This is a genomic window from Candidatus Eisenbacteria bacterium, assembly GCA_016235265.1.
Classification (GTDB): Bacteria; Eisenbacteria; RBG-16-71-46; order RBG-16-71-46; family JACRLI01; genus JACRLI01.
In genome coordinates this window covers 175,285-232,955 of the sequence record JACRLI010000002.1, presented here as the reverse complement: position 1 = coordinate 232,955, position 57,671 = coordinate 175,285, and the positions used below count along the sequence as shown (strand labels likewise).

The window sequence follows — 57,671 nt, the reverse complement described above, 5'->3', positions numbered from 1 at the left end:
CAGCCCGGAGTAGTTCTGCTGGTCGCTGATGGGCACGTCCACGGCCTGCACGTCGAAGTGGTAGGCGCGGACTCCCCTCTGGTCCCATTCCAGGGAACCGCTGCCCTCCACCGAGCCGCCGCGGCCGGCCAGGCCGCGCAGCGATCGCACCCGCACGGTGCGGTCCTCGAGGGCGATGTCACCCTGCACGCCGCGGAAGACCTCCTCGCGCCCGGCGAAGCGCAGGGTGGCGTCGGTCACCGTGGCCGAGCCCTGGAAGCGGGGGTCGCGGGGCCGGCCGTGCACCCGCGCATCCACGGCCGCGCGGCCGCTGGAGTAGGCGATGGCGTCCGGGAACAGCGTGGCCAGCACCGCCAGGTCCACCTGGGGCGCCCGCAGCCGCAGCTCCATCTCGCGATCCTCGAGGCGGAACACCACCGGGTCCAGGGACAGCCGGCACGGCAATGTGCCCTCCACCACGGAGGTTTCCCCGCCCATCTCCGAGGCGGCCCGGCGGAGCTTAAGACTGCCGGCCTCGTAGTCGGCCTGCACGGTGACGCGCCCCAGGCGCAGGTCGCCGTGGGTGACGTCTTCGCCGATCAGGTCGGCGGTCACCATCGGGGTCGAGAGCGGTCCGCGCACCTCCACCCGCCCGGTGGCGCGGCCGCTGAGCGGGCGCAGGTCTTCGTTGAAGTCGCCCAGGGAGGCCAGCTCCAGCGGCTGCAGGCCGGCGTTGCCGGTGGCAGTGGCGGAACGGAAGAGCGAATCCATGGGCAGGACCAGCGCCTTGAGCCCGTGCCGGCGTACCTCCGGGAAATCCAGGCTCAGCCGGCCCAGGAGCGAGCTGCCCCCGTGTTCCACACCCCAGTGGTCCAGGTCCAGGCGGCCGTCGCGCAACGTGCCCCCGGCCGAAATCCGGTCCAGGGGGTGGCCTCCGAACACGCCGCGCTCCACCTGCGCATCCAGCGTGCAGCGCGGATCGGCCAGCGAGCCGTCCACGTGAATGTCCCCGGACAGCAGCCCGTCGGGGGCGCGCTGGCGGAGGAAGTGCGCGGTCAGCGCGCGCAGGTCCCAGCGGCGGGCGTGGAAATCGAGGCGCAGCGACCCGTCGGAGGGCCGGTAGCAGCCGTCGGTGCCGATGGAGTCGCCGTCTGGCGAGCCCCAGTGCACCCGGCTCCAGGCCAGGCTGTCGCCGGCCCAGCTGAACTCCGACTCGCCGCGCTGGCTCCAGCGCTTCGCCCCCAGCACCAGCGCGCCGCTCTCCACCGTCAGGCGGCGGGCGCGCCAGTCCACCTGTCCCTCTCCCTCCACGGTGCTGTCGCGGTGCGCCGCGGTGAGCCGGAAGCGGGTCACCGGGCCGCCCTGACCGTCCAGGTCCGCGCCCTCCACCACCACGTCGCCCACGCGCAACTCGCTCACGTGAAGCCGCGCCGCCAGCCCCGAGACGCTGGGCCCCTGCCAGCGCACGTCGGCGGTGGCCGCCGCCGTGGAAATCCCGCGCCAGCGGAAGTCGGCCAGCTCGGCCCGGGTGCCGAGCTCGGGACGGCCCGCCGCGCCGGCCAGCTGCCAGCTGCCCTCGAGCCGGCCGGAGAACCGCTCCCCCGTGGACCGGCTCAGCACCTCCAGCGAGTCCAGCGAAACCGACACCGTCCCGCTGCCGCGCAGCGCGGACTCCGGCCCGAACGCCAGCCGGCCGGAGGCGCGCCCGCCCGGCCCCGAGACCTCGAGTGAATCCACGCTGAACTGACCGGGCTGGTATTCAAAGACCCCCGCCGCGGCCTGTACCCGGTGGCCCCGCACCCGCGAGGGTGCCACCGCGGCGCGTCCCGCCACGCGCTTCAGCGCGCCTCCGCCCCACTCCAGCTCCACGGCTCCGCCGGCGTTGAGCTCGGTCTGCGCGATCCGCCAGGCGGGCGGCAGGAACACCAGCTGTGCCGGGTCCACGCCGGACACGGCCAGCTCCAGCCGCGCCCGGCCGGCGGGCTGCACCGTGCCCGAGCCCAGCGCCTGGGCACCTCCCATGGTGACGCGCCAGGCGGACAGCCGGATCGTCGGCCCCAGCCACTCGCCGCGCATGGCCACGTCCGCGGTGCCGAACCCCGGTGCCGCCAGCCGGCCGTCCTCCTCGAAGCTCAGGCGCGCGCCGACCTGGCGCAGGTGCGCCGTCCCGGAGAAGCGTGCCGGCGGGAGCTTCGAGGCCAGCCACGGGGACACCACGCCATCGGCCAGGGAGTCCAGGCGGGCATCGAGCAGATAGTCCCGGTCGGACGCGTACCGGCCCTCGAAGCGGCCGGCAAAGCCCGGCCCGCGGGCGTCCAAGCGGCGGAAGGTCCAGCCGCGGTCCCCCAGCTCCAGCGCTCCGGCGAGACTGTCCAGCGTGAGCCCGCGCGCCGGGAGGCGCGCACGCAGCCGCTCGATGTCCACCTTCGCTTCCCGGCGCACATTCACTCGCGCCGTGGCCTCCACGCCGGCGGCCCAGAGCTCGGGCGCGGCGGGGACGCGCTCGATCCACAGGCTGCCGTCGCGCACCGCGAGCGGAGCGATTTCCAGGCCCGCGCCTCCCCCGCCGCCCTCCGACTTCAGCACCGGCAGCAGCACCGCGCCCGAGGTGTCCACGGTGAGCCACACTCGCGGCGAGTCCATTTCGATCCGGAGCCGCGCGGCCTTCAGCAGTTGCGGGATGCCGGCGTCCACCGTGACCCGCTCGGCCTCCAGGAAGCGGTGCCAGCGGCGGGACTTGTCGCGCAGCTCCACGCGCAGGCCGCGCACATCCACCCGGCGCAGCGGGTTGCCCTGCACCGAGCGCCACGTGAGGCGCAGGTTGCCGGAGCGCTCCAGCTTCGAGTTCACGAACTCCCGCGCGATTCGCTCCAGGGACCCGGTGCGCAGCAGCCCCGCGGAGGCCGCCGCCACGGCGACCACCAGCGCGGCCACGACGTACGGCCACCGGCGCCGGCGCCGGCGCGGCGGGATCGGGGCGGCGGGTTCGCGGTCCTCGTCCATCTCAGTACGCCTGGCCCAGGCTGAAGTGCCACGAGGTGCGCGCGGGCGCGGTCACCCCGGAGGGCAGCTCCCCCAGCTCGGGCGGGTTGATCTTCACGCCGTAGTCCACGCGGAACGGCCCCACCGGGGTGGCGAAGCGCAGCCCGCCGCCGGCGGAGTAGCGGAACCGGTCGAAGCTCGCCGGGCCGCGCAGCGCGTAGGGCGCGAACGCGCGCAGCGTGACGTCGCCGAAGGAACGCCACACGGCGCCGCCGTCGAGGAACAGCGCCCCGGAGAACAGCCCCCAGATGGGGAAGCGCACCTCGGCGCCGGCCAGCAGCAGCACCCGGCCGCCGCGGAACGCGTCGCCGCTGTGCCCGGTGACGGTGGCCTCCCCGGACCCGCCGATCTCCTCCTCGGAGTAGCCGCGCACCGTGTTGGCCCCGCCGGTGCGAAAGCGGTCCTCGGCCCGCAGCATCTGGAGATCCAGCGAGTCTCCGGTGGCGTGATGGAAGGGCATCGCCACGCCGGCGCGCAGGCGCGCCGCCAGCACCGTGCGGCCGCGCAGCGGGCGGTACCAGCTGGCGCTGCCGACGTTCTTGAAGAACGCGGTGTTGCCGCCCAGCACCCCTCCGGAGAGCTGCACGGTGAGGTCCTGGTAGCTGCCCCGCGAGGGATCGAATGCGTTGTCGCGCATGTCGCGGTCGAAGCCCAGCTGGAAGCGATTGCTGGTGTAGAACGCCGGCTCCTGCCGCGGATGGGAGGTCACGCCGTAGTGGGAGAATTGCGCCAGCAGCTTGGAGGTGGGCGTGAGCTCGCGCCGCAGGTCCACGCTCACCCCGCGCGTGAAGTGGGGCAGGGTGGTGTCCGGCTGGGCCACGAAGTACAGCGAGACCTGCCCCCGCGTGCGGGTGCCCAGCAGGTGCGGCTCGGTGAGCGCCAGTTCCAGGCGGGCCTCCTGGAACTTGAACGCGTTGGCGTCCAGGTAGGGCCGGCGACCGTAGCCGATCATGGAGGTGAACGCCAGCCGGCGGCCGGTCCAGAACAGCGAGCGCGTACCCACCTCGGAGAGCAGCCGGAACTGGTCCTGCGAGCCGTAGCCCACGCCCCCGCTCAGCCACCACGGCTTGCGCTCGCGCACCCGCACCTCGACATCCACCGTGTGCTGCACGCTGTCGGCGTTCACCGGCACGATCTGCACGTCCTCGAACAGGTCCGCGGCGTACAGGCGCGACTTGTCGGCCTCGATGGTGGAGCGGCTGAGCAGGCTGCCGGGCTCCAGGTCCATCTGGCCCCGGATCACGAAGGGGCGGTTGTGCAGCGGGCCGGTGCCCACGTGGGTGATGCGCCGCACGTGCACCGGCGGGCCCTCGGCCACCGCGAAGCGCACGTCCACCGTGCTGTCGCGCACCGCGGCGGTGTCGTGCACCTGGGGGTAACAGCCCACGTCGGCGTACAGCAGTCCCAGACGCTCGCGCTCCGACTCGCGCGCGAAAGGGTTGTACGGATCCCCGGTGCGCAGGAACGAGCCCTGCGCGGGCAGCGGCGGCTCGAGCTGGGTGACACCGGCATAGCCCACCGTGCCCACCAGGTAGCGCCGGCCCTCGCGGATCACGAAGGCCACCTCCACTTCGCGCGCCTCCGGGTCGGTGGTGGTGCGGTCCTCCACCGCCACGTCCAGGTAGCCGCGGCGGCGGTAGAACGCGGCCAGCGCGTCCGCGTCGCCGCGGATGAAGTCGCGCCGGTAGATGCTCCGACGGAAGGGGTGGAACGGGAAGGAGGGAGTCTGGGTGCGCACGAACTTGCGCAGCTCGCCGGAGCCGAATGTCTCGTTGCCCTCGAAGCTGACGCGCGCGACCTGCAGGAATTCGCCGGCCACTTCCGAGGCGGCGCGCGCCGGCCCGGGGCAGGCGAGCCCGGCGGCGAGCAGGACCGCGGAGAGGACGGCCGGGGCCGCGAGGCCCGCCCCCCGCAGGGCTGGGCGCATCCGGCCTACGGGTTCTCGCGGGGCGCCGCGCGCACGCGGGTTTCCCCGGAGACGAGATTCAGCCTGCGCTCCACCAGGCGCCGGATGTCGTTGCCGAAGGCGAACACCACGATCGAGAGCACCACCACGAGCCCGATGCGCTGCGCCCACTGGATCTGGAACACCGTCAACGCCCGGCGCTGGATCACCTCCAGCAGCGCCAGCAGCACGTGGCCGCCGTCCAGGATGGGAATGGGCAGCAGGTTGAACACCATGATGGCGATGCTGATGAACGCGCAGAAGCCCAGCAGGTCGCTCCACCCCCGCCGGGCCTCGTACCCGGCGATCTGGCCGATCATGATCGGGCCGCCCACCTGCTGCGAGAACTGCTTCGGCCGGTTCACCAGCCGGGCCAGGCCCGCGTAGGTCTGCACCACCTGCGACCAGGACGCCAGCCAGGCGCCGCGCACCGCGCGGCCCCAGGGCGCACCCGGCTCGTAGTAGAACTGCGTGGACTGCGCCGCGATGCCCACGCGACCGCCCTTGGGGCCCTCCTCCTGCGCCTGCGGGGTCACGATGAAGTCCGCCTCCCGCCCGGCGCGGCGGACGTGGAACTTCAGCGGCTTGTCGGCGCTCCCGAAGATGATGTCGGTGAGGTCGATCCACTCGCCCACCGCCGTGCCGTTCACCGAGAGGATCTCGTCGCCGTCCTTGAGCCCCGCGAGGTAGGCCGCGCCGCCGACCAGCACCGTGCCGATCACCGCGGGCCGGTGCGGGACCAGGTCGCGCAGGAAGGGCGCCAGGTCCCGGTCGGGAACGCGCACCGCCAGGCTGCCCGCCCCGCGGGCGACACCCAGCTCGTGCACCGGGTTCTTCGTGGAATCGGACTCGTCCAGCAGGCGCCGGAAGTTCATCCACGACGCGATGGGCTTGCCGTCCAGGGAGGTCAGCCGGTCCCCGGGGGCCAGCCCCAGGTGCCCCGCGTAGGTGGAGGGCGCCAGGCGGCCCAGCACCGCCGGGTAGTCCTCGAACTTGCCACCCAGGCGGAACATGATCACCAGCACCACGAACGCCAGCAGCAGGTTGGACAGCGGGCCCGCCACCGCGATCAGCACGCGCTTCCACCACGCCGCGCCCAGGAACTCGTCCGGCGCGCCGGTGCGCTCCGGATCCTCGAGGCTGTCGCCGGCCATCTTCACGTATCCTCCCAGCGGGATGGGGCACAGACAGTACTCCACGCCGCCGTGCGTGTACTTGAAGATGACGGGCCCGAAGCCCATGGCGAACCGCACCACGCGCACGCCGCACCAGCGGGCCACCAGGAAGTGGCCCAGCTCGTGGAAGAAGATGATCGGGGGCAGGACCAGGAGGAACGCCCGGATGGTTTCCAGCAGATTTCCCATGGGGTTGCTTTTCCCTCGGATGGCAGTCTATCAGCCGCTTTCGCGGGGGGTCAAGGAAGCCGGAGGCGCGTGCCGCATCCTCATGGTGAACGCCGCCAGGGCCAGGAACGCGAATCCCGGCTCGCCGGCCCACGCGACGTCGAATAGGCCCACCACCGCGGTGCCCAGCAGCGCGGCAGTGATGCCCAGCTCCTCGGGCCGCGGATCCGGCGCCCGCAGCCCGGCGCGCCAGGCGTCGCGGAACCCCCACATCAGGAGCCCGAAGCCCAGCAGCCCCAGGAAGCCGGTCTCCGCCAGCGTGCCCAGGTAGAAGTTGTGCGCGTGCGGCCAGTCGCGCGGGAATTCCGGGGAGCGCACCAGCTCGTAGGCGGGCTTCCAGGCCCCCAGGCCCTCCCCGGTGAAGGAGCGCCGCGCGATCATGCGCAGCGCCGCGACCCAACCCTGCAGCCGGCCCAGGATGGACACGTCCTCGAGCCGGGTGAGCTGCAGCGCGCGGTCCCACAGCGACTGCGGCAGCATCCAGTTGCCGGCCACGAACACCGCGGCCGCCACCCACGTCATGGCCGCCACCCACGTCATTTTCGGCCGGCGGGCCCTCCAGCTTGAAAACACCGTGGCCAGCGCAAATGCCGGCCACGAGGCCCGCGAGTGGCAGCACGCCAGCAGCAGCGCGCTTCCGGCCCAGGCCGCGTGCCACCAGCCGGCCGCGCGGCCCCGCGCGAGCAGGGCGAAGCCGAAGCTCCAGCAGAACAGCAGCAGCAGGTACTGGGCGGCCGAGTTGGGGTTGGGCATCATCGGGTACGAGAGCCCCGGGAACCTGCCGCTCAAGAGATGCCACCCGAGCCGCATTTCCACGATCAGCCACGCGCCCAGCAGCAGCGATCCCGCCAGCCACAACGCCTGCAGCGCGGGCGGCAGCCCCGCCCGGTCGCGGCGCGACGCCACGGCCAGCACCGGCAGCAGCATCCCGGACCATGCAAGCCACGCGCGCAGGGTCGCGGAAGGATCCCGGCTCCCGCCGATCGAGATTCCCCAAGCGACTATGCAGCAAATGGTTCCGAAGACCAGCTCGCGCGGAAGATCAAGCTCCCGCCGCACCGCCCGCAACGCCAGCACCGCCGCCAGCAACACCCACGCCACCGACACCAGCGAGCGGGCGATCGGCAGGCACAGCAGCGCCAGCGCCAGCGGCGCGACGATGGGCCAGTCCACCCGCGGCGGCAACGCGCGGCTCACGGCAGGCTCCCTTCCAGCGCCCGCTCCAGCGAGCGCGCCTCCTCGGCGGGCGAGAACAGCGAGCGCGCCCGCAGCACTCCGGACTCCGACCACCCCGCGCGCAGGGCGCCGTCCTGCAGGCCGCGGTCCAGGGCCGCGGCCAGCGCCGCGGGATCGTCCGGCTCCACCAGCTCCCCCGCCTCCCCCACGACTTCCGGCAAGCCCCCCACGCGCGAGCCCACCACCGGCACCCCGCGCGCGAGTGCCTCCAGCGCCGCCAGCCCGAACGCCTCGAGCCGCGAGGGCTGTACCGCCAGGTGCGCCGCCGCGAACGCCGGAGCCAGGTCGTCCAGGTGCGCGGTCCACTCCACCGCGTCCTCCAGCCCCAAACTGCGCGCCAGGGAGCGCAACGCCGCTTCCTCGCGCCCGCGCCCGATGATGCACAGACGCGCCGGCATGCGCATCCGTTGCCGCGCGAGCAGCAGCACGTCCTGGCCCTTCTCCGGCGCCAGCCGGCCCACGCACAGCAGCGTGGGCGGACCACCCGGTTCCGGCCGGGCCGGCAGGGGCGGCAGGGACGGGCGCATCACGAAGATCCTGTGCGGGGCCACGCGATCCAGCCGCTCCAGCCGACCGCGCATGTACTCGGACGTGGTCCACACGGCGTCGCAAAGCTGCGCGTAGTGGAAGCGGCGCTTCCAGCTGGGCTTCTCCGACGCCAGGTGCCGGGCCATGACGCGCCGCACCGGGGTGCCGCGCGCAGCCCACCACAGCCGGCGCAGGTCGCGGTGCTGTACGGCGACGGCCACGTCGGGACGGAACTCGCGCAGGGTGCGCGCCAGGGAACCCAGGCCGCCGTCCCACGCGTGCCCCCGCGGGCCGCCCTCCGCCGGGCTCCCATCGCCCCCCGGCAGCGCCGGGGAACCCGCCGGCGCCAGCCCTGTCGCCTGGTGGCCCATCGCCGCCAGCATGCCGAGGGCGCGTCGCATCCACACTTCGGCGCCCCCCGAGCGATCCGGCGCGGCGGAGTTCAGCAGCATCACCCGCAGGGGCCGGCGCGCGCTCACGGGGTCCCTTCCACGGACGCTCCCAGCATCTCCCGCGCCCGCTCCAGCGCCTGCTCCACGGGGATGCGGTCGAGGCAGAAATCGTTCGGGCGCACGCAGCGGCGCTGGTCGCACGGACAGCACTCGAGGCGCACGTGCAGGTGCGCGTGCTGCGGGCCCAGCGGCGCCGCGGTGTGCGGCAGCGACGGGCCGAACAGGGCCAGCACCGGCGTGCCCACCGCCGCGGCGAGGTGCATCGGCCCGGAATCGTTGGCCACCAGCAGGTCGCTCTCCTCGAGCCGCGCCGCCGCCGCGTCGAGATCCAGCCTGCCGCTGGCGTCCTCGGCGCCCTCGCGGGCCAGCAGCGCCCCCAGGGCCCTCTCGCCGCGTCCCCCGATGACCCACACGTGGGCGCCGCCCGCGGCCAGCCCGCGCGCCAGGGCGGCGAAACGGTCCGGCCGCCACCGCCGCAGCTTGCGGTTGCCCCCGGGGTGCAGCGCCACCACCGGGCCCCGCAGCCCCCCGCGCCAGGCTCGCGCCGCCTCGCGCGCGCCCGGGGAAGGATGGAACTCCAGCCGGGCATCCCCCGTCGCGCCCACCAGGCCGACCAGCTCCAGCATGTGACGGGACACGTGCTCCGGCCCGCAGGCCTTGGGGATCCCGGGCCGTGCCGCGATCCGGCCCTCGCGGTGGAAGCCCACCGAATGCGCGGGCCGCATGCCGGCCAGCAGGCGCTCGGCGCGGCCGTCGGCGGTGAGGTCCACCGCCAGGTCCACTCCACCGTCCCGCCAGCCCCGGGCCAGCGCCGCCCAGTGGAAGGGCCGCTGCCACACGCGCGGCGGGTCGTAGTGCGTGACCCGGTCCACGTTCGGATTGCGCTCCAGGGCCGCGGCGGAGCGGCGCTTCACCACCACCTCGAGCGCGGCGCCAGGGAAGCGCCGCCGCAGCGCGCGGAGCGCGGGGGTGGCCAGCAGCGTGTCGCCGAGAAAGTAGAGCTGCACCACCACCAGGCGGCGCACCGACGCCGGTTCGAGGGAGCATCCCCCGGAGGACGCCGCGCCGCGTGGAAGATCCTCACGCACGGACCCGGCCATCCGCCACCTCCAGCATCCAGGCCTCGAACCGGTCCAGCATTTCGGAGTAGCCGAAGCGCTCGCGCGCGGTCCGGGCTGCTCCCGACACCAGCCGCGCCCGCAGCGGCCCGTCGGCGAGCCCGCGGACCAGTTCGCGCGCCAGCGCCCCCGCGTCGCGTGGCGGCACCAGCAGGCCGCTCACCTCGTGCTCCAGCATCTCCGGAACCCCGGCCACGCGGGTGGCCACGCACGGCACGCCGGCAGCCATGGACTCCAGCACCGCGTAGGGCAGGCCTTCCAGCTCGGAGGGCAGCACCGAGAGGTCCGCCGCGGCCCACACCGATGCCACGTCCTGCACTTCGCCCAGGAAGCTCACCGAGTCCTGCAGCCCCAGACGGCCCGCCAGCCCCCGCAATTCCGCGGCGCGCGAACCCCCGCCGGCCAGGAGGAGCCGGGCCCGCGGGCGGGCCGCCCGCACCGCGGGCCACGCGGCCAGCAGGGTCTCGTGCCCCTTGCGCACCGCCAGGCGCGCCACGCACGCCACGACCTCGTCGCCGGGGCCGGCCCCGATCGCCGCCCGCGCCGCCGCCCGCTCGTGCGGCGCGACCGGGGGCAGCCCGTTGTACAGCACCCTCAAGCGACCGGCCGGAACCAGGCCGGTGTGCGCCAGGTCCGCGCGGATGGCCTCGCAGTTGGCGAGGACCAGCGCCAGGCGGCTCCACGCCAGCCGGTTGAACCACTTGCGGGGCACGCGCCGCAGCTGCCCCACGCGCAGCACCAGCGGCACTCCGCCCCCGGCCGGAGCGGCCAGCGCGCACAGCCGGTGCGCCCGCTGAATCTGCGCCACCACCACGTCCGGGGATTCGCGGGCCTGGAACCGGCCCAGCACCGCCACGGTGGCCAGGTCCAGGTCGCCGGCGAAGGGCGCGGGCAGCGTGCGCGCGCCGGCCTGCGCCGCGCGCGCCAGCACCGGCCCGCCGGCGCGCCCGGATACCCACACCTGGTGGCCCCGGCGGAGCAACCCGGCCGCGGAGTCCAGCAGCCAGCGCTCGCCTCCCCCGAGGCCCTTCATGGAATTGCAGAACAGGATCTTCACGCCCGCCCCCCGGCGGCCGCCCCGCGCGCGCCGGCGACGAGCCACGCCAGTTCCTCGAGGAAGCGCAGCCTTCCCGAGGCCGCCGCGTCGGCCCCGTGGCGCCACTCGCGGGGCGGGTCGCATCCGCCCGGCGCCCGGGCCGCGGACTCCAGCGCCGCCAGCCACGCCGCCGCGTCGTCCGCGGGCAGCACCCGCATGCCCAGCGAGCGCATCTCCTCCACCGCGCCCACCGGGGAGATGAGCACGTGCGGCACCCCCGCCCGCCGGGCCTCCAGCGCGGCCAGCGGCAGCTGTTCTGCCCGGGAGGGCATCACCAGGGCGTCGGCGCACAGCAGCAGCCGCGGGACGTCGTCGCGGTGGCCCAGCATCTTCACCCGGTGGACCAGCCCGAGCGTGCGCAGCGACGCCAGCACCTCAGTCTCCTGCGGGCCGTCGCCGATCACCCACCACTCCCAGTCCAGGCCGCCGGGCAGCCGCGCCAGGAGCGGCGGCACCCACAGCAGGTTCTTGCGCGCCACCAGGTGGCCGACGCTGGCGAACACCGCCCGGCCCGCCGGAATCCCGGCTTCCGCGCGCGCCGCGGCGCGCGAGGTGGACAGGCCCGACAGCGGCGGAAAGAGCGCCTCGTCCACGCCGTCGGGCAGCACCGCCACCGGCAGGCGGCGCGCGAACGGGTAGCGCTCGGAGACCTCGAGCAGCCACGGCGTGGGCGAGCACAGCGCGTCCACGAACCAGCGGTAGGTGAACCGGTGGGACCACGAATCGCGGATCATCGGCAGGCCCATCAGCAGCGCCACGCACGGGCCGGCACGCCCCACGCGCGCCAGGCCGGCCAGGCGCGCGTCGCGGGTGGTGGCCCCCAGCACGGCATCGGTGCGGTGGTCGGCGAACAGCGCGCGCAGCCGCCCGGCCGAGGCGAGGTCCAGCCCGTTGCGCAGGGGCAGCTCCAGGGTGGGCAGGCCCAGCGCGGCGCAGTGTGCCGCGAACCGCGAGCCGGCGCGTCCCACGGCGCGCGCGTCGTGGCCCAGGCGTCGTGCGCGGCCCGCCAGGTCCGCCAGCGACCGCTCCACTCCTCCCAGCACCGCCGGCCGGGCCGAGTCCAGCACCACCAGGTTCATCGGACCAGCTCCGACCACGCGTCCACCGCCTCCGAGGCCGGGATGGACTCCATCCCCCGGCGCGCGATCAGCGCCCGGTGCTCCACGCCCCACGGGGCCCACACCAGGGCCTTGTTCTCGTCGGCGTAGAGCACCACCTCGGGGATTCCGAAGGCGGCGCACAGGTGCACCACCGAGGTGTCCGGCGTGAGCACGGAGTCCATGCCCTCGATGGTCGCGGCGAACTCGTCAAAGGAGCCGGTCGGGGGCGCCAGCACCGCGCCGGAGACGCGATCCGCGATGCGCGCCGCCCGGTCCATCTCCGCGGGCACGGCGAACACCACGAAGCGCTGGCCTGGAAAGCGCCGCGCCGCGCCCAGGAGGAAGGCGCGGTAGTTCTCCGCGCCCCAGAAGCGGTCCAGGGCGCCGGCGCTGGTGTTCACGCCGCACAGCCGCGCGCCCCCCGCGCGCAGCGGCTCCAGGACCGCTCGGGCCCGGGCGCGGGCCGCCGCGGTGGGCTCGAAGCGGAGCCGGAGCTCGTCGTCGGGCGCCGGGCAGCCCAGCGCGCGCAACAGCTCGCCGAGGCGCTTCACGATGTGCACCGTGCTGCGCGGCTGCGCGGGCACCGGGATGTCGAAGGGAAAGCCGCGGCGCTCCTCGTGGAAGCCCGCGGAGAGGCGCGGGCGCATCAGCCGCATGAACACCGAGGAGGTGAGCGAGGGGTGGTTCATCAGGTCGATGGCCAGGTCGTAGCGCTCGGCGCGCAGCGCGCGGGCCAGCCGGAAGGTGTTGAGGGCGCGCCGGTCGTAGCACCAGCGCCGGCCGATCTCGGCCCGCCCGTCCAGCACGCGGAGATTGTCGCGGCCCAGCAGCAGGTCCACCTTCCAGCCCGGGCGATGGCGGGCCAGCGCATCGAGGAAGCACGTGGACAGCAGCGCGTCCCCGATGCGGTCGTGGCGCAGCAGCAGCACCCGGGCCCGGTCGGGCAGCGCGGTCCCGCGGCGCGGCCGCACGCCGGCCAGGGTCACCGCGCGGATGGCCGACTTCAGCAGGATCAGGTCCACGGTCCCCCCGCCGGCCCGCCGCCGGCCCGAAGCGCGCACAACGTCTCCACCACCTCGTCCACCCCGGGCCCGCTCCCGACGCGCAGGATCCCCCGGTAGCGGGGCGATTCCTCCAGCGCCTCCAGACTCTCCGGGTGCAGCAGCGCGCCCACCGCCGGCACCCCCAGCGCCACCGCCACGTGGAGCGGGCCGGTGTCCCCGGACACCCAGCCCGAGAGACCCTCCACCAGCGCGGCGAATTCGCGCAGCGGCGGGGTCTCCACCAGGCGCCACGCATGACCGGCCGCGGCGCGCCACGCCCCCGCCTGGTCCGCCTCCCCGGCTCCCAGGAACAGCACCGGCTGGAGCCCTGAGTCCGCCAGCGCCCGGGCCACCGACTCGAAGTTCTCCCGCGGCCACTGCCGAGCGCCGCGTCCCCCGGGGTGGATGCCCACGGCCCCCGCGCCCAGGCCCAGGCGGCGGCGCGCCGCCTCGCCCGCGGCCCGCTCGGCGGGCGTTACCTTCCACCGGGGAGGGGCGTACACCGCCGCCGGGTCCAGCCGGCGCGCCAGCTCGAAGAAGATCCGGGCGCGCCCGGGGCCCGGGGCGAGGGGCGCGTCCACCAGGATGTTGAGGTGACGCGGGCTGTCGCCGCGCCGAAAGCCCAGCCGCAGGGGCGCGCCCAGCGCGCGCGCGAGCAGCGCCCCCGACAACGAGAAGGTGTGGTGATGGCCGGCCTCGATCACCATGTCGTAGCGGCGGGAGCGCAGGGCGGGGATGGTCCGCCAGCCCTCCGCATGGCCCGGCGAGGAACGCTCGAAGCGCAGCACGCGGGTAACCGACTCCAGCCCCTCGTAGGCCGCGTCGTAGGGGCCCGGGGCGATGACCTCGATCTCGGCGGCGGGACACGCGCGGCGGAGCGCCTCCAGCATCGGGAACAGGATCACCTGGTTGCCCAGGCGACGGTCCAGGCGCAGCACCGCGACCCGGCGCAGCGCCCCGCGGTCCCATGCGGGCTCGGGCTCCGGGCGAAACACGCCTCCGAGAATCCGGGCCAGCCCGCGCCGGGCGCCGCGCTCCAGTTCCTTCACTCCCCGGCCCCCGCGGCCTCGAGCAGCACCGCCTCCACTTCGGACGTGAACCGCGCCGGGGAGAACCGGGTCAGCGCCTCCGCCCTCGCCGCCGCGCCCAGCTCCTCGCGGGCGGGATCCGAGAGCAGCTCCACGATCGCCTCCGCCAGCCCGGCGGCGTCGCCCGGCGGCGCCAGGCGCGCCCACGGGCGGCCCTCCAGCCACTCGGGCAGCACTCCCACGCGCGTGGCCGCCACCGGCAGCCCGCAGGCCATGTACTCCAGGGCGGCCCGGCTGTGCAGCTCGCTGCCCACCGAGCTCACCACCCCCACCCGGGCCAGCCGCAGCCAGCGGACCACGTCCTCGCGCCGGCCCAGCCAGTGCGCGGCGCCCTCCAGCCCCAGCCGCGCCACCCCGTCGCGGTATGCCGCCTCCTGCCCCTCCCAGGCCTCGCCCATCAGGACCGCCGCCACCCTGGGTCGCGTGCGCCGCACCCGCTCGAGCGCTTCCAGGAAGATCCCCACGCCCTTGACCGGCGCGAGCCGGGCGGTCAGCGCCACCACCTCGGCTCCCGGGCCCAGGCCCGCCTCCATCCACGCCGAAGCCTCGGCCGGGCCGGGGCAGAACCGGGTTCCGTCCACGCAGCCGTCCAGCACGCGCCAGTGCCGGGTATGGAAGCCGGCGGCGCGCGCCTCCTCGGCGAGCCGCGCGCAGGGCACCAGGACGAAGCGGGTGTCGCGGTCGTAGAGCGCGCGGCTGCCGGGCCGCCGGCGCAACGGCGTGTTGCTCCCGCGCCAGCGCACCAGCGCGGCGGGCCGGCCCCGGCGCCCGCCGGTGGCCCCCGGCGCCCCCGCGGCCGCGCCGCGCACCAGCGCGCCCAGCAGGTGCGCGGGGGACTCCACGGTGTAGATCACGTCGGGGCCGAAGCGGCGGACCTCCCGCCGCAACGCGCGCCACTGGGCGGCGAAGCGGAGCGGGTTGTTGCCGAAGTGCGTGCCGGGGAACTCCGTGACGGGCAGGCCCGCGTCCGCGGCGCGCATCAGGCTGCCGGACCCGGGGGGGGCCATCCAGCGGCAGGCGTGCCCGCGCGCGGCCAGCGCCGCGGCGAGGAACAGGCTCTGTTCCGTCTCCGCGTTGAACGGCCGGGCCGCGGAAACGAACAGCGTCTTCACAGCATCTCGCGGGCCAGCGCGCGGGCTTCCCGGTCCGCCTCCCACACGTCCCCCGGACCGTCCAGCTCCCGGCGAGTGTGCCGGTCCAGGACGCGGCGCAGCAGGCGCGCGATATCCGGGAACCGGATGCGCCCGGCGAGGAAGGCCTCCACCACCACCTCGTCGGCGGCGTTGAGTGCGGCGGGATAGGTGCCACCGGCCTCGCCCGCGGCGCGCGCCAGCCCGTAGCAGGGGAAGGCGCGCGTGTCGATCTCCTCGAAGTGCAGCGCGCCGGCCTGCAGCAGCCCCAGGGGCGGGGCCGGCGTGGGGTGCGCGCGGCGGCCCAGGAGCGCGCGCTGGATGGGCAGCGACATGCTCGGAGCGCTCAGCTGCGCCGTCCACGATCCGTCGCCCCACTCCACCATCGCATGCACCAGCGCCTCCGGGTGCACCACCGCGCCCACGCGCTCCAGCGGCAGCTCGTAGAGCCACCGGGCTTCCAGCACCTCGAAGCCCTTGTTCAGCAGCGTGGCGCTGTCCACGGTGATTCGCGGCCCCATGGCCCACACCGGGTGGGCCAGCACCTCGGCGGGTGTGAGCGAATCGAACCGTGCGGGATCCATGCCGCGCAGCGGCCCCCCCGAGGCCGTGATCCACACCTGGCGGGCTTCGGCCGCGTCGCGACCCTCGAGCAGCTCGCCCAGCGCCCAGTGCTCGCTGTCCACGGCCAGCAGCTTGCCCCCGCCGCGGTGCGCCGCCCGCGCGGCCAGCGGCCCGCCCGCCACCAGGGTCTCCTTGTTGGCCAGCGCCAGGGTGCGGCCGGACTCCAGGGCCGCCAGCGTGGGCGCGAGCCCCCGCGAGCCCACCAGCGCATTGAGCACCAGCGGCGCGTCCGGGTGGGTGGCGCACGCCAGCAGCCCCGCCTCCCCCGAGACCACCTTCACCGCCGGCCCCAGGGCGTCGCGCACGCGCGTCGCGGCCGCCGGGTCGGCCACGCACACCAGCGTGGGCCGGAATTCCAGGGCCTGCTCCACCAGGCGCTCCGCGCGCCGCCCCGCGGTGAGGGCCACGACGCGGATCTCGCCGGGGTGCAGGCGCAGCACTTCCAGCGCCTGCTCGCCGATGGAGCCGGTCGAGCCCAGGATCGAGAGGCCGCGCGGCTTCAGGGTCGCATCGCGCACAGCAGGAACCCCCACACCACCGGGGTGGCGGTCAAAAGGCTGTCGTAGCGGTCGAGGACACCGCCGTGGCCGGGAATCCAGGAGGCGCTGTCCTTGGCGCCGAACTGGCGCTTGAACATGGACTCCAGCAGGTCGCCCGCCTGGCCCACCACGCCCACCAGCGCGCCCAGGAGCGCGCCGCGGACCGGGCCCAGGAAAGTCCACAGCGTGGCCCCTGAGAGCGCGCCCACCAGGACCGCGGCGCACAGGCCGCCGGCCGCGCCTTCCCAGGTCTTCTTCGGGCTGATGGCGGGCGCCAGCGGGTGCCGGCCCAGCGCCAGGCCCACGCCGTAGGCGGCGGTGTCGGCGCTCCAGGTGAGCACGTAGGCCATCGCGGTGGCCTGCGCGCCACTGTAGCCGTGGCCCGGGGAGAGGCGCAGCCCGGGCATGGCATAGCCCAGGAACCCGACGTAGGCGAGCCCCAGCGCCGCGCGTCCCGCCGGGCTGAAGGAGAGCCCGCGCGCGCGCGCGGCCACCCCGGCGAGCACCGCCAGCGCCCCCAGCGGGGCCAGCACCGACACCGCCGCGGGCCACAGCAGGCGCGCCCAGGCCAGGGGCGCCAGCAGCGCCGCGACCCCCACGGCGCAGGCCCATGCCGGCAGGCTTCGCGGGCCCATGCGGTAGAACTCGATCAGCGCCAGCGAGAGCAGCAGCGCGCAGTAGCCCTCCCACCACGGGCCGCCGGCCCACATCAGCAGCGCCAGCACCGGCAGGAAGACCGCGGCGGAGAGCACGCGGCCCAGCAGCGCGGGATCGCGCCTCACCGGCGGCTCAACGCCCGCGCGCGGGGCGCGTGTCCACGCGGCCGAAGCGGCGCTCGCGCTTGAGGTAGTCGGCCACCGCCTCGTACAGGTGGCGGGCCCGGAAGTCCGGCCACAGCACCGGGGTGACCCACATCTCGGCGTAGGCGATCTGCCACAGCAGGAAATTGCTGACGCGCATCTCGCCGCTGGTGCGGATCAGGAGGTCGGGATCCTGCAGACCCTGGGTCCACAGCTCGCCGGAGAAGAGCTCCTCGTCGATGTCTTCGGGCCGCAGGGCTCCCTGCTTCACGCGGCGGGCGAGCTGGCGCGCGGCGTTCACGATCTCCTGCCGCCCGCCGTAGGAGAGGGCCAGCACCAGCAGCAGGCGCTGCCCGCCCGAGAGGTACTCCACGGTCTCGTCCACCGCCTGGCGTGCGTCGGCGGGCAGCGCGTCGCGCTGGCCGATCACCGCCAGGCGCACGCCGTTGCGTTTGAGCTCCTCGCGCTCCTCGCGCAGGGTGCGCTGGAGGAACTTCATCAGGCCGCCCACCTCGGTGCGCGGCCGGTTCCAGTTCTCGACGGAGAATGTGTAGAGGGTCAGGACTTCCACGCCCAGCTCGATGCAGCCCTCCACGGCGGCGCGCACCGAGGCGCGCCCGGCGCGGTGGCCGGCCAGGCGCGGCAGCGCGCGGCGCCGGGCCCAGCGGCCCGAGCCGTCCATGATGATGGCGATGTGGCGCGGGAGGTCCGCGCGCCGGCCCTTGAGCCGGGCCAGCAACCGGGCGGTTTCCGTCATCGCTCGGGGGCCGGGGAGCGGCCGCCGGTACGACCCCGCGGGAAGGCGCGGGGCCGGCCGGTCAGACCTCCATCACCTCGGCCTGCTTCTTCGCCAGCAGGTCGTCGAGGTGCTTGATGTAGGCGTCGGTGAGCTTCTGGATCTGGTCCTGGATCCGCTTGATGTCGTCCTCGGAGACGTGACCGTCCTTCTCCAGCTTCTTCAGCTTCTCGTTGCCGTCGCGGCGGCACTGCCGGATGTGGACGCGCCCCTCCTCCACCAGCTTCGCAACCAGCTTCACCATGTCCTTGCGCCGCTCCTCGCTGAGCGCGGGGATGGGCACGCGGATCACGGCGCCGTCGTCCTGCGGGTTGAGGCCCAGTTCCGAGGCCCGGATGGCGCTGCTGACGGCCTTGAGCGTGCTCTTGTCCCAGGGGGTCACCAGCAGCAGGCGCGGCTCGGGAGCCGACACGCTGGCCACCTGCGAGAGCGGCATCAGGCTGTCGTAGGCCTCCACCTTCACCGTGTCGAGCAGGGCCGGGCTGGCCTTGCCGGTGCGGATCACCGACAGCTCGTGGCGCGTGGCCTCCTGCGCCTTCTTCATGGACTCTTCCACATCGTGGATCAGCTTCTTGTCTTCCATGCACCCTCCCCTCGGACGCGGAACCGCCTCAGCTGGGCGCGGCCCCCGCGTGGACCAGCGTGCCGACGCGCTCCCCGGCGACCACGCGCCCCAGGTTGCCCGGCGTGGCGAGGTCGAACACCACGATGGGCAGGGCGTTGTCCATGCACAGGGAGATCGCGGTGGAATCCATGACCTTCAGACCGCGGTTGATGACATCGAGGTAGTTGATCTCTTCGAAGCGGCGCGCGCCGGGTTGGGCCACCGGGTCGGCGTCGTAGACGCCGTCCACCTTGGTGGCCTTGAGGATCACCTCGGCCCCGACCTCGATGGCGCGCAGCACGGCCGCCGTGTCGGTGGTGAAATAGGGGTTGCCGGTGCCGCCGGCCATGATCACGATCCGGCCCTTCTCGAGATGCCGCTGGGCGCGGCGCCGGATGTAGGTTTCGGCCAGCGTCTGCATGGCGATGGCCGAGCAGACGCGGGTGTCCAGGTCGAGCTTCTCCAGGGAGTGCTGCAGCGCCAGCGAGTTGATCACCGTCGCCAGCATTCCCATGTAGTCGGCGTTGACGCGGTCCATACCCGACGCGCTGGCGGCCAGCCCGCGGAAGATGTTGCCCCCGCCGACCACGATCCCCACCTGCACCCCGGAACGGGCGACCGCGGCCACCTCGCCGCAGATCCACTGGATCCGCTCCGCGTCGATGCCCACCTTCTGTTCCCCGGCCAGCATCTCGCCGGAGAGCTTCAGGAGGATCCTTCCGTACCTGGGCGGTTTCAAGCAGACGCCCCTTCCCTGTGCGCCCCCCGCCGGGTGGCGGGGGGCGGGACCCGGAACCCGGCTCTAGGCCCCCAGCTCGAACCGGCCGAACCGGCGGACCTGGATGTTCTCGCCGATCTTGCCCACCGCGTCCTGGACCACCTGGTTCACCTTGCGGTCCGGGTCGCGGATGTAGGGCTGCTCCAGCAGGCAGGTCTCCTCGTAGAACTTGTTGATCTTGCCGTCCACGATCTTGTCCATGATGTTCGCGGGCTTGCCCTCGCGCACCATCTGCTCGCGGTAGATCTCGCGTTCCTTGTCCAGGATCTCCGCGGGGACGTCCTCGCGGCGCACCCACTGCGGGCGCGCGGCGGCCACGTGCATGGCCAGGTTGTGCACCAGCAGCTTGAAGTCGTCGGTGCGGGCCACGAAGTCGGTCTCGCAGTTCACCTCGATCAGCACGCCGAGGCGGCCGCCGGGGTGGATGTAGGACTCGACCAGGCCGTCCCGCGTGGCCCGGTCGGCCTTCTTCGCCGCCTGCGCCGCACCCATCTTGCGCAGGTGCTCCGCGGCCTTCTCGAGATCCCCGCCCGTTTCGGACAGGGCCTTCTTGCATTCCATCATGCCCACGCCGGTGCGCTCGCGCAGCTCCTTCACCAGCGTCGCGGTGATTTCCGCCATTCGCTTCCTCCGGATCTTATGTACCAGTGCCCGCCGGCCTACGGCACTCTGGTGAACTCGCCCTCGGCCTCCGGGCCCGCGTGGTACACCGTTTCGACGACGGTCTCCACGTCCCGGCCCTCGCTCGCCGTCTGCCGCGCGTCGAGCACGGTGTCGCTCACCAGGCGGCTGAACAGCCGGATGGCACGGATGGCGTCGTCGTTGCCGGGAATCGGGTGGTCGATGGGGTCGGGATCACAGTTGGTGTCCACCACGGCGACGATGGGGATGCTCAGCCGGTTGGCCTCGGCCACCGCGATCTTCTCGCGCTTGGTGTCCACCACGAACATGAGCTGCGGGAGCCCGCCCATGTCCTTGATGCCGGAGAAGCACTTCTCGAGGCGGACGCGCTCCTTCTCGTTGGAGGCGGCCTCCTTCTTGGACAGCTTCTCCATGGTGCCGTCCTTCTGCATCTGCTCGATTTCCTTGAGACGCTGGATGTTCGAGCGGATGGTGCGGAAATTCGTGAGCGTGCCGCCGAGCCAGCGCTCGGTCACGTGGAACATCCCGCAGCGCACGGCCTCCTCGGCGATGGTCTCCTTGGCCTGCTTCTTGGTGCCGACGAAGAGCACCTTGCCGCCGTCGCGGACGAGCTTGTGGACCGCCTTGCGGGCCTCCTCGACGCACTTCATGGTCTTCTGCAGGTCCATGATGTGGATCCCGTTGCGCTCGAGGAAGATGTACTTGCGCATCTTCGGGTTCCACCGGCGGGTCTGGTGGCCGAAGTGGACCCCCGCTTCGAGGAGGTCCTTCATGGTGATTTCCGACATTGCGTTCCTTTCGGGGTTGACCCTCCGCCGCGATCGGCGCCGACCCCGCCCTCACGGGCGGGGACCCTCAGGCGCCGCGCGAAACGCGGCGTGCGAGATGAATCCGATTAACGCTTGGAGAACTGGAAGCGCTTGCGCGCGCCCGGCTGACCGTACTTCTTGCGCTCCTTCATCCGCGAGTCGCGCGTCAGGAGCCCCTCGGTGCCCAGCATGGCACGCAGGCCCGGGTCCATCTTCTGGAGCGCCCGCGCCAGGCCCATCGAGAGGGCGCCGGCCTGGCCGCTGAGACCCCCGCCCTTGCAGTTGGCGGTGAAGTCCACCTTGTCCATCATGTTGGTCAGCACCATGGGCTTCTCCGCGACCATCACCAGGACGGAGCGCTTGAAGTAGTCCATCATGGGCTGCCCGTTGACCACACGCTGCCCGGAACCGGGACGCATGCGGACGCGGACGACCGCCTCCTTGCGCCGGCCCACGGACACGATCACGTTTGATTCTGCCAAGACTTCCTCCTACGGATGGCTGGCGTCAGGCGCGCGGCGCCACACCGCCCAGGTGCGTGAGCCGGATGGGCTCGGGACCCTGGGCCTGGTGCGGGTGCTCGGCTCCCGCGTACACTTTCAGCTTCTTCAGGAGCGCCCTGCCGAGGCGGGTCTTGGGCAGCATGCCCTTGACCGCCATCGTGATCAGGCGTTCCGGGTTCTTGTCCAGGATCTCACCCATCGGCGTGAAGCGCGCGCCGCCCGGGTACATGGTGTGACGGAAGTACTGTTTCTTCTCCAGCTTCTTGCCGGTCACCTGCACGCGGGCCGCGTTGATCACCACGACGTGGTCGCCCAGGTCCATGTGCGGCGTGAAGATGGGGCGGTGCTTGCCGCGCAGCACGGAGGCGATGTTGGCTGCCATCCGGCCGAGCGTCTGCCCCTCCGCGTCCACCAGGTACCACTTGGCTGTGATCTCGGACTCTCGGGGAATTGCGGTTCGCATTCGGAAACTCTCACCTCCCTCCGGAACATGAATATGGGGCGCGCAGATCCCACCGGGCGCGCAGAAGCGCGTCCCCGGGGGCCGCGCCCCACGGAGCTAAAGCCCCATATTCTATTCACCTAAGTCCCAAAACGTCAAGAGGTTTTGCGGTCCCGGGCGGCCTCGGCGAACAGCCGCGCGAGCCGGGAAAGGGGCAGCCCCATGACGTTGAAATAGCACCCTTCCACCCGGTCCACCCACAGGGCGCCAAAACCCTGGATGCCGTAGGCCCCGGCCTTGTCCATGGGTTCCCCGGTGGCAATGTAAACGTCTATCTGCGAATCGGTTAGGTCCACGAATCGAACCAGGCTGCGCTCCCAGGCCTGGTGGCTCCGGCCGTGACGCACCAGGCAGATCCCGGTATACACCTCGTGCCAGGCTCCGGAGAGCTCCCGGAGCATCTCCCGGGCCCCCTCCCGGCCCTCGGGCTTGCCCAGGGGCCGACCGCGGCTCCAGACCAGGGTGTCGGCCCCCAGGACCCACGCATCCGGCCGGGTGGCGGCCACGCCGCGGGCCTTGCCGCGGGCGAGGTCCATCACCACCTGGTGCGGCCAGGCGTCGTGCGGGTCGGGTTCCTCGGGCGGCATCACCACCTCGAACTCCGCCCCCACCAGGCGCAGCAGCTCCGCGCGGCGGGGCGAGCCGGAGGCCAGCACCAGGGGGGCGTCCCCCAGGAAGAGGCCCGCGAACGGGAAAGGAGTCATGGGCGTGCCTCGCGGCTGTCCAGGATCAGCGTGACCGGACCGTCGTTGACCAGCTCCACCTCCATGTGCGCTCGGAACCGTCCGCGCTCCACCGGCACCCCGAGCTGGCCCAACCGGGCGCAGAACTCCTCGTACAGCCGCTCGGCCGTCTCCGGCGGCGCGGCGCGCTCGAACCCGGGACGGCGGCCCCGGCGCGTGTCGCCCAGGAGAGTGAACTGCGACACCACCAGCGCACCGCCCCCGACCTCCAGGACCGAGCGGTTCATCAGGCGCTTGTCGTCGGCGAAGATCCTCAGGTTCGCACACTTCGAGGCCAGCCATTCCACGTCCGCGTCGGTGTCGCCCACGGCCACGCCCAGCAGCACCACGAGGCCCGCCCCGATGCGCCCGGTCGCTTCTCCGTCCACGCGCACCTCGGCCCTCGAAACCCGCTGCACCGCGGCGATCACGAGCGGCGCTCCGCGTCCCGGTTCGCGGCGCCGGCGAGGCGGACGACCCGCCGCGGAGACATCACTTGCTGCCCAGCCCGCTCTGGAACCGCTCCACCGCGCTCACCCCGCGCACTCGCCGCACCGCCCCGAGCACCTCCTGGAGGTGGCGGCGATTGTGCACCTCCACCAGGAACGTGCCGCGGGCCGATCCGTCGGAGGCGGTCATGCCGGCCGAGCGGATATTGCACTTCTCGGCGGCGATGGCCTTGGCCACGTCGGCCAGCAGGCTGGGCCGGTCGCTGCCGTGCACCACCAGGCGCACCGGGAACGCCTCCCCGATCTTCGCGTCCCAGGTCACGTCCACGCGCCGCTCGGCGGGCACGCGCTCGGCGAAGGTGTTGGGGCACACGTGGCGATGCACCGAGACGCCGCGGCCCTGCGTGACGATTCCCACCACCGGCTCGCCCGGCACCGGCTGGCAGCACTTGGCGATGTGCACCAGCAGGCTGTCCTGGCCCTGGATGCGCACGCCCTCGGCCTTGCGCGGCAGCATGTCCCCCAGCTGCTCCAGCGGGCCCTTGCGCCGCCGTTCCTGCAATTCGGGGAAGAGCTTGTGCACCACCTGCGGGGCGGACAGCGAGCCCTGCCCGATCTTGGCGTAGAGCTGCGGCAGCTCCGAGACCCCCAGCGACTGGGCCGCGTCCAGCAGCTCGCGGTCGGGCACCGCGCGCCTCGCGCGGCGCAGCTCACGGTCGAGCATCTCCTTGCCCAGCACGATGGCCTCGGCCTGGTGCTGCGCCTTCAACCAGTGGCGCACCTTGTGGCGCGCGGCCGGCGTGCGCACGAACTCGATCCAGTCCTTGCTGGGCCTGCCGGTGGGCTGGGTGACCACCTCCACGGTGTCGCCGCTGCGCAACCGCGTGCGCAGCGGCACGAACTGGCCGTTCACCTTGGCCCCCACGCAGTGCAGCCCGATCTCGGAGTGGATGGAGAATGCGAAGTCCACCGGCGTGGAGCCCTTGGGCAGCTGTCGCAGGTCCCGCTTGGGGGTGAACACGAAGATCTCGTCCTGGTACAGGGAGGTCTGCAGCAGCTGCATCCACTCCTCGTCGGAGAGCTCCGCGGTCCACTGGGCCGTATCCCGCAGGAACCCGCCCAGCTTCTTGTCCAGCTCGCGGTCGCTGCGCCCGCCCTCCTTGTAGCTGTAGTGCGCCGCCACCCCCAGCTCCGCGGTGCGGTGCATGTCCCCGGTGCGGATCTGGATCTCGACCACCTGGCGCGCCGGCCCGATCACGGTGGTGTGGATCGACTGGTACATGTTGGACTTGGGCGTGGCGATGTAGTCCTTGATGCGCTCCTGGATGGGCGTGAACAGCCCGTGGATGATCCCCAGGGCGTGGTAGCACGCGGCCTCGTCGGCGGTGATCACGCGCAGGCCCAGCAGGTCGTGCAGCTCGTGGAACTCCCGGCCCTTCTCCTTGAGCTTCTTGTAGATGCTGTAGAAGTGCTTGGGCCGGCCAGAAATCTCCGCCTCGATGCCGGCCTTGACCAGCGCCTCGGCGATGGGCACGCGGATCTGTTCCAGCCGCTCGGCGCGCTCTTCGCGCTTGGCCTGCACGCTGCGGGCGATCTCCCGGTAGGCTTCGGGCTCGAGGTGCTTGAGCGCCAGGTCCTCCAGCTCGCGCTTGAAGCTGCCGATGCCCAGGCGGTGGGCGAGCGGGGCGTACACGTCCAGCGTCTCGCGGGCGATACGGCTGATCTTCTCGGGGGGGAGGAACTCCAGCGTGCGCATGTTGTGCACGCGGTCGGCCAGCTTGATCAGGATGACCCGCAGGTCGCTGGCCATGGAGAGGATCATCTTGCGGAAGTTCTCGGCCTGCTCGGCGCGCGGACTGTCGAAGTGCAGGTGCCCGATCTTGGTGACGCCCTCCACCAGGCGCGCCACCTCGGTGCCGAAGGCCTGGCCCAGCTCGTGGCTGGTGACCGGGGTGTCCTCCACCACGTCGTGGAGCAGCGCGGACGCCACGATGGTGGAGTCGAGGTGGCTGCCCAGGAGGCCCATGAGGATGCGGGTGGTCTCGACGGTGTGGCTGACGAAGGGCTGCCCGGAGCGGCGCACCTGGCCGTGGTGCGCGAGCGAAGCGAACTCGAACGCGCTGCGCACCACTGCCTCCTCGGCGCGGGGGCTGCGGACACGCAGTTCCTCGAGCAGGGGGTTGAGCAGGCCGGTCTCGTCGGTCATGCGCCCGGTTCGACCCCCTTCACCTTGAGCTGCACCCGCTCCCGTCCCTGCCAGACGTTGCGGATGGGTGTGAACGCGAGGGAAAACCTGCCGGGGGCGCGGTTCAGCTCGCCCGCCATGTGTCCGAGGTTGAATCCGATGCACTCGCACACATGGCCGTTCTGGCGCACCACCATCTTGAGGTGGTTGCGGCTCACCACGCTGGACCAGCCCGAGAGCTCCACGTCACGCGCCAGGAACAGGGGCTCGCCGTTGCGCAGGCCCCACGGGCTGAGCCGCTCCAGCCACTCCACCAGCTTCAGGTCGCAGCCGGAGAGCGGGAGCTCGCTGTCCAGGTCCAGCCGGTGCGTGTAGTCCTCGGCGGTGAGCCGGGCGGCCACCTCGGTGTTCAGCCGGTCGCGAAACTCGTCGAGGTGGCTGCGCTCGATGTTGAGCCCGGCCGCGTGGCTGTGGCCGCCGTAGGCGATGAGGCAGTCCTGCACCGTGGCCAGCGCCTCCCACAGGTTGAGCCCGGGCAGGCTGCGGCCCGAGCCGCGGCCCTCCTCGCCGTCCATCGCGATCAGGATGGTGGGGCGGCAGTAGCGCTCCACCAGCCGCGAGGCCACGATGCCCAGCACGCCCGAGTGCCAGCGGTCCGACCACAGCACGATCACCGAGTGCCTTTCAAGATCTACGTGGGCGGCGATCTGGGCCTCCGCCTCGGCGAGGGTCTCCTCGTCGATGCGACGCCGGAGGTTGTTGTCCTCCTCCAGGGTCTCCGCCAGCTCCATGGCTTCACCCACCGAGCCCGCCTGCAGCAGCTTCACCCCGGTGTCGGCCTTGCCCAGCCTCCCCGCCGCGTTGATCCGAGGCGCCAGGATGAAGGCCACGTGGCCGCTGTCCACCCGGCGGGTCTTGAGGCCGGCGGTCTCCTTGAGCGCCACCAGGCCCTGGTTGCGGGTGGCCTCCAGGCGGTGCATGCCGAGCTTGGCCAGCACCCGGTTCTCCCCCACCAGCGGCACCACGTCGGCGATGGTGCCCAGCGCGATCACGTCCAGGTGCTCCTCGAGGAAGCTGCGCGCGTCCACGGGCAGCATCCGCGAAAACAGCGCCTGCACCACCTTGGCGGTCACCCCGATGCCGGCCAGCTCCTTGAACGGATAGGGGCAGTCGGGTCGCTTGGGGTTCACCACCGCCGAGGCGCGGGGCAGCGGCCCCAGGGGCTCGTGGTGGTCGGTGACGATCACGTCGATCCCGCGGCGCAGCGACTCCTCCACCGGCTCGGCGGCGGTCACGCCGCAGTCCACGGTCACGATCAGCTTCACTCCCCGCCGCTCCGCTTCGTCCAGGCCGGTGTCCGAGAGGCCATAGCCGTCCCGCAGGCGATCGGGGATGAAGTAGTCCACCTTCGCGCCCAGGATGCGCAGCGCCTTGGTCATCAGGTAGGTGGAGGTGACGCCGTCCACGTCGTAGTCGCCGTGGACCATGATGATGTCGCCTCGCTCCACGGCCTGCCCGATGCGCGCCACGGCCTTTTCCATGTCGGCCATCAGGAACGGGTCCTCGAGGTGCTCCACTTCCGGGACCAGGAAGCGGCGCGCGCGGTCCAGGTCGCGCAGGTTGCGGTTCCACAGGATGCGCGCAACCGTCTCGGGCACTTCGAGGTCCCGAGCCAGGTCGCGGAGTGCCTCCTGCGGAGGCGGCGGCGCGAGGCACCAGGTGGTGCGAGCCATCGAGGCGATCTCCGATCGTCGGAGCGAATGCCGCCGGTGGGGGTGGCCACCCGGCGCGTCGCGGGTTGAGTACGGGTTTCCAGGGGTATCGGCCCGAAGAGCGGGCGCGGTAGGTTCTTGTGGACCCACGCTAGCACGGCATTCCGGGTGGGTCAATGCGGTCAGGGGGACCGCGGGGCGGCCTCCCGCGCGGCCGGCGTGGGCCTCGGCCCCGGACGCGAAGGCGGCCGCCCCCCTTCAGGAGGCGGCCGCGTCCTCGATTCCCCTGCCCCGGGCGCTCCTACTTCGCGCTCATCTTCACCGCGCGCGCGTAGTGCCCCTCCACGACCTTCCAGTCCAGCACCTTCATGAAGGCGTCGATGTAGGGCCCGCGCGCCGCGCCGTGGTCGATGAAGTAGGCGTGCTCGTAGGTGTCCAGCGCCAGGATGGGCGTGGCGTTCCAGACCGGGAAGGTGTTCTGGGCGTCGCCGAGGTAGTTGAACAGCGTGCCGTAGTCGTGGTCCAGCGCCAGCCACACCCAGCCGCGCGCCGCGATGCCGGTGGCCTTGAGGTCCTTCGCCCACGCCTCGAACGAACCGAAGTTGGCCCGGATCGCGTCCGCCAGGGCCCCACCGGGCTCGCCTCCCCCGCCGCCGAGGTGGCCGAAGTAGAGCTCGTGGTTCTTCACCCCGCCGATGGCGAACGTCAGCTCGTGCTTGAGCACCCGCAGGTCGCTGAACACCTGGTTGGCCCTGGCCGGGTCACGGTCGAGGGACTCCAGTTTCTCGAGGATCTCGTTCGACTTGTTGACGTAGCCCTGGTAGAGCTTGAAGTGCTCCTCCATGGTCTTCTTCGAGATGCCCTCCATCTCCAGCGTGGCCGGCTTGAGCGGGACGGCGGTGAACTTGCGGGCGGAAAGACCCGGCATGGGCTGCCTCCTTGTGCGTTACGGGCGGGGGAAATGGCCCCTCGCGCCCGGCGTTCGGGGAACGCCGGGGCGGGACCACGAGATCCACGGTTCTGTCCAAGCAGTTGGATGCAGGCGGGCGGGCGGCGTTGTGCCCCGGGCCCGCGAAGGGCCCGGGGTGCCCGGGTTATTCGTACCGCAGGGCGTCGATGGGATCCAGCCGGGAGGCCCGGTAGGCGGGGTAGATGCCGAAGAACAGCCCCGTCCCCACCGACAGCGCCAGCCCCGCGAACACCGACCACGGCGCCACGGCCGAGGGCAGCGGCGTCAGCAGGGAAACCAGGCCGCTGAGACCCGCACCGAGCAGGATCCCGAGGACCCCCCCGACCCCGGTCAGCGTGGCGGCCTCGAGCAGGAACTGGGTCAGGATGTCCGCACGGCGCGCGCCCAGCGCCATGCGCACGCCGATCTCTCGGGTGCGCTCCTTCACCGACACCAGCATGATGTTCATCACGCCGATGCCGCCCACCATGAGCGCAATGGACGAGATGGCCATCATCACCAGGTAGATGGCCCCGGTCATCTGGTGATACAGGTTGATGAGCGCGTCGTCGGTCTCGATGGAGAAGTTGTCCGCCTGACGCGACTTCAGGTGGCGTTGCCTGCGCAGCACCTCGGTGATCTGGTCGATCGCGGCAGTCATCTGGTCCTCGCGGACCGGCTTGGCCTTCATGGCGAATTCGTTCTGGCGGTCGCCCCCCTCCTCGCCCGGGAAGAACTTCCGCAGCGCGGTGTAGGGGATGATCAGGAAGTTGTCGGTGGACTGCCCGAACATCTTCCCGCGCCGTGCGAGCTCCCCGACCACCACGAACGGGATCCCGCCGATGTGGATGGTCTTGCCCACCGCGGGGGTGTTGGGGAACAGCGTCTCCATGATGTCCTGGCCCAGCAGCACCACCTGCCCGCTGTGGCTGGTCTCTCCGTCGGTGAACACCCGCCCCCGCGCCAGGTCCATCCCGCTGATCTCGATGTAGTCGGAGGTGGTGCCCAGCACGTTGCCGCTGCGCGCCTTCAGATTCCGGTACTCCACGCTGGGAGCGCCGTCGATGCCCTTGATGGGTGCGATCTTCTTCACCGCGGGACAGTTCTCGCGGATCGCCACGAGGTCTTCCTCGGTGAAGGAGTGCCGCATCCTCAGGCTGTCGGGCAGGGGACCGTTGCGCGGGCCGTTCTGCGCGAACGGGCGGATCCATAGGATGTGGGAGCCGAAGGTGCGGAACTGTCGCGCCATGCTGCGGTCCAGGCCCTGGACCATCGCGCCCATGGCGATGACGGTGCTCACCCCGATCACCACGCCCAGCGTGGTCAGGAACGAGCGCATCTTGTTCGCCCGCATGGCCTCCAGCGCCATGCCCACCACCTCGAGCGCCAGGGAGCGGCGCGCGCCAGCCATCACTCGTACCTCAGGGCCACGATCGGGTCCAGCCGGGAGGCCCGCATGGCCGGGTAGATGCCGAAGAACAACCCCACCGAGGAGGCCACCAGCAGGCCCACCAGCACCGACCACAGCTCCACGCGCGCCGGCAGCGGCGTGGCGGCCGAGATCAGGAATGCGATCCCCGCCCCCACAAGGACACCGATGATCCCGCCCACCAGGGCCATGATCACCGCCTCGTACAGGAACTGCTGCAGCACGTCGCTGCCGCGCGCGCCGACGGCCTTGCGCACGCCGATTTCGCGGGTTCGCTCGGTCACCGACACCAGCATGATGTTCATGATCACGATGCCGCCCACCACCAGCGCCAGCGAGGCCACCCCGATCATCACGATGAACGCGGCCCCCGTGAAACGGTTGTACAGCTCCATGAACATCTCGGCGGTCTGCAGCCCGAAGTCGTCCTTGGCCCGGTACGGCACGTGCCGGCGCGCGCGCAGGATCACGCGCACCTCGTCCTGGGCCTTGAGATAGGTGTTGGGCCCGGTGCTCTTGATGGCCAGGACCAGGTAGCTCCGCGGCCCGTACTGCTTCAGGAACGCGGTGTAGGGGATGATCACGTAGTCGTCCTGCGACTGGCCCAGGATCTTGCCCTTGCGCCCGCCCACCCCCACCACGGTGTAGGCGTGGCCACCCACCCGCACTTCCCGTCCCAGCGGGTCGAGGTTCTCGAAAAGCTTCTCGGCGGTGGACTGCCCGACCACGCACACCGGCGAGCGGCGCTGCATGTCGGACAGCGTCAGGTGGCGGCCCGCCGCGACTTCGATGCCGTTGATCTCCGGGTAGTGCTCGCCGAAGCCGCGGACGTTGCAGTCCTCCTTCTTCTGGCGGAAGCGCACCTGGCCGGACTGCTCGTACCACGGCGCCACGATGGACACCGACGGGCACCGCTCCAGCAGCGCCTCGCGGTCGTCCAGCGTGATGTCCTTGCGCTTGAGCGCGTCGAGGTAGTCCTCCTCGTTGAAGATGGCCCCGAACTTGTCGATGTAGAACACGTTTGAGCCCTGCTCCAGCAGCTTGTCGGACACGTAGTGGTTCATGCCCTGGATGATGGCCACGATGGCGATCACCGACATCACGCCCACGATGTTCCCGAGCAGCGTCAGGAACGAGCGCAGCTTGTTGGCGCGCAGGGCGCCCACGGCCAGCTTCAGGCTTTCCTGTAGTTCCACGTCCGTGCCTCCGCGGCCGTCAGCGGGTCCGCCGGTCCTCCGAGATGCGGCCGTCGTGCAGGCGCACGATGCGCCGCGCGTGCCGCGCGATGTCCTCCTCGTGCGTGACCAGGATGATGGTGTTGCCCTGCTCGTAGACCAGTTCCAGGGCGGCCATGATCTCCTCGCCGGTGCGGCTGTCGAGGTTGCCGGTGGGCTCGTCCGCCAGGATGATGCTCGGCTTGTTGACCAGCGCACGCGCGATGGCCACGCGCTGCCGCTGGCCGCCGGAGAGCTCGTTGGGCCGGTGGTGCATGCGGTCGGCCAGCCCCACCGCGGTGAGCGACTCCACCGCCCGCTTGCGGCGGTCCTGGGGGTTGGTGCCGTTGTAGATCAGCGGCAGCTCCACGTTGTGCAGCGCGTCGGCCCGGGCCAGCAGGTTGAACGTCTGGAAGACGAAACCGATCTCCTTGTTCCGGATGCGCGCCAGCTCGTCGTCGTCGCAGTCGCGGATCTCCACGCCGTTGAGCTTGTACGAGCCCCCCGAGGGGGTGTCCAGGCACCCGATCATGTTCATCATCGTGGACTTGCCGGAGCCCGAGGGCCCCATGATGGCCACGTACTCGTGCCGGTCGATGTCCAGGTCCACCCCGGCCAGGGCGTGGACGTCCTCGCCCCCCACGTTGTAGTCCTTGGTGACGCCGCGCAGCTCGATCAGCATGGCGCTAGTCCTTCTTGCCGGCCGAGTCGCCGGGCTTCTTGCCCGCGGCCTTCTTCACCCTGGCGCCGTCCTTCAGGTTGCGCAGCTCCTTGTAGGGCCCGCTCACGACCTCGTCCCCGGCGTTCACCGCGGCCTCGATCTCCATGTTCACGTCGCCCGAGATGCCCGGCTTCACCGGCACGAACACCGCCACGCCCTTGCGGGCCACGAACACGCCGCTGATCTCCTTCTCCTTGGCCTTGCGCGTGGCATCGTCCTCGTTCTCCGCGGCCATGGCCCCGCCCTTGGCCTTCGGGCCCTTCTTCTGCGCCGCCCTGGCCTCGTCCAGCTCGCGCTGCGTGCGCACCACCACGCTCTGGATGGGCACCGCCAGCGCCTGCTTGTGCTCGTTGGTCTGGATGTCCACGTCCGCGGTCATGCCGGGCTTGATGGAGCGCACCCGGCTCAGGAACACCACCTTCACCTCGTAGTTGCTCTGCTCCTGGCCGGAAGCGGCGCCCAGGGCGGACGACTTGGCGGTGTTGCCGACCTCGATCACCTCGCCGCGGAATACGGAGTCGGGGATGGCGTCCACCTTGATCTTCACCGGCTCGCCCACCCTCACGTCCACCACGTCGGTCTCGTCCACCTGCGCCCGCACGATCATCCGGCTGGTGTCGGCCACCGCCAGGATCTGGGTGCCGGGATTGTTCATGGTGCCGGTGATCACGTTCTCCCCGGCCTCCACGTTGAGCTGCGACACGATGCCGTCGAAGGGCGCGTGGAACACGGTCTTGTCCACGTTGTCCTGCGAGGCCGCCCTCGCGGCGCGCGCCTCGTTGACGGCGTCCAGGGCCGCCTGGTGCTCGCTCAGGGCCACCTTGTAGGCGGTCTCCACCTGCTCCAGCTCGTCCGGCGAGACCAGGTTCTTCGCGGCCAGCGCGCGACGGCGGTCCAGCGTCTGCTGGGCCCGCTCCAGGCTGAACTTCGCCTGGCGCGTGCGGGACTCGGCGGCGGACAGCGCCGCCACGGCCCGCTTCAGGTCGGCGTCGTACTGGGTGGCGTCGAGACGCAGCAGCACCTCGTTCTTGCGGACCCGCTGGCCCTCCTTCACGCCCAGGTACACGATCTTGCCCGGCACGGTGGCGGACATCTTCACCAGCGTGAACGGCTCGATCTTGCCCGGCGACTTGACGTGGGAGACCACGTCCTCCTTGCGGACCTTGGCCAGCTCCACCGAGGCCACCTTGCCCTGCTGCTTCTTCATCGTGGCGAAACCGAACACCGCGAGCAGCACCACGGCGAGCCCGATCAGGATCCACTTGAGATTCTTCTTCATGCCTCTCCTCCGCGTTCGATCGGCCGCGCTACGGGTTCTGCCCCAGGGCCCGGTCCAGCTGTGCCCGGGCCAGCTGGAGGCCCACGCGGGCGTCCACCAGGTCCGAGCGGCTGCGCGTCAGTTGCACCTCGGCCGTGGTGAGCTCCAGCAGGGTGCTGGAGCCCAGGCGGTACTTTTCACGGTTCAACTCGTGGCTCTGCTCGGCGTAGTCCAGCGCCTCGACGGCCACCCGGGCGCGCTCGCGCGCCTCCACCAGGCCCAGCCACGCCTGGCGCACCTCGAGTGCTATCTCCACGCGCCGCTGCGACAGGTTCCGGCGCTGGATCTCCAGCTCCGCGGCGCGCTGCTGGATGCGCCCCTTGGTGGAGAAGCCGTCGAAGATCGGCACCGTCACCCGGGCCCCCACCGACCAGCTGAAGGGGCGGCTCTCGAACTTCGTCTCGGGTATCTGGGAGATGGTGTCCCCGTACACCGGGACGAACGAGGTGTCCGCCAGGTTCAGGCGCAGGCTCTTGAGCGTGGTCCCGACCTGGGTGAGGCTGTCCTGGGTGGTGCTGAAGATGGACTTCTGGATGCTCACGCTGGCGCCCAGGGTCGGATAACGCGCGGCCCGCGCCGAGCCCAAGCCGGCCTCTGCGGCGTCGATCTGCCGCAGCAGCTGCGCCAGGTCGGGCCGGTTCGCGTAGGCGGACTCCAGGATGTTGGTGGAATCGGGCAGCGGCACGTCCTCGGGCAGGGCGTCCACGACGTCCAGGCCGCGGTCGTCGGCCAGGCCCAGCAGGCCCGCCAGGCGCAGGCGCTCGATGTCCACGCTGTGCTGCGCGGAGATGACCGCCAGCCGCGACTGCGCGTGCTGCGTGCGCGCCTTGAGCAGGTCGGTGCGCGGCGCCGTGCCCACGTCGAACAGGCCCTGGGTCAGGGCCAGCGTGGAGGAGTCCAGCCGGGCGGCGTCCACGCTCACGCCCGACAACTGCTTGGCGCGCACCAGCGCGTAGAACTGCTGCTTCACCGCCAGCGCCACCTGCTGGCGGGTGCTCACCTCGGCCGCCCGGGTGGCGGCCAGGCCGCGGGCCGCCTCCCTGGCGCCGTTGAGCGCCTGCAGGTTGATCAGCTCCTGCGAGAGCGACACGCTGCCGCTGCGGGAGTTGGTGTTGGTGGAGGGGACGCTGCCCCCCACGCGGAACGCGGAGCGCTGCTCGCCCTGGTGGCTGCGGGCCAGGTCACCGGTCACGTTCAGCTGCGGCAGCAGCGGGGAGCGGGCCAGCTTCAGCCCCCCCTCCGCCTGCTCCACCTGCCGGGCGGCCGCGTACACCGAGTTGTTGTCACGCAGCGCGATGCGCACCGCCTCGTCGGCCGTGAGCCGAGAGAGGTCGGCGCGCGACGTGCCGGTGCCACCGGCCAGGACCGCCAGGACCGCCAGGGCCATCGCCCGGGCCGGGTGCCCCATCCGCGGGGGGGCAGGGATCATGGGAACCTCCTCGGAAGACATCGCCCCGCCGGGCCGGCGGGAACCGCAATACCCGATTCTACGCAATCCTGCGGCCGGAGGTTTCACTGACCGCCGGGCTACATTCCGCCGCCGAACCTGCCCATCACGCCCTGCAGGGCCGCCATGGCCACCGAGCCCGCCACGAACACCACCGAGACCCAGACGAGCACCTGGCGGGACGGCTTCCGGTACACCAAGGCCAGCCCCACGGCCAGCAACGCCCAGGACCACAGGCTGAACATGTCCACCTTCTCCAGCAGCCGGTAGAGGAAGGTGGGCGGGTCCGGCATGTCCATGAGCGCCGAGGGGCCGAAGAAGACCCGGGGGTCCTGCTTGGCGATGGCCAGCGGCATCCACACCAGGGTGTGGGGAATCTGCACCACCGAGGCGTGCAGGCACACCGAGAGCACCGCCTTGAAGTCGGCCCTGCCGCTCAGCAGCAGGGTGAACACGAAGTACATCAGCGCGGCCCACACCAGCGGTACCACTGCCGCCGACACGGCGCTGCCCACCACTCCCATGGTGATGGCCACGGGGCTGGCCATGTACTTGTCCATCTGGGCGCGCTGCTCCGGGCTCATCTCCGCGGAGCGCTCGGCCATCTGCGACAGCTGGAACGGGATCACCACCGGCTTGTAGATCGCCGCCGTCACCAGCCCCTGGAACAGCACCACGACCAGGAACGGCACGAGCAGGGCCGGGCGGGCGGCCACCGAGGCCATCGCCTTGCCGGGGCTCCACAGGACCGAGAGCATGCGGGCCAGGCTGTTGCCTCCGACGATCTGCGGGGCGGGTTCCTCGGCGGGTGCCGGGCCGGATCCTGGAACGGGCGTTTCGGTGGTGGTCATGGCGTCTCCCTCGCGTGGGTGGGGTTGCGCCGCCCGGGCCGGGACCGGACGTGCGGCGGGGCCCGGTGTCTGCCGGGCCCCGGTCGCTTCTTTCGGCGGTTAGGAGGCCGAGGCTCTAGTTGCCGCTAAGGCGGAACGCGATGGGCACCGCGACCCACACGGCCACGGGCTTGTTGTTCGCCAGGGCGGGCTTGAAGATGTACTGCTTGACCGCCTCCAGGGCCGCGTCGTTGAGCACCGGCACTCCCTGGGCGATCTCCGCCTTCACCACGTGCCCGTCGGTCCCGACGAGCACGTTTACCGTGACCTTGCCCTCGATCCCGCTGGACTTGGCCAGGTCGGGGTAGCGGACCGGGTAGGCCTTGATGAGCAGCGGCTCGTCGTCACGGTACACGTACGCGCCGGCCGCAGGCAGTTCCTCCTGCGCCGGCGCCGCGATGACGATGTCGCCGCTGCCCGCGCCGGTGCCCGCGCTGGATGCCGCCTGCTCGATCTCCTTGGCGGAGGCGAGCTGCGTCTCCTGCGGGGCCTGCGCGTCCGGCACCGGGACCGGGATGCCCACCGAGGGCGGCGCCACCTGCTGGGCCACCTTGATCTGCTCCACCTGCTGCTTCGACAGCGGCGGGGCCTGCAGCTGCTGGAGAGGCACCACCACCACGCGGGTCTTGTGGCTCTCGCTCAGCTTCTGGTTCAGGAGGACGGCAGCCAGTGCGAGCAGGATCAGGAAGATGTTGAACGCGGCCGACAGCGCCACGCCCAGCGTCATGTACCGCTGGAACACCGCCTTCAGCTCGGCGGCCCCGTACTGCTGGTACGCCGGCATGCCGCTGGACGGGCCGGGTGGCACGGCCTGCGTCGTGGTGCTCATGGCTGGCTCACCTCCCCCGTGGCGGGGGCCGCCCGGTGCGCGCTCATCAGGCCCCCCCGATCTGCTTCTTGTCGTCGTCGGTGAAGGGCGCGAACCCGAAACGGGTGATCTTGGCCAGGGACAGCGCGTCGATCATCTCCACCAGGTTGTGGAACTTGGCGGCGCGCTCCACCTTGATCACCACGTTGAGGTCGGACTCCTTCGTCTTCGGGTTGTAGAACTGGCGGGCCTTGTCGTTGAGGACCTTGCGGAGGTCCTTCAGCGCCACCACCGCCGGCTTCTCGGTGGCCATGTTCCAGTAGATCTGGTCCCCCTCGACGGCGCGCAGCATCAGCACCTTCGACTGGGCGATCTCGATCTTGACGTCCTTGTCCGGCGGGACGTTGATCTCCATCGCGCGCGGGGTTCGGAACACGGTGGTCACCATGAAGAAGATCAGCAGCAGGAAGGCGACATCCACCATGGGCGTCATGTCGATGCGGACGCCCACACGCCGCTTCTTCCTCCGGCCTTTCTTGCCCTTTGTATCCTTGGGTTCCGGTGAGTCGACGGATGCCACGGTACTCGATCCTCTCTCCAGCGGGCCCTTCCCGGTCGCCCGGGAGCTACGGGGTCCGCGAAATTTCGGTCATCACGTTGAAGCGCGTGAGCTGGGACTTCTGGAGGACCTCCATCACGTCCGCCATCGTGCCGTATTTCGCGTCCTTGTCCATGCGCACGATGATGTACGCCATGGGCGCGAACTGCCGCGCCTTCATGAGCTCGGACTCCAGGTCGGGGACCTGGACCGGCACGTCCATGGTGATGTTCTTCCCCGACTGGTCCTTGGCCTTGAACTTCAGCGTGATCTGGTCGTCCTTGTTGATCGCCAGGGTGATGGTGTTCTTCTCGGGCGCCTGCAGGTCCGAGTGCGACTCGGGCAGCTTGATCTGCTCCTTGTCGGGCGGCTTGAACGTCGTGGTGCTCATGTAGAAGATGAGCAGCAGGAACGCCACGTCCACCATCGGGGTCATGTCGATCTTGACCCCCAGGCGGCGCTTTCTCTTGACGGCAGACACCTCGCTCGCCTCCTGTCCGCTACTTCACGTCGGCGACGTTCGAGGTCAGCAGCTGCAGCGTCTCGTAGCTCGCCTCATCCATCATGTAGTTGAAGTTGTCCACCTTGGTGGTGAACACGTTGTACAGCACGATGGCGAAGATGGCGATGAACAGCCCGCCGGCCGTGTTGATGAGCGCCTCGGAGATCCCCTTGGCGAGCTCGGTGGCGTCCACGGCGCCGACGTTCGATGCCGCCGCGAAGCAGCGGATCATCCCGATCACGGTGCCCAGCAGGCCCACCAGCGTGCAGATCGAGGCGATGGTGGACAGCGCCACCAGGTTGCGCTCCAGCAGCGGCACTTCCAGGGCGTTGGCCTCCTGGATCGCCTGCTGCGTCTCGGGCACGATCTTCTCCTTGGGGAGCTTCTCGTCGAGGCACTGCTGGTAGCGGATCAGACCGGCCTTGAGCACGTTGGCCGCCGAGCCCCGCTGCTTGTCGCACAGGGCCATCGCGGCCGGGAGGTTCTTGTTGTTCAGCTCGCGCTTGACCCCCATCAGGAACTGGGGCAGCGGGGCGGTGCCCGCGGCCTTGCGCAGCGTCAGGTAACGCTCGATGACGAAGGCGATCGAGAGCATGCCGAGGTAGATCAGCCCGGCGACGAGCGGACCGCCCTTCTTGACCAGTTCCGGCACCATGAACGCATACACCGCGATCGAGACGGCGAGCAGGGTGATGAAGACGATCGGCATCAGGAAGCGTTTCATTTCTGGGACATCCTCCTCTGCGGGCTGTGCGGAAACACGGCGGGGCGACGGGAACCGGACCTGGAGGGGTAGGGGGCGGGACGCCCCGTTCCGGGGGGGCTGCCCGCCGCCATCATGTCAGATTCCCGGGCCTTCGCGCAACTACAGTGCAAAGCTGGCGATCGCGGCCGCCTCCGACTCGTACACATCGAACACCAGGCTGAGCCGGGTGATCACGAACACGTTGTTGATCTTGGCGTCGACGTTGCAGAGCTTCAGCTTGGCGCCGCGCTGCGAATAGTGCTTGTGTGCGGTGATGAACACACCGATGGCGGTCGAGTTCATCATGGACGTGTCCGCCAGGTTGATGACCAGCTTCTGGTTTCCGGCCGCCTCGAGCTCCTGGACGCGCTTGTGAAGCTCGTCGGTCTCCGCTCCCCCCATCAGGAAGCCCCTGGGGTAGAGGATCACGATATCGCCTTCGGTCTTCTCCTTAAGGGCCATCGCCTTCTCCTTCCGGACGGATCACTTGGTCTTGGTGGTGGTCGAACCCTTGCTGGCGGACTCCGTGCCCGCCGGCGCCTTCCCGTTCGCGCCGGCCGGCGGCGCCGTCCCGCCCTTGCGGGGCGGCGGCGGCGGGGCCAGGAATCGCTTCAGCACCGCGTTGTTGGGGTCGATCGCGATGCCGCGGGCGGCCACCGCGCGCGCCTTCTCCATGTTGTTGGTCAGGGTGTAACTGCCGGCCAGCATCACCAGCACGCGCAGGTCGTTGGGGTTGATCGCCGAGGCCTTCTCCAGCGTGGCCGCGGCTTCCACGTAGCGCTTCTCGGAGTAGTCGAGGTAGGCCAGGTTGAACAGCGCGGACGCCGCGGTGGGGCTCGCGGAATCGGCCAGCACCGCGGCGCGGAACTCGTCGGGCGCCAGCGCCCGGTTGAGCGAGTCGCCCTTGGCGTAGGCGGTGCCCAGTTCGAGGTGCACCTTCGCCGCCTCGTCCCCCGCCAGCGGTGGCTGGATCGCGGTCAGGACGTACTTCAGCGGAGCGCTGGCGGAATCGAACATGGCCCCCGCCTGCCGCTCCAGCACCTTCGCGCTGTCGGCGTACACCTGCGCAGTATCGGCCTTCCTGGCCTTGGCGTACGCGTCCGCCTGCTGCAGCAGCGCCTGGGAGTTCATGCTCAGGCCGGAGCCCACCTGGTTGTAGCACTGCCCCAGCCGGTAGAACGGCAGGTACGGCTTTCCGCCCTTGGCGATGGCGCCGGCCGAGTCGGCCTCGATCCGGCGGCGCAGGTAGGGAATCGCGGCCGCGTACTCACGCTGATAGAACTTGCTCTCCCCCAGCTTGTACCACGGGTCCGGCTGGGTGGAGTCGGCCATGGCCGCCTCGGCGAACAGCGAGTCCGCGATCTGGAACTGCGGCGGCTTCTGGCTCATGTACAGCGAGCCCACCAGCAGGATGTCCTTCGGGTCCAGTTTGCCGCCGGCCTGCTGCAGCTTCTGGAAGGACCCGAAGGCGCCCTCCAGGTCGTTCAGGTTGTACGCGTAGTTGCGGACCGAGAGCAGCAGCACGTCGGTGCGCACCTGGCTGCTCGGGTCCAGCAGCGTCGCCGCGGTGTCCAGGGCGGTCGCGGCCTCCTTGAAGAGCTCCGGGTCGCGGGTCGTCTGGTGGTACAGGGCCTCGCCCAGGTAGCGCCAGCCGAGCCCGTTCTTCGGCCGCCACCGCGTGAAGTTGCGCAGGTAGGGCACCGCCGTGGCGTAGTGGGCCGCGTCGCTGCGGCCGGCCAGGACGTACAGGTGCCCGATCCAGTACTGCGGCTCGGGATACAGCGAATCCAGGACCGCCGCGGTCTTGAAGCTCTGCAGGGCGTCGGTGAACTCCTGGCTCCGGTAGTGCGAGAGCCCCAGCTTGTAGAACGCCTCGGCGTTGAGCGAGTCGATCTGGGTGGCGCGTCTGAAGAAGTCCTTGGCGCGGGCCCACACCTGCCGCTTCAGGTACACCTCGCCGCACGACATCTGGGTGAAGGAATCGTCGGGATCCAGCGCCGCGGCGCGCTCGGTGGAGTCGGCCGCCGCCTTGAGCGAGTCGAGGTCCATCAGCGCCAGCCCGGTGCCGGCCATGAACTTCGGCACCTCGGACTCGCCCGCGAAGTCCAGCCCGCGGTTGAGCTCGTTGAACGCCGCCTGCGCCTGGCCCTGGTGGCGCAGCGCCATGCCCAGCGCGAAGGACGCCTCGGTGTACTTGGGCTTGCGGGAGAGGGCCTCGCGGTACTTCGCGATGGCGCCGTCCCAGTCCTCCTGCGCCTGGGCCAGCTGGCCCTGCAGGTAGGGAACCACGTTGCCGCCGGGCGAGAGCTTCTCGGAGGCGTCGATGGAGGCTCGCGCCTCCTCGTACTTGTGGGCTCGGATCAGCACCCGGGCCAGGGTGGCGTGGGCGTCCTGGTTGGTGGGCTCCTCCGACACCGCCCGCTCGAGGAGCGGAAGGGCCGCCGCGATGTCGTTGCGCTGGAGCGCGGCGCGCCCCTGCTTCAGGGCGTCCCCCGCCAGCGCCGGCCGGAAGGACGCGGAGAGCAGCAACAGCAGGATCGCCGCGGCCATGCGCGGGCCCTGGGACGATGCACGAAGTCTCATCTGGATCATGACGCCATCCCGCAAGGTTCCTCAGGTTAGGGTCGGACTCGGGGTCCGGCTAGCGGCCTTTGACCCGGAGCGGCACCGCCGTGGGCACCAGCCCGGCCTCGAGCGCCACCCGCTGGCCCTCGTTGCTCAGGGCGTATGTCGCAAACCCGTCCGCGACCGGCGGCGCGGGCATGCGGTACACCATGACCAGGTAGTTCCGGAGGGGGTACTTCTGGTTCCAGAGGTTGTCCGCGTCGGGGGCATAGTACGGAAAACCGCGGGCCTCGGAAACCTTCAAAACTCTGACGCCGGGCCGGACCGCGTCGCGTCCCACGAACCCCAGCGCGTCCGGCCGCCGGGCCACCTCCGCCACCATCTGGCTGTCGCTGCCGATCCAGGCGTCCACGTGTCCCGGGGCGGCCCCACCCAGCACCTTCCCCACCATCAGTTCGTAGCTGCCGGCGTTGGGATCCCGCCACAGCGACCCGATGGGCCTGTCGGCGCCTCCCAGCCGGTCCCAACTTGCGATCCCGCCCGAATAGACTTCCCGCAACTGGTCCAGCGCCACCTGGTTGACCGCGTTGGAGGGGTGCACGATCAGGGCGACGCCGTCCAGCGCGACCCGGAAGCCCTTCAGGCGCAGCCGGTGGGCGCGGGCCAGCGAATCCTCCTCGGGCGCGATCTCGCGAGGGATGAGGATCGCGTCGGCGCTGTCCTCGAACAGGGCCGCCACGGCGCCCCGCGTGTTGCGGAAGCGCACGTCAATCTCGGCACGCCGGTACATCGCCAGGAATGCGGCCGTCTCCGAGCGGGCCAGCGTCCGCGCCGACTCGGCGGCAACCAGCCGCAGGCGCCCCGCGGTCAGACGCCCAGCCGGCGCGCCCCCCCGCGGGGCGTGGCAACCGGCCGCGATCAGGAGGGGTACTGCGATCAGGAGGAGGCGCAGTTTCATGGCTGGGATCTGCCTATAAGAATTAGGTATCGGGCGGTCCGTGTCAACTTCCTTCGGCGCCTCCGCCAGGGGGGCGCCACGCCGGGCCCCGGCCCGCCCCCTCGAGAGGGGGCGGGCCGAACCGGGCCGAAGGGCCGGGGGCTACTTCCGGCCGGTCTGGATCCGCATCCCGTAGAAGGAGCGGTGCACGAAGAACATCGAGATCCCGAAGAACAGCGCCGCCAGCATGTGGCTGAACATCACGCCCTTCGTGGCGGTCAGCGACACCGCCAGTTCCACCGCCAGCAGCCCGAACAGGGTGGTGAACTTGATCACCGGGTTCATGGCCACCGAGGAGGTGTCCTTGAACGGGTCGCCCACGGTGTCCCCGACCACGGTGGCGGAGTGCAGTTCGGTGCCCTTCTCCTTGAGGTCGACTTCCACGACCTTCTTGGCGTTGTCCCAGGCGCCGCCGGCGTTGGCCATGAAGATGGCCTGGAACAGCCCGAACAGCGCGATGGAGATCAGGTAGCCGATGAAGAAGTACGGCTCGTAGAAGGCGAACGCCAGCGTGGCGAAGAACACCGCGAGGAAGATGTTGAACATCCCCTTCTGCGCGTACTGGGTGCAGATGGCCACCACCTTCTTGCTGTCGGCGACCGACGCCTTGGCGGCGCTGTCCAGCTTGATGTTGGCCTTGATGAACTCCACCGCCCGGTAGGCGCCGGTGGTGACCGCCTGGATGGAGGCGCCGGTGAACCAGTAGATCATCGCGCCGCCGGTGATCAGCCCCAGCAGGAACGGCGGGTGCAGGATGGACAGGTTGCTCAGGTACTCGGGCTTCAGCCCGTGGGTGAGCAGCACGATGATCGAGAAGATCATGGTGGTCGCGCCCACCACCGCGGTGCCGATCAGCACCGGCTTGGCGGTGGCCTTGAAGGTGTTTCCGGCGCCGTCGTTGGCCTCGAGCATGTGCTTGGCGTGCGCGAAGTCCACGTCGAACCCGTGCTCCTTCTTCAGCTGCTCCTTCACCCCGGGGATGGTCTCGATCACCGAGAGCTCGAACACCGACTGGGCGTTGTCGGTCACCGGGCCGTAGGAGTCCACCGCGATGGTCACGGGGCCCATGCCCAGGAAGCCGAAGGCCACCAGCCCGAAGGCGAACACCGCCGGGGCCATCATCAGCGCCCCCAGGCCGGTCATGCTGACGAAGTAGGCCACCGTCATCAGCACGATCATGGCGATGCCCAGCCAGTAGGCGCTGAAGTTGCCGGCCACCAGGCCGGACAGGATGTTGAGCGACGCGCCGCCCTCGCGGGAGGAGGTCACCACCTCGCGCACGTGCGCGGACTCGGTGGAGGTGAACACCTTCACCAGCTCGGGAATGATGGCCCCGGCCAGCGTGCCGCAGGTGATCACCGTGGACAGCTTCCACCACAGGCTGGGGTCCCCGCCCAGGCTGGGGATCAGCATGTAGGAAACGACGTAGGTCAGGGCCACCGAGACCACCGAGGTGAGCCACACCAGGCTGGTCAGCGGGGCCTCGTAGTTCATCTCGTCGGCGTTGCCGTAGCGGGCCTTGGCCACCGTCTCGTTGATCAGGTAGGACACGCCGCTGGCCACGATCATCATGATGCGCATCACGAAGATCCACACCAGCAGCTGCACCTGCACCGCGGGCTGGTGCACCGCCAGCAGGATGAAGGAGATCAGCGCCACGCCGGTCACGCCGTAGGTCTCGAAGCCGTCGGCGCTGGGGCCCACCGAGTCGCCGGCGTTGTCACCGGTGCAGTCGGCGATGACGCCGGGGTTGCGGGCGTCGTCCTCCTTGATGTTGAACACGATCTTCATCAGGTCGGAGCCGATGTCGGCGATCTTGGTGAAGATGCCGCCCGCGATGCGCAGCGCCGCCGCGCCCAGCGATTCGCCGATGGCGAAACCGATGAAGCACTGGCCGGCGTAGTCGCCCGGGATGAACAGCAGGATGCACAGCATGATCAGCAGCTCCACGCTGATCAGCAGCATGCCGATGCTCATGCCCGCGCGCAGCGGGATGCTGTAGCAGGGGAACGGCTTGCCCCGCAGGCTGGCGAAGGCGGTGCGCGAGTTGGCGTAGGTGTTGATGCGGATGCCGAACCACGCCACCCCGTAGCTGCCCGCGATGCCCACCAGGCTGAACAACAGGATGATCACCACCCGGGCCGGCTCGAAGTGCTGCAGCAGGCCGAAGTACACCGCGATGATGGCGCCGATGAAGATCTCGAGGATCAGCAGGAAGCGGCCCTGGTTGAACAGGTAGGTCTTGCACGTCTCCCAGATCAGCTGGGAGATCTCCGCCATGGCCGGGTGCACCGGGAGGTTCTTCACCCCCAGCAGCATCATGAGCCCGAAGAGCAGGCCCAGCCCCGACACCAGGAGGCCGACCATCAGCAGCGCCCGGCCGCTCACCCCGCCCAGGAAGCTCACCTGGCCCAGGTCCGGCAGTTTCAGGCTGGCTTCGCCCGAGGCCGCCTCGGACGGCTCGGCCTCTGCCGTCGCGGGAACGGCGGTCTCGGCCGCCGGGTCCGCCGGCGCGGCTGCCGAAGAGCTCTCCGCGACGGACGCGCCCGTCGGCGCGGGGGCCTGGGCCAGGGCCGCCGGCGCGGACACGAGGGAACAGAGAGCCAGCACGGCCGGCAGCAGGGCCAGCAACGCGCGGGCAGGGACGGAGCGCAGAACGTTCATGTCGACCTCTCCTGAACCTGGTGAAATCAATCGGCCGGGTTCCGCACCTGCGAAGGCGGATGGACCGGGGTCGTGGAGGGGTTGGCCGCCCGCGGAGGACGCGGGCGCTTCAGCACCCAGCCCAAAGTTCGCCCCGGGAGGGCGAAAAATAGACCCGGGATTTATACCAGATTCCCGGGGCGATGTCCAGTTTCGAGGCCCACTTCGGGGCGTCAGACGCGCACCCGCATCGGGAGCACCACGGTGGGGATCCCGCTGAACTGCAGGCGGCGCTGGATGGCGTAGGCCGTTTCGTTGTGCAACACGCGCTGGAGCAGCGTCTCGCGCTCGAAGATCAGCTTGCTGGCGAACACGATGGCCCCGGGGTAATCCCGGACCGCGTCCCGGCACAGGCGCTCCGCCTCCTCCACCGCCTCGGTGGACAGCGCCGAGCGCGTCTCCGCGGACAGACCCAGCCGGCCGGCCAGCTGCACGTACCGGGCGAGACCGGCCTCGACGCTTTCGCGAAGCGCCTCGGTCTCCTCAACTCCCTTGAAGGTGGCGGAGTCCAGCACCCCCACGGAGACGAAGACCACATTGGCGTAGTGCCGGGGGAAGAAGCGCAGCAGCCCCAGGAGCGAGTGGATGCCCAGGCCGTTGTAGCCGGAGACCAGCAGCACCGCGGTGGGACCGCCACGGCGCATGGGCTGCGGCGCCACCGCGGGCTCGGCGGGCAGGTCGCCCAGGATGCGGTCCAGCTCGGCCATGTTCTCGCCCACCTTCCGGTAGTGGCGGCGGATCCACGAGCACACACCCACGAGCGCGACGGTGCAGGCGAGGGTCACCCAGGCGCCCTCCCGGAACTTTTCCAGAATCGTGACCACCAGGATCCCGGCGCACAGCACGAAACCGAGCAGGTGCGCCGGCATGTGGCGCTTCCAGTGCTCCCGGCGCCCGCGCGCCAGCAGCCAGTAGCGGATCATCCCCAGTTGCGAGAGCGAGAAGGTCAGGAACACGTTGATGGAGTACATCACCACCAGCAGGTCCACCCGCCCGCGCGTGTAGGCCAGCGTTCCCAGGGCGGCCGCGGCCATCAGCAGCACCCCGTTCTGCATGGTGAGCCGCTCGGAGAGCGCCGCGAACCGGTGCGGGAACCACGAGTCCACGGCCATGTTGGCCATCACCCGGGGCCCGTCCAGGAAGCCCGTCTGCGCCGCCACGAACAGCAGCAGCGCCTCGGACACCAGCACCACCCACACGAAGCCGTGCCCCAGCGCCTGCGGCGCCCAGTGCCAGTTGAAGTGCCAGCTGTCGGCGTAGCGCGCGGCCAGCACCGCGTTCATGGTCTGCCCGGGAACGTGGCGGATGTCGAGCAGCTGGTAGCACAGCAGGATGCCGCCGGCGGTGAGCGCCAGCGAGCCGGCCATGTACGCCATGGTCTTCTTGGCGGTCTCCACGCGCGGCTCGCGCATCATGGGCAGCCCGTTGGACACCGCCTCGATGCCGGTGTAGGTGCCCCCGCCCAGCGAGTAGGCGCGGAAGAGAAGCGCCAGCAGGGCGAACCACCCCATGGTCTGCAGGTCGGAGCGGGTGCCCTGGGCCACCTCCTGCTGGAGCCGCGCCACGTGGCCCAGGCCCTGGGTGAACCCGCCCGCGATCAGCAGCGCGTGCGAGGCCAGGAACACGAAGAAGATCGGCGCCAGCGCGGTCACCGACTCCCGCACACCCCTCAGGTTCATGAGCACCAGCAGGCACACGACGCCCACTTCCACCGGCAGCTTCCAGGGCTGCATTTCGGGCGGGGCCAGGCTGAACAGGGCGTCCACGCCGCTGGCCACCGAGATGCTGATGGTCAGCGCGTAGTCGATCAGCAGCGCGGCGCCCGAGGTCACGCCGGCGCGCGGGCCGAGCAGCTTGGTGGCCACCACGTACCCGCCTCCGCCGGAAGGGAACACTTCGATGATCCGGCTGTAGGCGTAGGAGATGAGCAGCACGGTGCCGGCGGTCATGGCCGCGAGGTACACCGCGAGGTAGCGGTGCGTGCCGAGCGCCTTGAAGGCCTCCTCGGGACCGTACGCGGACGAGGAGAGGCCGTCGGCGCCGAGGCCCACCCACGCGAGCACCGCGACGAGGGTGAGGCGGTGGAAGATCTTCGGGTCCCAGATGTCGCGGGGGCGGCCCAGCAGCAGCTTCTTCAGATCCGGCATCGTGGCAGGTCCAATCCGCGGCGCGCTACAGGGTCACCCGCACCGGGAGCACCACCGTCTGCACTCCCAGGAACTGCAGCCGGCGCTGGATGGCGTAGGCCGTCTCGTTGTGGAGCAGCCGCTGCAGCAGGTTCTCGCGCTGAAAGATGAGCTTGCTGGCGAAGATGATCGCCTGGGGGTACTCGCGGATCACCTCGCGGCACATCGCCTCGGCCTCCTCCACCACCTCGGTGCCGAGGGCCATGCGCACGTCTGCGGCCAGCCCCAGCCGGTGGGCCAGCTCCACGTAGTGCGCGAGGTCCGCCTGGGTCTTCTCCTTCAGCTTCTCGGTCTCCTCGATGCCCTTGAAGTTGGCCGAGTCGAGCACGCCCACCTCCACGAACACCACGTTCGCGAAGTGCTTGGGGAACAGCCGCATCAGGCTCAGCAGCGAGTGGATCCCGAGCCCGTTGTAGCCGGAGACCAGCAGCACCGCGGTGGCGCCGTCGCGGCGCAGCGGCGGGGGCGCGGTCACCGGGTTGAGCGGGATGCTCTTGAGGATCTCGTCCAGTTCCGTGGTGCTCCGGCGGACCTGCCGGTAGTGACGGCGCACCAGCGCGCACACCAGGACCAGCGTGCCGGTGGTGGCCAGCGTGACCCAGCCGCCCTCGCGGAACTTCTCCACCACCGTGATCACCAGGATGCCCGCGCACAGGGCGAAGCCGACCAGGTGGATGGGCACGTGCCGCTTCCAGTGCTCGCGTCGCTTCCGGGCCTCCAGCCAGTAGTGGATCATGCCCAGCTGCGACAGCGAGAAGGTGACGAACACGTTGATGGAGTACATCACCACCAGCATGGCCACGCTGCCGTGCGTGTAGAGCAGCACCGCCAGCGCGGCGGCCCCCATCAGGAGCACGCCGTTCTGCATGGTCAGCCGCTCGGACAGCGCCGAGAAGCGGTGCGGAAACCACGAGTCCACGGCCATGTTGGCCATGATCCGCGGACCCGCCAGGAAGCCGCTCTCGCAGGCCACGAACAGCAGCAGCGCCTCGGACACCAGCACCAGGAACACGAAGGTCTGCCCCAGCGCCGGGGAGAGGATGCCCAGCCCGGCCACGAACTTCTCCGCCAGCGCGGCGTTCATGGTCTTGCCCAGGACCGGCTCCACGCCCAGCAGCAGGTAGCACAGCATGATGCCGCCGGCGGTCACGGCCAGGGAGACCGCGAGGTAGGCCATGGTCTTCTTGGCCGTGAGCACCCGCGGCTCGCGCATCATCGGCAGGCCGTTCGAGACCGCCTCGATGCCGGTGTAGGTGCCGGCACCCATGGAGTAGGCGCGGAAGAAGAGGATCAGCAGCGCGAACCCGCCCATGGTGCCCAGGTCGGCCTGCCGCCCCGTCACCACCGCGTGCTTCAGCTCGGGCACGTGGCGGAAGCCCTCCACCAGCCCCCCCACGATCATCAGCGCGTGCGCGGCGATGAACACGAAGAAGATGGGCGCCAGCGTCTGCACCGACTCGCGAACACCCCGCAGGTTGATCAGCACCAGCAGCGCGCGCACCATGATCTCCACCGGCAGCCGCATTCCCAGGGTGCTCGCCGGGAGCATGCTCCACAGCGCGTCCACGCCGCTGGCCAGCGAGGTGGTGATGGTGAGCACGTAGTCCACCAGCAGCGCCGCGCCCGAGACCACGCCGGCCCAGTCCCCCAGCTGCTTGGTGGCCACCACGTAGCCACCGCCACCCATGGGGAAGGCCTCGATGATGCGCGAGTAGGAGTAGGAGATGATGAAGACCGTCACCGCCATCACGGCCGCGAGATAGACCGCGAGGTAGCGGTGGGAGCCCAGCGCGAGGAACGCCTGCTCCGGACCGTAGGCGGACGAACTCAGCCCGTCGGCCCCCAGCCCCACCCACGCGAGGAAGGCCACCAGGGAGATCCGGTGCGCCGTGTTCGGGTCCCAGATGTCCCGCGGGCGACCGAGGAGGATCTTTTTCAGGTCGAACATAGGGCGGCGGAACACGGAAGGGCGCGGCGGATGCCGCGCCCCCCACGTCAGCCTGAACGCCTCTCTAGGGTCGGGTCATGGCGACCGGGAGGCCCCGGTCCACCTGGTCGTCGGGGCGCGGGATCACGTGCGCCGCGATCAACTGCTTGAACAGCGCGGCGCGGGCGGCGCCCGCGCGCACCGCGGCTTCCACCGCGGCCACGTCGCCGCGCACCACCACCGTCACCAGCCCGGCGTCGATCTTGCGGTGGCCCACCAGCTCCACGGGCGCGGTCTTCACCATGGCGTCGGCCGCCTCCACCGCGCCCACGAAGCCTTTCGTCTCCACCATGCCCAACGCGTCCATTCAATCCTCCCGCCGGGGAGCATAGGACGCGCCACGCCCCCTGCCAAGCGGCAAACACACCCTCGTGCCCCGCCCCGGCCGCCCGCCCCGCGCGCCCTCACCGCACCCCACCGGTCCGGCTGCTCGCCCCGGGCCCGGCGCCGCGGACTACGGCCGGGTCCGGTAGATCGTCCGGGGGAACGGAATGCACTCGCGCACGTGCTCGATCCCGCAGATCCACGCGGTGGTGCGCTCCACCCCGATCCCGAACCCACCGTGGGGCACGCTGCCGTAGCGGCGCAGGTCGAGGTACCACCCGAACGCCTCCTCCGGCAGGCCGTGCTCGCGGATCCGCTGCCGCAGCAGTTCCAGGTCGGCGATGCGCTGTCCTCCCCCGATGATCTCGCCGTAGCCCTCGGGCGCCAGGCAGTCCACCGAGCGGCAGTGTCGCGGGTCGCCCGGCTCGGGCTCCATGTAGAACGCCTTCACCTGGGTCGGGAAGTGGTGCACGAAGAAGGGCGTCTCGTAGTCCTCCGTGAGCGTCGCCTCGTCCGGCGCCCCGAAGTCGCCACCCCACTCGAAGCTCACGCCCTTCTCGTTGAGGCGCTTCACCGCGTCGGCGTAGTGCAATCGCGGGAACGGGGCCTTCACCTTCTCCAGCTTCGAAGTGTCGCGCTCCAGCCGCTTGAGCTCCTCGCCGCGCCGTTCCAGGCAGCGCGCCACGACGTGGCTCAGCATCTCCTCCTCCACCCGCATCACCTCGTCGAGGTCCGCGTAGGCCATCTCCGGCTCGAGCATCCAGAACTCGGTGAGGTGCCGCCGCGTCTTGCTCTTCTCGGCGCGGAACGTGGGGCCGAACGCATACACCTTGCCGAAGGCGGCCGCGGTGGCCTCGTTGTAGAGCTGTCCGCTCTGGGTGAGATACGAGAACTCCTCGAAGTACTCCACCTGGAAGAGCGTGGTGGTCCCCTCGCAGGCGGCGGGGGTCAGGATGGGAGTGTCGCAGTTCACGAAGCCGTGATCGTCCAGCCACTCGCGCGCCGCCCGGATCACTTCCGCGCGCACCCTCAGGATCGCGTGCTGTCGGGACGAGCGCAGCCACAGGTGCCGGTGGTCGAGCAGGAACTCGATCCCGTGCTCCTTGGGGGTGATGGGATACTCGTGGGCTACCTGCACCACCTTGAGCCCGGTGACCTGCAGCTCGTACCCGCCCGGCGCCCGGGGATCCGCCTTGGCCAGGCCCCAGATTTCAAGTGAGGACTCCTGCGTAAGCTTCTGGGCTTCCTCGAATTGCGCCTCGCCGAGCGCCTTCAGGGAGGCCACCGCCTGCACCGTCCCGCTGCCGTCGCGCACCAGCAGGAATGCCAACTTGCCGCTGGAGCGGCTGTTGTAGAGCCATCCCCGGAGGCGCACCTCCTGGCCCTCGTGGCGGTGGAGCTCGGAAATGGTGGTGACTGTCATGGCGCTCCCAAGTGCTAAGGATGGAAACGAAATACGCCGATAATCAGGGTGATTCGAAGAGGGCGTCGCGCGCCGTGGGCGCGCACGCGTCCGCACCCCGCGAGCGCGACCCGACGCGCCCCGGGGACGGAGTCCCAACTTGGGATTCGAAACTAGGGGCCGACCCGGGGACTGTCAATCCCGGGGCCGGACCGAATGCCGGAGAGCTCATGCGCCGAACGCTCCACGCCAGCCTGCTCCTGCTCTTCGCACTGGCCCTGTGCGCGCCCCCTCCCGCAGGCGCGGCAGCGGCGGCCGCGAACACCATGGCCCCCGCGTCCCCCGTCAGCGACCCGTCCTGGACCGCGTACGCCCACTATCGCACCGGGCTGCTGGCCAGGGCGCGCGGAGAGCACGCGCGCGCCGAACAGGAGTTCCTGGCCGCCACGCGCCTGCTGCCGCAATGGGCGGACCCTCACTATTCGCTCGCGTGGTCCTGCCTGAGCAGCGACCCGGCCTCGGCGCCGGGGGAGCTGCTGCAGGCGCTGCGCCTCTCCGCGAACTCCTTCCGGTCCCAGTACGCCACGCTGTTCCACCTGCTCCTGTGGGGATTGCTGGCGGGGTGGATCGCCGCGCTGTGCATGGCGCTGACCGCGGTGGTGCTGGCGATGCCGCACCTCCACCACCGGCTGGCCGAGTTCTTCGCCCGCTACCTCGATTCCTCCTACGCGGCGGTGATCGCCGCACTCGCCTGTGCCGTGCCGTTCCTGCTGGGGCTGGGCTGGGTGCTGCCCACGCTGCTGACGCTGGCGCTGCTGCAGCCCTCGCTGCGCGGGCTCGGCCGGCGGGCCTGGGCGCTGCTGCTGGTGGCCACCCTGGCCGCGCCCTGGCTGGTGCGCGAGGTGGACTCGCTGCTGGTGGCCCGGGGCACGACCAGCTGGACGGGCCGGGTGCTGCAGGCCGAGGTCTCCACGTGGACTCCCGCGCGCGTGGCCGGCCTGAACGAGGCCGAGGCGCAGGCTCCGGGACGTTACGAGATTCCGTTTGCCCGGGGCCACATGGCCCTGCGCTCCCGGCGCCTGGACGCCGCGGTGCGCGACCTCTCGCGCGCCGACTCGCTCTCGCGCGGGGACGCCCGCGTGCTCAACAACCTGGGCGTGGCCTGGTGGATGCTCGGAAAGGCGGACGCGTCCGAGGCCGCGCTGCGCCGCGCCGTTCAGGCGGACGACCGCCTGACCGCCCCCCACTACAACCTGGCCCAGGTGCTCTCGCGCCGGCTGGCCTTCGAGGAGGCCAACCGCGAGATGCTGCGCGCCGGCGGGCTCGATTTCGACCGGCTGCGGCGGCACTTCAACGCCTTCGGCGCCGGCCAGGGCGCGATGATGCAGGAGGGACTCTCGCCCGAGGCCCTCTGGAAGCTGTGGCGCGAGGAGACCAACCTGCGCAGCGACTGGATGGAGCCGCCCCGCTGGCTGCAATCGGCCTGGGAGGCCCGCACGCTGCCCTTCGCGCTGCTGGCGCTGCTGGTGCTGGCGCTGGGCTCGTTCTTCGGCAGCCGGCTCAACCGCTGGCTGCCCGTGTACCAGTGCGCCAACTGCGGCGTGACCGTGTGCCGCCGCTGCAGCGCCCGCCGCCGCGGCGAGACGTTCTGCCAGGTGTGCGCCGGCCACCTCGGGGTGGCCGACGGCGGGTCGTTCGCGCGGGTGCTGCTGGAGCGGCGGCGCTCCAAGCGCATCCGCGAGCGCGGCTGGCTCCTGCTGGCGGTGCGCCTGGCGCTGCCCCCCGTGGGCGCGGCCGCGTCGGGGCGCTGGGCGGAATGCTACGCGGAGTGGTTCGTCGCCGGGCTGCTCGCGGTCGCCACGGCCACGGCCGGCGCCGCGGTTCACTCCGGTCCGGACTTCACCGCCGGGCTGGAGGCCTCGCCCCGAGTGTTCCTGTTGGGCGCCCTGTGGCTGGTGGCCTGGCTTCCGGCCGCGCAGCGCCAGTGGCACGAGCACCGCGAGGCCCAGCGCCTCGAGCTGGAGGCCGGTCCCCCGGTGCTCCAGCAGGCCGCGTAAAGGAGAGGCAGCGCATGCCGCTGAAAGGCAACCTGGACACCTTCCGCCTGGAGGAGATCCTCCAGCTCATCGCCAGCCAGGGCAAGACCGGCGTGCTGCGCCTGGGCTCCGGCGACCGCCGCGCCATGCTGGTGTTCGAGGAGGGGCGGATCGTCTCCACGCACGAGCCCGGCTCGCGCGAAGCGTCCACCCTGGAGGCCAGCCTGCTGCGCATGCGCCGCCTCAAGCCCGACGACCTGGGGCGGGTGGCGGAGATGCGCAGCGCGGACGGCTCGGACCCGCTGGAGATCATCCTCGGCGCGGGCCTGATCCCGCCCGAGGACCTGGCCGGCTTCCTCGAAGACCACGTGCAGGACCTGCTGCTGCGCGCGCTCTCGTGGCGCAGCGGCAGCTACGAGTTCGTCACCCGCGCGCTCAAGCCCGCCCCCGGCGGATTCCGGCTGGCCTTCCGCACCGAGGGCGTGCTCATGGAGGCCATGCGCCGCCAGGACGAGATGACCCGCTTCCGCCGCGTGCTGCTCACCCCGGCGGTGCTCCTGAGCCGCCGCGACAGCTCGCTGGCCCACGAGCCCGACCCCCGCAGGCGCCGGGTGCTGGAGTCCCTGGTCACCCCGCGCATCCTGGGGGACCTGGAGGAAACGCTCCCGCTGTGGCTGTTCGAACTCTACGAGGCCATCCACGAGCTGTGGGAGGCGGGCTTCGTGGAGATCCACGGCGCGCAGGAGTGGAAGGCCCGGGAGCGCATGCGCCGCCGCCTCGCGCGCAGCTCGGTGGAGCAGGTGGCCTTCGGGGCCGGCCTGGTGGCGGCGATGGCCGTGGCGGTGATCGGCCTGCGCCTGCTGGTGGCGGGCGCGTCGGGCTGGTTCGGACCGGCGGGCTCGGGCCCGGCCTCCGCGTGGGAGGAGGCGCGGCGGGCCCAGTACCTCGACGACGTGCGCCTGGTCGCCGAGGTCCACAAGCTCCATCACGGAACCTATCCGGCGCGCGTGGTCCAGGTGCCCGGGTGGACGGTGCGCCCCGAGGGGGCGCCGAATCCGTCGGATCCCGTGGCGCTGGCGGCGATCCTCATGGCGGACTGAGCCCGCCGCCCCGGCTGCATCGCTCCGATTCCTCCCGCCCCCCGCGCGCCTCGTGCGCGCCCCGCGCGTTGACCACCCCTCCCCTCCGTGCAAGACTCAGCCGCGACATGATGTTCGACGGTAGTGCATCCCCCGACCGGAGGTAGGAATGCGCCTGGCAGTTCGTTCCGCGGGCACGGCCGCGCCGCGCGTGCCCGCGTTGTTCGTGGGAATCGCCGAAGGAGACACCCTCGAGACCCTGAAGCTGCCGGCCGCCCTGCGGCGGCCGGTGCGCGCCGCGCTGGCGGCCCGGGACATCAACGGCCGGCGCAACAAGGTGGCGGTGCTCTACGCCGAGGGCACGCGGCTGTTCCTGGCCGGGCTGGGCCCGCGCAAGGGCGTGATCCCGGACGCGCTGCGCGAAGCGGCGGCGGTGGCTGCCCGGCAGGCGCAGGGGCTGAAGGTGAAGGACATGGCGGTGTGGCTGCCTTCGCTGTCCCGGTTCGGCGCCTCCGCGGCGGTGACCGCGGTGGCCGACGGGCTCAACCAGGGCGGATACGCCTACAACGCGTGGCGCACGCGCGCCGACGAGCGCACCACCCGGCTGGAGTCCATCGCGTTCCTGGCGGCCCGGCCCGAGCTGGCCGAGGCCAAGGCGGCGCTCGCGGGGCTGCAGCCGCTGCTCGACGGCATGAACGCCGCACGCGACCTGGCCAACCGCCCCGGCAACGACCTCGTTCCCCGCTCCTTCGCCGAGGCCGCCCAGGCGATGGCCCGCCCGCTGGGGCTGCGCTGCCGGATCCACGGCCCGCGCGACCTCGAGCGCCTGGGGGCCGGCGGACTGCTGGGGGTGTCCCGCGGAAGCGCCGAGGAGCCCCGCCTGATCGAGCTGGAGTACACCCCGCGCGGCCGCACCCGCGGCACGCTGGTGTTCGTGGGCAAGGGCATCACCTTCGACAGCGGCGGCATCTCGCTCAAGCCCGCCGACAACATGGAGCGCATGAAGTTCGACATGTGCGGCGCGGCTGCCGTGTTCGGCGCCATGCAGGCCCTGGCGCAGCTCAAGCCCGCCGTGCGGGTGGTGGGGCTGGTGGCCGCGGCCGAGAACCTCCCGGGCGGGCGGGCGCTCAAGCCCGGCGACATCATCACCGCCATGAACGGCACCACCATCGAGATCATCAACACCGACGCCGAGGGCCGCCTGGTGCTCGCCGACGCGCTGTCCTACGCGGCGCGATTCAAGCCCGACGCGGTGGTGGACCTGGCCACCCTGACCGGCGCGTGCATCATCGCGCTCGGCGCCGTCACCGCGGGGCTGTTCGCGGGCGACGAGAAGCTGCACGACCGCCTGGCCGAGTCCGCGCGCCGCTGGGGCGAGAAGATGTGGCGGCTGCCGCTGTCGCCCGAGTATGAGGAGATGATGAAGAGCGACGTGTCCGACCTGAAGAACACGGCCGGCACGCGCGAGGGCGGGGCGTGCACCGCGGCGGCGTTCCTAAGGCGTTTCACCAGCTATCCTTGGGCGCACCTCGACATCGCCGGCGTGGGGCACCTGGACCGCGACCGCGCTGGCCTCGCGCGCGGCGGGACCGGGTACGGAGTCAAAACTCTGGTGGACATGGCCATGCGCTGGGAGTAGATTGGATACGAAGGTGGCGAGCTTCCCCGAGCCGCACACCCGGGAACCCAAAGCCCATGTCGCTGGCCGCGCCGCAAGCAAGCTCCGTCTCCTCCGTCCTGCGGGTCCTGGATGCGCAGGGCCTTGACGCACTCCTGCAGCAGATCCGATCCCACGGTTTCGAGTTGCTCGGGCCCACGGTCCGCGACGGCGCCATCCTCTATGATGAAATCGAGTCCGTCGCCGACCTGCCCCGCGGCTGGACCGACGAGCAGCACGGCGGTTCCTATCGCCTGATCCGTCGCGTGGACGCGGCGCTCTTCGGCTACACCGTCGGACCGCGCTCCTGGAAGCACTTCCTGCACCCCTCCTCCGCGTCCCTGTTCCGCGCTCGACGCACCCCGGACGGCTTTCGCTGCGAGGCGGACACCTCCGCGCCGCGGCGCATGGCGTTCCTGGGAGTGCGCGGGTGCGACCTGCGGGCCATCGAGCTCCAGGACCGGGTGCTGATGGGCGGTCCCCACGTGGACCCTGCCTACAAGGCCCGCCGGGAGAACGCGCTGCTGGTGGCGGTACACTGCGCAAACGCCGGGACCAACTGTTTCTGCGCCTCGATGGGAGCCGGCCCGCGCGCCGCATCCGGGTTCGACCTGGCGCTCACCGAGCTGACCGACCACGGCCGCCACGAGTTCCTGCTGGAAGTGGGCTCGCCCTCCGGGCAGAAGGTTGCGGAAGGGCTCCCCGGACGGACGTCCACGGACCAGGACACCGCCTCCGCCGAGGCCCAGGCGCGCTCGGCGGCGGCCACGGTGCGCAAGTCGCTGCCCCTGGAGCGGCTCAAGGAGAAGCTCTACACCTCCCATCTCCATCCCCGGTGGGAGAAGATCGCGGAGAAGTGCCTCGCGTGCGGCAATTGCACCCAGGTCTGCCCCACCTGCTTCTGCACCACCGTGGACGACGTCACCGATCTGGCCGCCGCCACCACGGAGCGCCGCCGGCGCTGGGATTCGTGCTTCAGCCTCGAGTATTCCTACATCCACGGCGGCAGCATCCGCCAGTCGGTGGGCGCCCGCTACCGCCAGTGGCTGACCCACAAGCTCGCTTCGTGGCAGGACCAGTACGGGTCTCCCGGCTGCTCGGGCTGCGGGCGGTGCATCACCTGGTGCCCGGTGGGCATCGACATCACCGAGGAAGCGCGCGCCGTCACCGGCGGCACCCCGAAGGGCTCCGCTTCCCCGGCGGGAGGTAGACGATGACGCAGACCCTCGAGTCCATCCTGGGGGAGCACGCGTTCCTGCGGGACATCTCGCCGGAGCACCTCTCGCTCATTACCGGCTGCGCCTCCAACGTGCGCTTCGAGACCGGGTCCACCCTGTTCCGGGAAGGCGACGAAGCCACCCAGTTCTTCGTGGTCCGCGAGGGCCGCGTGGCCCTGGACATCTTCGCTCCCGGGCGCGGCCCCATCACCATCCAGACCGTGGCCGCGGGCGAGGTGCTCGGCTGGTCCTGGCTGGTGCCGCCCTACCACTGGCGCTTCTCGGCGCGCGCCGTGGAACGCACCCGGGCCATCGCCCTGGACGGCGCCTGCCTGCGCTCGAAGTGCGAGCGGGACTACGCGCTGGGCTACGAGCTGCTGAAGCGGTTCACGCACATCATGTCGCAGCGCCTGGACGCCACCCGGCTGCAGCTGCTCGACGTGTACGGCTCGACGCTGCCCGCTGGGAGACGCGGATGATCCAGCGCGCACCCGAGCCCATGCTGCCCCGCCCCTTCAAGGTGGAGCGCGTGGCCCGGGAAACCCCGGACACCCACACCATGGAGATCTCGCCCGCCGACGGCGGGCCGGGGATCCGCTTCCTGCCGGGGCAGTTCAACATGCTGTACCTGTTCGGGGTGGGCGAGGTGCCCATCTCGATCAGCGGCGATCCAGCCGACTCCGCGGTCACCGTCCACACCACCCGCGCGGTGGGCGCGGTGAGCCGCGCCATCACGGAACTGAAGCCGGGCGGAACGCTGGGGGTGCGCGGCCCCTTCGGCACGCCCTGGCCGGTCAGGGAGGCCGTGGGCGGTGACGTGCTGATCGTGGCCGGCGGGATCGGCCTGGCGCCCCTGCGACCGTCCATCCTGCACGTCCTGGCCCACCGCCGGGACTACCGGCGCGTGGTGCTGATGTACGGCGCGCGAACCCCCGCCGACATCCTGTACCAGGGCCAGCTCTCGAAGTGGCGCTCCAAGTTCGACATGGAGGTGCACGTCACCGCGGACCGCAGCATCGGCCCGTGGCGCGGCGACGTGGGCGTGGTGACGCGCTTCTTCCACCGCGTCCAGTTGGACGCGCTGAAGACGGTGGCCATGGTGTGCGGACCGGAAATCATGATGCGCTTCACGCTGGCCGAGCTGGACCGGCAGGTGATCCCCCCGCAGCGGGTGTACCTGTCCATGGAGCGGAACATGAAATGCGGCGTGGGCCTGTGCGGCCACTGCCAGATCGGGCCCCACTTCGTTTGCCAGGACGGGCCGGTGTACCGTGCCGACCACATTCGCTCGCTGGCCGCGGTCGAGGAGATCTGACATGGCGCCCGCGCGGAAGCCAAAGCTGGCGGTGTGGAAGTTCGCGTCGTGCGACGGGTGCCAGCTGAGCCTGCTGGACTGCGAGGACGTGCTGCTCGCGGTGGCCGGCGCCGTGGAGATCGCCAACTTCCCCGAGGCCTCGCGCGCGGTGGTGAAGGGCCCCTACGAGCTGTCGCTGGTCGAGGGCTCCATCACCACGCCCCACGACGCCGAGCGCATCCACCAGGTGCGGCGGGCGTCGAAGTTCCTGGTCACCATCGGCGCGTGCGCCACGGCCGGCGGCATCCAGGCCCTGCGCAACTTCCAGGACGTGGCCGAGCTGGGTGCGGCGGTCTATCCCAACCCGCGCTGGATCGAGGTCCTGGGCAGGTCCACGCCCATCGCCGACCACGTGTCCGTGGACTTCGAGTTGCGCGGATGCCCGGTCAGCAAGCTCCAGCTGGTGGAGGTGCTGCGCGCGTTCCTGCACGGCAACCGGCCGAACATCCCGACCGACAGCGTGTGCTCCGAGTGCAAGCGGCGCGGCACCACCTGCCTGCTGGTGGCCCGCGGCACCGCGTGCCTGGGGCCCGTGACGCAGGCGGGCTGCGACGCGCTGTGCCCGGCGTTCGACCGCGGCTGCTTCGGCTGCTTCGGCCCGGCCGAGACGCACAACACCGCCTCCCTGGGGGCGCGGCTCACGCAGCTGGGAACCTCGGAGGAGGACCTGGTGCGCCTGTTCCGGAGCTACAACGCCAATTCCGAGCCGTTCCGGCGC

At 71.3% G+C, this 57,671-nt stretch carries 50 protein-coding genes (1 of these 50 running past the window's edge); 7 read left to right on the top strand and 43 right to left on the bottom strand.

Features of this window, described 5'->3' with window-relative positions; genetic code table 11:
* The 43 genes from HZB25_01385 to asnS all read right to left on the bottom strand — a co-directional run.
* Window positions 1–2,982: the 5' portion of a translocation/assembly module TamB domain-containing protein gene (locus HZB25_01385; GenBank protein MBI5835873.1), read on the bottom strand. The gene continues 957 nt to the left of window position 1, outside the view; the window shows 2,982 of its 3,939 coding nt (coding positions 1–2,982); the start codon lies at window positions 2,980–2,982; the stop codon falls past the left edge of the window.
* A gap of 1 nt (window position 2,983) precedes the next feature.
* Entirely contained in the window at window positions 2,984–4,948 is a 1,965-nt protein-coding gene (locus HZB25_01380) for a BamA/TamA family outer membrane protein (protein ID MBI5835872.1), read from the bottom strand.
* A gap of 5 nt (window positions 4,949–4,953) precedes the next feature.
* On the bottom strand, window positions 4,954–6,330 hold the full coding sequence (gene rseP, locus HZB25_01375) for an RIP metalloprotease RseP (protein MBI5835871.1): 1,377 nt from the start codon (window positions 6,328–6,330) through the stop codon (window positions 4,954–4,956).
* A 30-nt stretch (window positions 6,331–6,360) separates the two neighbouring features.
* Window positions 6,361–7,566 (bottom strand): O-antigen ligase family protein, encoded by a 1,206-nt coding sequence (locus HZB25_01370; protein MBI5835870.1) that lies wholly within the window; start codon window positions 7,564–7,566, stop codon window positions 6,361–6,363.
* Window positions 7,563–8,612 carry a glycosyltransferase family 4 protein gene (locus HZB25_01365; protein MBI5835869.1) on the bottom strand — a complete coding sequence of 350 codons (1,050 nt, stop codon included), beginning with the start codon at window positions 8,610–8,612 and terminating at the stop codon, window positions 7,563–7,565. The genes HZB25_01370 and HZB25_01365 overlap by 4 nt, the downstream gene beginning before the upstream one ends.
* Complete coding sequence (locus HZB25_01360) at window positions 8,609–9,685, bottom strand: glycosyltransferase family 9 protein (protein ID MBI5835868.1); 1,077 nt, start codon at window positions 9,683–9,685, stop codon at window positions 8,609–8,611. Before HZB25_01360 ends, HZB25_01365 begins: the two co-directional genes overlap by 4 nt.
* Window positions 9,666–10,760: a glycosyltransferase gene (locus HZB25_01355; GenBank protein ID MBI5835867.1), complete on the bottom strand. Its 1,095-nt coding sequence runs from the start codon at window positions 10,758–10,760 to the stop codon at window positions 9,666–9,668. Before HZB25_01355 ends, HZB25_01360 begins: the two co-directional genes overlap by 20 nt.
* Window positions 10,757–11,878, bottom strand: coding sequence for a glycosyltransferase family 4 protein (locus HZB25_01350; protein MBI5835866.1), 1,122 nt, complete (start codon window positions 11,876–11,878; stop codon window positions 10,757–10,759). The genes HZB25_01355 and HZB25_01350 overlap by 4 nt, the downstream gene beginning before the upstream one ends.
* Window positions 11,875–12,921 (bottom strand): glycosyltransferase family 9 protein, encoded by a 1,047-nt coding sequence (locus HZB25_01345; protein ID MBI5835865.1) that lies wholly within the window; start codon window positions 12,919–12,921, stop codon window positions 11,875–11,877. Before HZB25_01345 ends, HZB25_01350 begins: the two co-directional genes overlap by 4 nt.
* Window positions 12,912–13,991, bottom strand: a complete 1,080-nt coding sequence (locus tag HZB25_01340) for a glycosyltransferase family 9 protein (GenBank protein MBI5835864.1) — start codon at window positions 13,989–13,991, stop codon at window positions 12,912–12,914. Before HZB25_01340 ends, HZB25_01345 begins: the two co-directional genes overlap by 10 nt.
* Window positions 13,988–15,142, bottom strand: coding sequence for a glycosyltransferase family 4 protein (locus HZB25_01335; GenBank protein ID MBI5835863.1), 1,155 nt, complete (start codon window positions 15,140–15,142; stop codon window positions 13,988–13,990). Before HZB25_01335 ends, HZB25_01340 begins: the two co-directional genes overlap by 4 nt.
* Window positions 15,139–16,287 carry a 1-deoxy-D-xylulose-5-phosphate reductoisomerase gene (locus HZB25_01330; protein MBI5835862.1) on the bottom strand — a complete coding sequence of 383 codons (1,149 nt, stop codon included), beginning with the start codon at window positions 16,285–16,287 and terminating at the stop codon, window positions 15,139–15,141. Before HZB25_01330 ends, HZB25_01335 begins: the two co-directional genes overlap by 4 nt.
* Window positions 16,284–17,105 (bottom strand): phosphatidate cytidylyltransferase, encoded by an 822-nt coding sequence (locus tag HZB25_01325; GenBank protein MBI5835861.1) that lies wholly within the window; start codon window positions 17,103–17,105, stop codon window positions 16,284–16,286. The genes HZB25_01330 and HZB25_01325 overlap by 4 nt, the downstream gene beginning before the upstream one ends.
* Before the next feature lie 7 nt (window positions 17,106–17,112).
* Entirely contained in the window at window positions 17,113–17,880 is a 768-nt protein-coding gene (locus HZB25_01320) for an isoprenyl transferase (GenBank protein ID MBI5835860.1), read from the bottom strand.
* A gap of 61 nt (window positions 17,881–17,941) precedes the next feature.
* Complete coding sequence (gene frr, locus HZB25_01315) at window positions 17,942–18,502, bottom strand: ribosome recycling factor (GenBank protein MBI5835859.1); 561 nt, start codon at window positions 18,500–18,502, stop codon at window positions 17,942–17,944.
* A 28-nt stretch (window positions 18,503–18,530) separates the two neighbouring features.
* Entirely contained in the window at window positions 18,531–19,262 is a 732-nt protein-coding gene (locus HZB25_01310) for a UMP kinase (GenBank protein MBI5835858.1), read from the bottom strand.
* 63 nt (window positions 19,263–19,325) lie between these two features.
* Window positions 19,326–19,922 (bottom strand): translation elongation factor Ts, encoded by a 597-nt coding sequence (gene tsf, locus HZB25_01305; protein MBI5835857.1) that lies wholly within the window; start codon window positions 19,920–19,922, stop codon window positions 19,326–19,328.
* Between the two features lie 38 nt (window positions 19,923–19,960).
* Window positions 19,961–20,731 carry a 30S ribosomal protein S2 gene (gene rpsB / locus HZB25_01300; protein MBI5835856.1) on the bottom strand — a complete coding sequence of 257 codons (771 nt, stop codon included), beginning with the start codon at window positions 20,729–20,731 and terminating at the stop codon, window positions 19,961–19,963.
* Between the two features lie 107 nt (window positions 20,732–20,838).
* Window positions 20,839–21,234 carry a 30S ribosomal protein S9 gene (gene rpsI / locus HZB25_01295; GenBank protein MBI5835855.1) on the bottom strand — a complete coding sequence of 132 codons (396 nt, stop codon included), beginning with the start codon at window positions 21,232–21,234 and terminating at the stop codon, window positions 20,839–20,841.
* A 25-nt stretch (window positions 21,235–21,259) separates the two neighbouring features.
* Window positions 21,260–21,718: a 50S ribosomal protein L13 gene (gene rplM, locus HZB25_01290; GenBank protein ID MBI5835854.1), complete on the bottom strand. Its 459-nt coding sequence runs from the start codon at window positions 21,716–21,718 to the stop codon at window positions 21,260–21,262.
* A 134-nt stretch (window positions 21,719–21,852) separates the two neighbouring features.
* A complete protein-coding gene (gene maf / locus HZB25_01285; protein MBI5835853.1) occupies window positions 21,853–22,461 on the bottom strand; it encodes a septum formation protein Maf in 609 nt (202 codons plus the stop codon).
* Window positions 22,458–22,910, bottom strand: coding sequence for a D-tyrosyl-tRNA(Tyr) deacylase (locus tag HZB25_01280; GenBank protein ID MBI5835852.1), 453 nt, complete (start codon window positions 22,908–22,910; stop codon window positions 22,458–22,460). Before HZB25_01280 ends, maf begins: the two co-directional genes overlap by 4 nt.
* A gap of 61 nt (window positions 22,911–22,971) precedes the next feature.
* On the bottom strand, window positions 22,972–25,134 hold the full coding sequence (locus HZB25_01275) for a bifunctional (p)ppGpp synthetase/guanosine-3',5'-bis(diphosphate) 3'-pyrophosphohydrolase (GenBank protein ID MBI5835851.1): 2,163 nt from the start codon (window positions 25,132–25,134) through the stop codon (window positions 22,972–22,974).
* The gene (recJ, locus tag HZB25_01270; GenBank protein ID MBI5835850.1) at window positions 25,131–26,846 is read right to left on the bottom strand and encodes a single-stranded-DNA-specific exonuclease RecJ; all 1,716 of its coding nucleotides are present in this window, start codon (window positions 26,844–26,846) and stop codon (window positions 25,131–25,133) included. Before recJ ends, HZB25_01275 begins: the two co-directional genes overlap by 4 nt.
* A 280-nt stretch (window positions 26,847–27,126) precedes the next feature.
* Window positions 27,127–27,693 carry a superoxide dismutase gene (locus HZB25_01265; protein MBI5835849.1) on the bottom strand — a complete coding sequence of 189 codons (567 nt, stop codon included), beginning with the start codon at window positions 27,691–27,693 and terminating at the stop codon, window positions 27,127–27,129.
* A 226-nt stretch (window positions 27,694–27,919) separates the two neighbouring features.
* The gene (locus HZB25_01260; GenBank protein MBI5835848.1) at window positions 27,920–29,185 is read right to left on the bottom strand and encodes an ABC transporter permease; all 1,266 of its coding nucleotides are present in this window, start codon (window positions 29,183–29,185) and stop codon (window positions 27,920–27,922) included.
* A complete protein-coding gene (locus HZB25_01255; GenBank protein ID MBI5835847.1) occupies window positions 29,185–30,399 on the bottom strand; it encodes an ABC transporter permease in 1,215 nt (404 codons plus the stop codon). Before HZB25_01255 ends, HZB25_01260 begins: the two co-directional genes overlap by 1 nt.
* 19 nt (window positions 30,400–30,418) lie before the next feature.
* On the bottom strand, window positions 30,419–31,096 hold the full coding sequence (locus HZB25_01250; protein ID MBI5835846.1) for an ABC transporter ATP-binding protein: 678 nt from the start codon (window positions 31,094–31,096) through the stop codon (window positions 30,419–30,421).
* Between the two features lie 7 nt (window positions 31,097–31,103).
* Complete coding sequence (locus tag HZB25_01245) at window positions 31,104–32,417, bottom strand: efflux RND transporter periplasmic adaptor subunit (GenBank protein MBI5835845.1); 1,314 nt, start codon at window positions 32,415–32,417, stop codon at window positions 31,104–31,106.
* Window positions 32,418–32,445: 28 nt separating this feature from the next.
* Window positions 32,446–33,885 (bottom strand): TolC family protein, encoded by a 1,440-nt coding sequence (locus HZB25_01240; protein MBI5835844.1) that lies wholly within the window; start codon window positions 33,883–33,885, stop codon window positions 32,446–32,448.
* A 98-nt stretch (window positions 33,886–33,983) separates the two neighbouring features.
* Complete coding sequence (locus HZB25_01235) at window positions 33,984–34,754, bottom strand: hypothetical protein (GenBank protein MBI5835843.1); 771 nt, start codon at window positions 34,752–34,754, stop codon at window positions 33,984–33,986.
* A 115-nt stretch (window positions 34,755–34,869) separates the two neighbouring features.
* Complete coding sequence (locus HZB25_01230; protein ID MBI5835842.1) at window positions 34,870–35,622, bottom strand: energy transducer TonB; 753 nt, start codon at window positions 35,620–35,622, stop codon at window positions 34,870–34,872.
* A 46-nt stretch (window positions 35,623–35,668) separates the two neighbouring features.
* Window positions 35,669–36,112: a biopolymer transporter ExbD gene (locus HZB25_01225; GenBank protein ID MBI5835841.1), complete on the bottom strand. Its 444-nt coding sequence runs from the start codon at window positions 36,110–36,112 to the stop codon at window positions 35,669–35,671.
* A gap of 115 nt (window positions 36,113–36,227) precedes the next feature.
* Window positions 36,228–36,680 carry a biopolymer transporter ExbD gene (locus tag HZB25_01220; GenBank protein ID MBI5835840.1) on the bottom strand — a complete coding sequence of 151 codons (453 nt, stop codon included), beginning with the start codon at window positions 36,678–36,680 and terminating at the stop codon, window positions 36,228–36,230.
* A gap of 19 nt (window positions 36,681–36,699) precedes the next feature.
* Window positions 36,700–37,425 carry a MotA/TolQ/ExbB proton channel family protein gene (locus HZB25_01215; GenBank protein MBI5835839.1) on the bottom strand — a complete coding sequence of 242 codons (726 nt, stop codon included), beginning with the start codon at window positions 37,423–37,425 and terminating at the stop codon, window positions 36,700–36,702.
* A gap of 141 nt (window positions 37,426–37,566) precedes the next feature.
* Complete coding sequence (locus tag HZB25_01210) at window positions 37,567–37,908, bottom strand: STAS domain-containing protein (protein ID MBI5835838.1); 342 nt, start codon at window positions 37,906–37,908, stop codon at window positions 37,567–37,569.
* 21 nt (window positions 37,909–37,929) lie between these two features.
* A complete protein-coding gene (locus tag HZB25_01205) occupies window positions 37,930–40,038 on the bottom strand; it encodes a tetratricopeptide repeat protein (GenBank protein ID MBI5835837.1) in 2,109 nt (702 codons plus the stop codon).
* Between the two features lie 49 nt (window positions 40,039–40,087).
* A complete protein-coding gene (locus HZB25_01200) occupies window positions 40,088–40,969 on the bottom strand; it encodes a substrate-binding domain-containing protein (GenBank protein MBI5835836.1) in 882 nt (293 codons plus the stop codon).
* Window positions 40,970–41,110: 141 nt separating this feature from the next.
* Window positions 41,111–43,672 (bottom strand): sodium-translocating pyrophosphatase, encoded by a 2,562-nt coding sequence (locus tag HZB25_01195; GenBank protein ID MBI5835835.1) that lies wholly within the window; start codon window positions 43,670–43,672, stop codon window positions 41,111–41,113.
* Between the two features lie 212 nt (window positions 43,673–43,884).
* Window positions 43,885–45,858: an APC family permease gene (locus HZB25_01190; GenBank protein ID MBI5835834.1), complete on the bottom strand. Its 1,974-nt coding sequence runs from the start codon at window positions 45,856–45,858 to the stop codon at window positions 43,885–43,887.
* A 25-nt stretch (window positions 45,859–45,883) separates the two neighbouring features.
* Window positions 45,884–47,845 (bottom strand): amino acid permease, encoded by a 1,962-nt coding sequence (locus HZB25_01185; GenBank protein MBI5835833.1) that lies wholly within the window; start codon window positions 47,843–47,845, stop codon window positions 45,884–45,886.
* A 64-nt stretch (window positions 47,846–47,909) separates the two neighbouring features.
* Complete coding sequence (locus tag HZB25_01180; GenBank protein ID MBI5835832.1) at window positions 47,910–48,191, bottom strand: BMC domain-containing protein; 282 nt, start codon at window positions 48,189–48,191, stop codon at window positions 47,910–47,912.
* Window positions 48,192–48,338: 147 nt separating this feature from the next.
* Window positions 48,339–49,631: an asparagine--tRNA ligase gene (asnS, locus tag HZB25_01175; GenBank protein ID MBI5835831.1), complete on the bottom strand. Its 1,293-nt coding sequence runs from the start codon at window positions 49,629–49,631 to the stop codon at window positions 48,339–48,341.
* 209 nt (window positions 49,632–49,840) lie between these two features.
* Here asnS and HZB25_01170 point away from each other — a divergent pair, with 209 nt between their 5' ends.
* The 7 genes from HZB25_01170 to HZB25_01140 form a co-directional block, all read left to right on the top strand.
* The gene (locus HZB25_01170) at window positions 49,841–51,667 is read left to right on the top strand and encodes a hypothetical protein (GenBank protein ID MBI5835830.1); all 1,827 of its coding nucleotides are present in this window, start codon (window positions 49,841–49,843) and stop codon (window positions 51,665–51,667) included.
* A gap of 14 nt (window positions 51,668–51,681) precedes the next feature.
* The gene (locus tag HZB25_01165; GenBank protein ID MBI5835829.1) at window positions 51,682–52,746 is read left to right on the top strand and encodes a DUF4388 domain-containing protein; all 1,065 of its coding nucleotides are present in this window, start codon (window positions 51,682–51,684) and stop codon (window positions 52,744–52,746) included.
* A gap of 148 nt (window positions 52,747–52,894) precedes the next feature.
* Entirely contained in the window at window positions 52,895–54,364 is a 1,470-nt protein-coding gene (locus tag HZB25_01160; GenBank protein MBI5835828.1) for a leucyl aminopeptidase, read from the top strand.
* 56 nt (window positions 54,365–54,420) lie between these two features.
* Window positions 54,421–55,599 carry a 4Fe-4S dicluster domain-containing protein gene (locus HZB25_01155; protein MBI5835827.1) on the top strand — a complete coding sequence of 393 codons (1,179 nt, stop codon included), beginning with the start codon at window positions 54,421–54,423 and terminating at the stop codon, window positions 55,597–55,599.
* Window positions 55,596–56,078: a cyclic nucleotide-binding domain-containing protein gene (locus tag HZB25_01150; protein ID MBI5835826.1), complete on the top strand. Its 483-nt coding sequence runs from the start codon at window positions 55,596–55,598 to the stop codon at window positions 56,076–56,078. The genes HZB25_01155 and HZB25_01150 overlap by 4 nt, the downstream gene beginning before the upstream one ends.
* Window positions 56,075–56,914, top strand: coding sequence for an FAD/NAD(P)-binding protein (locus HZB25_01145; GenBank protein MBI5835825.1), 840 nt, complete (start codon window positions 56,075–56,077; stop codon window positions 56,912–56,914). Before HZB25_01150 ends, HZB25_01145 begins: the two co-directional genes overlap by 4 nt.
* Before the next feature lies 1 nt (window position 56,915).
* The coding region (locus HZB25_01140; protein ID MBI5835824.1) for an oxidoreductase at window positions 56,916–57,671 on the top strand (756 nt) is incomplete at its 3' end.

Excerpts from the sequence above, each read along its gene's own strand:
- HZB25_01380 (MBI5835872.1), bottom strand. The coding sequence starts at position 4,948 with ATGCGCCCAGCCCTGCGGGGGGCGGGCCTCGCGGCCCCGGCCGTCCTC.
- rseP (MBI5835871.1), bottom strand. The coding sequence starts at position 6,330 with ATGGGAAATCTGCTGGAAACCATCCGGGCGTTCCTCCTGGTCCTGCCC.
- HZB25_01360 (MBI5835868.1), bottom strand. The coding sequence starts at position 9,685 with ATGGCCGGGTCCGTGCGTGAGGATCTTCCACGCGGCGCGGCGTCCTCC.
- HZB25_01350 (MBI5835866.1), bottom strand. The coding sequence starts at position 11,878 with ATGAACCTGGTGGTGCTGGACTCGGCCCGGCCGGCGGTGCTGGGAGGA.
- HZB25_01320 (MBI5835860.1), bottom strand. The coding sequence starts at position 17,880 with ATGACGGAAACCGCCCGGTTGCTGGCCCGGCTCAAGGGCCGGCGCGCG.
- frr (MBI5835859.1), bottom strand. The coding sequence starts at position 18,502 with ATGGAAGACAAGAAGCTGATCCACGATGTGGAAGAGTCCATGAAGAAG.
- tsf (MBI5835857.1), bottom strand. The coding sequence starts at position 19,922 with ATGGCGGAAATCACCGCGACGCTGGTGAAGGAGCTGCGCGAGCGCACC.
- rpsB (MBI5835856.1), bottom strand. The coding sequence starts at position 20,731 with ATGTCGGAAATCACCATGAAGGACCTCCTCGAAGCGGGGGTCCACTTC.
- rplM (MBI5835854.1), bottom strand. The coding sequence starts at position 21,718 with ATGCGAACCGCAATTCCCCGAGAGTCCGAGATCACAGCCAAGTGGTAC.
- maf (MBI5835853.1), bottom strand. The coding sequence starts at position 22,461 with ATGACTCCTTTCCCGTTCGCGGGCCTCTTCCTGGGGGACGCCCCCCTG.
- HZB25_01275 (MBI5835851.1), bottom strand. The coding sequence starts at position 25,134 with ATGACCGACGAGACCGGCCTGCTCAACCCCCTGCTCGAGGAACTGCGT.
- recJ (MBI5835850.1), bottom strand. The coding sequence starts at position 26,846 with ATGGCTCGCACCACCTGGTGCCTCGCGCCGCCGCCTCCGCAGGAGGCA.
- HZB25_01265 (MBI5835849.1), bottom strand. The coding sequence starts at position 27,693 with ATGGAGGGCATCTCGAAGAAGACCATGGAGGAGCACTTCAAGCTCTAC.
- HZB25_01260 (MBI5835848.1), bottom strand. The coding sequence starts at position 29,185 with ATGGCTGGCGCGCGCCGCTCCCTGGCGCTCGAGGTGGTGGGCATGGCG.
- HZB25_01245 (MBI5835845.1), bottom strand. The coding sequence starts at position 32,417 with ATGAAGAAGAATCTCAAGTGGATCCTGATCGGGCTCGCCGTGGTGCTG.
- HZB25_01240 (MBI5835844.1), bottom strand. The coding sequence starts at position 33,885 with ATGATCCCTGCCCCCCCGCGGATGGGGCACCCGGCCCGGGCGATGGCC.
- HZB25_01235 (MBI5835843.1), bottom strand. The coding sequence starts at position 34,754 with ATGACCACCACCGAAACGCCCGTTCCAGGATCCGGCCCGGCACCCGCC.
- HZB25_01230 (MBI5835842.1), bottom strand. The coding sequence starts at position 35,622 with ATGAGCACCACGACGCAGGCCGTGCCACCCGGCCCGTCCAGCGGCATG.
- HZB25_01215 (MBI5835839.1), bottom strand. The coding sequence starts at position 37,425 with ATGAAACGCTTCCTGATGCCGATCGTCTTCATCACCCTGCTCGCCGTC.
- HZB25_01210 (MBI5835838.1), bottom strand. The coding sequence starts at position 37,908 with ATGGCCCTTAAGGAGAAGACCGAAGGCGATATCGTGATCCTCTACCCC.
- HZB25_01205 (MBI5835837.1), bottom strand. The coding sequence starts at position 40,038 with ATGATCCAGATGAGACTTCGTGCATCGTCCCAGGGCCCGCGCATGGCC.
- HZB25_01200 (MBI5835836.1), bottom strand. The coding sequence starts at position 40,969 with ATGAAACTGCGCCTCCTCCTGATCGCAGTACCCCTCCTGATCGCGGCC.
- HZB25_01195 (MBI5835835.1), bottom strand. The coding sequence starts at position 43,672 with ATGAACGTTCTGCGCTCCGTCCCTGCCCGCGCGTTGCTGGCCCTGCTG.
- HZB25_01190 (MBI5835834.1), bottom strand. The coding sequence starts at position 45,858 with ATGCCGGATCTGAAGAAGCTGCTGCTGGGCCGCCCCCGCGACATCTGG.
- HZB25_01185 (MBI5835833.1), bottom strand. The coding sequence starts at position 47,845 with ATGTTCGACCTGAAAAAGATCCTCCTCGGTCGCCCGCGGGACATCTGG.
- HZB25_01180 (MBI5835832.1), bottom strand. The coding sequence starts at position 48,191 with ATGGACGCGTTGGGCATGGTGGAGACGAAAGGCTTCGTGGGCGCGGTG.
- asnS (MBI5835831.1), bottom strand. The coding sequence starts at position 49,631 with ATGACAGTCACCACCATTTCCGAGCTCCACCGCCACGAGGGCCAGGAG.
- HZB25_01170 (MBI5835830.1), top strand. The coding sequence starts at position 49,841 with ATGCGCCGAACGCTCCACGCCAGCCTGCTCCTGCTCTTCGCACTGGCC.
- HZB25_01165 (MBI5835829.1), top strand. The coding sequence starts at position 51,682 with ATGCCGCTGAAAGGCAACCTGGACACCTTCCGCCTGGAGGAGATCCTC.
- HZB25_01160 (MBI5835828.1), top strand. The coding sequence starts at position 52,895 with ATGCGCCTGGCAGTTCGTTCCGCGGGCACGGCCGCGCCGCGCGTGCCC.
- HZB25_01155 (MBI5835827.1), top strand. The coding sequence starts at position 54,421 with ATGTCGCTGGCCGCGCCGCAAGCAAGCTCCGTCTCCTCCGTCCTGCGG.
- HZB25_01150 (MBI5835826.1), top strand. The coding sequence starts at position 55,596 with ATGACGCAGACCCTCGAGTCCATCCTGGGGGAGCACGCGTTCCTGCGG.
- HZB25_01145 (MBI5835825.1), top strand. The coding sequence starts at position 56,075 with ATGATCCAGCGCGCACCCGAGCCCATGCTGCCCCGCCCCTTCAAGGTG.